At 61.1% G+C, this 57671-nt stretch carries 52 protein-coding genes and 2 pseudogenes (1 of these 54 only partly in view); 21 read left to right on the plus strand and 33 right to left on the minus strand.

The window, feature by feature from the left end; translation table 11 throughout:
* Positions 1-35: 35 nt before the first annotated feature.
* The 10 genes and pseudogenes from DKK66_RS18360 to ssuE form a co-directional block, all read right to left on the minus strand.
* Positions 36-824: a MetQ/NlpA family ABC transporter substrate-binding protein gene (locus DKK66_RS18360; RefSeq protein ID WP_131360359.1), complete on the minus strand. Its 789-nt coding sequence runs from the start codon at positions 822-824 to the stop codon at positions 36-38.
* 107 nt (positions 825-931) lie between these two features.
* Positions 932-1609 carry a methionine ABC transporter permease gene (locus DKK66_RS18365; protein WP_045844950.1) on the minus strand — a complete coding sequence of 226 codons (678 nt, stop codon included), beginning with the start codon at positions 1607-1609 and terminating at the stop codon, positions 932-934.
* On the minus strand, positions 1606-1863 hold the full coding sequence (locus tag DKK66_RS20745; RefSeq protein WP_370303012.1) for an NIL domain-containing protein: 258 nt from the start codon (positions 1861-1863) through the stop codon (positions 1606-1608). Before DKK66_RS20745 ends, DKK66_RS18365 begins: the two co-directional genes overlap by 4 nt.
* 24 nt (positions 1864-1887) lie before the next feature.
* Positions 1888-2619 (minus strand): annotated as a pseudogene (locus tag DKK66_RS18370) (methionine ABC transporter ATP-binding protein); the annotation flags it as partial.
* A gap of 224 nt (positions 2620-2843) precedes the next feature.
* A complete protein-coding gene (locus DKK66_RS18375) occupies positions 2844-3062 on the minus strand; it encodes a molybdopterin-binding protein (protein WP_045844948.1) in 219 nt (72 codons plus the stop codon).
* A 23-nt stretch (positions 3063-3085) separates the two neighbouring features.
* Entirely contained in the window at positions 3086-3880 is a 795-nt protein-coding gene (locus DKK66_RS18380) for an ATP-binding cassette domain-containing protein (RefSeq protein WP_062789153.1), read from the minus strand.
* Between the two features lie 7 nt (positions 3881-3887).
* Positions 3888-4679: an aliphatic sulfonate ABC transporter permease SsuC gene (ssuC, locus tag DKK66_RS18385; RefSeq protein WP_045845041.1), complete on the minus strand. Its 792-nt coding sequence runs from the start codon at positions 4677-4679 to the stop codon at positions 3888-3890.
* 11 nt (positions 4680-4690) lie between these two features.
* Complete coding sequence (gene ssuD / locus DKK66_RS18390) at positions 4691-5830, minus strand: FMNH2-dependent alkanesulfonate monooxygenase (RefSeq protein WP_207389814.1); 1140 nt, start codon at positions 5828-5830, stop codon at positions 4691-4693.
* Between the two features lie 44 nt (positions 5831-5874).
* On the minus strand, positions 5875-6810 hold the full coding sequence (locus DKK66_RS18395; RefSeq protein ID WP_131360365.1) for a sulfonate ABC transporter substrate-binding protein: 936 nt from the start codon (positions 6808-6810) through the stop codon (positions 5875-5877).
* A gap of 14 nt (positions 6811-6824) precedes the next feature.
* On the minus strand, positions 6825-7415 hold the full coding sequence (gene ssuE / locus DKK66_RS18400; protein ID WP_131360367.1) for an NADPH-dependent FMN reductase: 591 nt from the start codon (positions 7413-7415) through the stop codon (positions 6825-6827).
* Positions 7416-7650: 235 nt separating this feature from the next.
* Here ssuE and DKK66_RS18405 point away from each other — a divergent pair, with 235 nt between their 5' ends.
* On the plus strand, positions 7651-8427 hold the full coding sequence (locus DKK66_RS18405; protein WP_131360369.1) for an isochorismatase family protein: 777 nt from the start codon (positions 7651-7653) through the stop codon (positions 8425-8427).
* 86 nt (positions 8428-8513) lie between these two features.
* Here DKK66_RS18405 and DKK66_RS18410 read toward each other — a convergent pair whose 3' ends face one another.
* Complete coding sequence (locus DKK66_RS18410) at positions 8514-9911, minus strand: amino acid permease (RefSeq protein ID WP_131360371.1); 1398 nt, start codon at positions 9909-9911, stop codon at positions 8514-8516.
* 511 nt (positions 9912-10422) lie between these two features.
* On the opposite strand from DKK66_RS18410, the gene DKK66_RS18415 reads away from it, so the two are divergent.
* From DKK66_RS18415 to DKK66_RS18425, 3 genes are all read left to right on the plus strand, one after another.
* Positions 10423-12204 (plus strand): PAS domain S-box protein, encoded by a 1782-nt coding sequence (locus DKK66_RS18415; protein ID WP_165494227.1) that lies wholly within the window; start codon positions 10423-10425, stop codon positions 12202-12204.
* A gap of 4 nt (positions 12205-12208) precedes the next feature.
* Complete coding sequence (locus DKK66_RS18420) at positions 12209-14647, plus strand: EAL domain-containing protein (RefSeq protein WP_131360375.1); 2439 nt, start codon at positions 12209-12211, stop codon at positions 14645-14647.
* Between the two features lie 245 nt (positions 14648-14892).
* Positions 14893-15093 (plus strand): hypothetical protein, encoded by a 201-nt coding sequence (locus DKK66_RS18425; protein ID WP_131360377.1) that lies wholly within the window; start codon positions 14893-14895, stop codon positions 15091-15093.
* 85 nt (positions 15094-15178) lie between these two features.
* Here the strand turns inward: DKK66_RS18425 and aroQ are convergent, their stop codons facing one another.
* From aroQ to DKK66_RS18460, 7 genes and pseudogenes are all read right to left on the minus strand, one after another.
* The gene (gene aroQ / locus DKK66_RS18430) at positions 15179-15622 is read right to left on the minus strand and encodes a type II 3-dehydroquinate dehydratase (protein WP_062789145.1); all 444 of its coding nucleotides are present in this window, start codon (positions 15620-15622) and stop codon (positions 15179-15181) included.
* A gap of 11 nt (positions 15623-15633) precedes the next feature.
* The gene (locus DKK66_RS18435; RefSeq protein ID WP_131360379.1) at positions 15634-16467 is read right to left on the minus strand and encodes a shikimate dehydrogenase; all 834 of its coding nucleotides are present in this window, start codon (positions 16465-16467) and stop codon (positions 15634-15636) included.
* 253 nt (positions 16468-16720) lie between these two features.
* Positions 16721-18001 carry an iron uptake transporter deferrochelatase/peroxidase subunit gene (gene efeB, locus DKK66_RS18440; RefSeq protein WP_131360381.1) on the minus strand — a complete coding sequence of 427 codons (1281 nt, stop codon included), beginning with the start codon at positions 17999-18001 and terminating at the stop codon, positions 16721-16723.
* 41 nt (positions 18002-18042) lie between these two features.
* A pseudogene (locus DKK66_RS18445) lies at positions 18043-18405 on the minus strand (cupredoxin domain-containing protein); the annotation flags it as partial.
* Positions 18406-18508: 103 nt separating this feature from the next.
* Positions 18509-19426, minus strand: coding sequence for an iron uptake system protein EfeO (gene efeO / locus DKK66_RS18450; RefSeq protein WP_131360385.1), 918 nt, complete (start codon positions 19424-19426; stop codon positions 18509-18511).
* A 35-nt stretch (positions 19427-19461) separates the two neighbouring features.
* A complete protein-coding gene (efeU, locus tag DKK66_RS18455) occupies positions 19462-20307 on the minus strand; it encodes an iron uptake transporter permease EfeU (RefSeq protein ID WP_131360387.1) in 846 nt (281 codons plus the stop codon).
* Positions 20308-20518: 211 nt separating this feature from the next.
* Positions 20519-22708, minus strand: a complete 2190-nt coding sequence (locus DKK66_RS18460; RefSeq protein WP_131360389.1) for a TonB-dependent siderophore receptor — start codon at positions 22706-22708, stop codon at positions 20519-20521.
* 289 nt (positions 22709-22997) lie between these two features.
* Between DKK66_RS18460 and DKK66_RS18465 the strand changes: the two genes are divergently transcribed.
* On the plus strand, positions 22998-24278 hold the full coding sequence (locus DKK66_RS18465) for a PepSY domain-containing protein (RefSeq protein ID WP_165494228.1): 1281 nt from the start codon (positions 22998-23000) through the stop codon (positions 24276-24278).
* A 9-nt stretch (positions 24279-24287) separates the two neighbouring features.
* Here DKK66_RS18465 and DKK66_RS18470 read toward each other — a convergent pair whose 3' ends face one another.
* Entirely contained in the window at positions 24288-25298 is a 1011-nt protein-coding gene (locus tag DKK66_RS18470; RefSeq protein WP_131360393.1) for a sensor domain-containing diguanylate cyclase, read from the minus strand.
* A gap of 413 nt (positions 25299-25711) precedes the next feature.
* Here DKK66_RS18470 and copC point away from each other — a divergent pair, with 413 nt between their 5' ends.
* From copC to DKK66_RS18490, 4 genes are all read left to right on the plus strand, one after another.
* On the plus strand, positions 25712-26077 hold the full coding sequence (gene copC / locus DKK66_RS18475; RefSeq protein ID WP_131360395.1) for a copper homeostasis periplasmic binding protein CopC: 366 nt from the start codon (positions 25712-25714) through the stop codon (positions 26075-26077).
* Positions 26078-26079: 2 nt separating this feature from the next.
* Positions 26080-26961: a copper homeostasis membrane protein CopD gene (gene copD / locus DKK66_RS18480; RefSeq protein WP_207389815.1), complete on the plus strand. Its 882-nt coding sequence runs from the start codon at positions 26080-26082 to the stop codon at positions 26959-26961.
* A gap of 172 nt (positions 26962-27133) precedes the next feature.
* Positions 27134-28312, plus strand: a complete 1179-nt coding sequence (locus DKK66_RS18485) for an MFS transporter (RefSeq protein ID WP_131360399.1) — start codon at positions 27134-27136, stop codon at positions 28310-28312.
* Between the two features lie 126 nt (positions 28313-28438).
* Positions 28439-28630 (plus strand): hypothetical protein, encoded by a 192-nt coding sequence (locus tag DKK66_RS18490; protein WP_045844931.1) that lies wholly within the window; start codon positions 28439-28441, stop codon positions 28628-28630.
* Positions 28631-28694: 64 nt separating this feature from the next.
* Here the strand turns inward: DKK66_RS18490 and DKK66_RS18495 are convergent, their stop codons facing one another.
* The 3 genes from DKK66_RS18495 to DKK66_RS18505 form a co-directional block, all read right to left on the minus strand.
* Entirely contained in the window at positions 28695-29243 is a 549-nt protein-coding gene (locus tag DKK66_RS18495; RefSeq protein WP_131360401.1) for an NAD(P)H-dependent oxidoreductase, read from the minus strand.
* A 27-nt stretch (positions 29244-29270) separates the two neighbouring features.
* The gene (locus tag DKK66_RS18500) at positions 29271-29573 is read right to left on the minus strand and encodes a DUF1330 domain-containing protein (protein WP_131360403.1); all 303 of its coding nucleotides are present in this window, start codon (positions 29571-29573) and stop codon (positions 29271-29273) included.
* Between the two features lie 121 nt (positions 29574-29694).
* Positions 29695-30852, minus strand: coding sequence for an iron-containing alcohol dehydrogenase (locus DKK66_RS18505; RefSeq protein ID WP_131360405.1), 1158 nt, complete (start codon positions 30850-30852; stop codon positions 29695-29697).
* Positions 30853-30998: 146 nt separating this feature from the next.
* Here DKK66_RS18505 and DKK66_RS18510 point away from each other — a divergent pair, with 146 nt between their 5' ends.
* On the plus strand, positions 30999-31952 hold the full coding sequence (locus DKK66_RS18510; RefSeq protein WP_131360408.1) for a LysR family transcriptional regulator: 954 nt from the start codon (positions 30999-31001) through the stop codon (positions 31950-31952).
* Between the two features lie 113 nt (positions 31953-32065).
* The gene (locus DKK66_RS18515) at positions 32066-32983 is read left to right on the plus strand and encodes an AraC family transcriptional regulator (RefSeq protein ID WP_131360410.1); all 918 of its coding nucleotides are present in this window, start codon (positions 32066-32068) and stop codon (positions 32981-32983) included.
* Positions 32984-32988: 5 nt separating this feature from the next.
* Here the strand turns inward: DKK66_RS18515 and ccoG are convergent, their stop codons facing one another.
* Positions 32989-34425: a cytochrome c oxidase accessory protein CcoG gene (gene ccoG / locus DKK66_RS18520; RefSeq protein WP_131360412.1), complete on the minus strand. Its 1437-nt coding sequence runs from the start codon at positions 34423-34425 to the stop codon at positions 32989-32991.
* A gap of 493 nt (positions 34426-34918) precedes the next feature.
* On the opposite strand from ccoG, the gene DKK66_RS18525 reads away from it, so the two are divergent.
* Entirely contained in the window at positions 34919-37027 is a 2109-nt protein-coding gene (locus DKK66_RS18525; protein WP_131360414.1) for a TonB-dependent siderophore receptor, read from the plus strand.
* An 81-nt stretch (positions 37028-37108) separates the two neighbouring features.
* The gene (locus DKK66_RS18530) at positions 37109-38209 is read left to right on the plus strand and encodes a PepSY domain-containing protein (protein WP_165494229.1); all 1101 of its coding nucleotides are present in this window, start codon (positions 37109-37111) and stop codon (positions 38207-38209) included.
* A gap of 54 nt (positions 38210-38263) precedes the next feature.
* Here the strand turns inward: DKK66_RS18530 and DKK66_RS18535 are convergent, their stop codons facing one another.
* The 7 genes from DKK66_RS18535 to DKK66_RS18565 all read right to left on the minus strand — a co-directional run bounded on the left by DKK66_RS18535 (position 38264) and on the right by DKK66_RS18565 (position 45406).
* Complete coding sequence (locus DKK66_RS18535; protein ID WP_131360418.1) at positions 38264-38449, minus strand: hypothetical protein; 186 nt, start codon at positions 38447-38449, stop codon at positions 38264-38266.
* Between the two features lie 225 nt (positions 38450-38674).
* Positions 38675-39310: a peroxiredoxin gene (locus DKK66_RS18540; protein ID WP_045844923.1), complete on the minus strand. Its 636-nt coding sequence runs from the start codon at positions 39308-39310 to the stop codon at positions 38675-38677.
* 375 nt (positions 39311-39685) lie between these two features.
* Positions 39686-40621, minus strand: coding sequence for a TauD/TfdA family dioxygenase (locus tag DKK66_RS18545; RefSeq protein ID WP_131360420.1), 936 nt, complete (start codon positions 40619-40621; stop codon positions 39686-39688).
* A 131-nt stretch (positions 40622-40752) separates the two neighbouring features.
* Entirely contained in the window at positions 40753-41682 is a 930-nt protein-coding gene (locus tag DKK66_RS18550) for an AEC family transporter (protein WP_131360422.1), read from the minus strand.
* 104 nt (positions 41683-41786) lie between these two features.
* Positions 41787-42779, minus strand: a complete 993-nt coding sequence (locus DKK66_RS18555; RefSeq protein WP_207389816.1) for a LysR substrate-binding domain-containing protein — start codon at positions 42777-42779, stop codon at positions 41787-41789.
* Between the two features lie 50 nt (positions 42780-42829).
* Entirely contained in the window at positions 42830-44230 is a 1401-nt protein-coding gene (locus DKK66_RS18560; protein ID WP_131360424.1) for an MFS transporter, read from the minus strand.
* 69 nt (positions 44231-44299) lie between these two features.
* A complete protein-coding gene (locus tag DKK66_RS18565; protein ID WP_242673521.1) occupies positions 44300-45406 on the minus strand; it encodes a porin in 1107 nt (368 codons plus the stop codon).
* A 202-nt stretch (positions 45407-45608) separates the two neighbouring features.
* On the opposite strand from DKK66_RS18565, the gene DKK66_RS18570 reads away from it, so the two are divergent.
* The gene (locus tag DKK66_RS18570) at positions 45609-46265 is read left to right on the plus strand and encodes a TetR family transcriptional regulator (protein WP_045844918.1); all 657 of its coding nucleotides are present in this window, start codon (positions 45609-45611) and stop codon (positions 46263-46265) included.
* Between the two features lie 23 nt (positions 46266-46288).
* Here DKK66_RS18570 and DKK66_RS18575 read toward each other — a convergent pair whose 3' ends face one another.
* Both DKK66_RS18575 and DKK66_RS18580 read right to left on the minus strand, forming a co-directional pair.
* Positions 46289-47659, minus strand: a complete 1371-nt coding sequence (locus DKK66_RS18575; protein ID WP_062789126.1) for an aromatic acid/H+ symport family MFS transporter — start codon at positions 47657-47659, stop codon at positions 46289-46291.
* A complete protein-coding gene (locus tag DKK66_RS18580; protein ID WP_045844916.1) occupies positions 47652-47873 on the minus strand; it encodes a hypothetical protein in 222 nt (73 codons plus the stop codon). The genes DKK66_RS18575 and DKK66_RS18580 overlap by 8 nt, the downstream gene beginning before the upstream one ends.
* A gap of 506 nt (positions 47874-48379) precedes the next feature.
* Here DKK66_RS18580 and DKK66_RS18585 point away from each other — a divergent pair.
* The 5 genes from DKK66_RS18585 (at position 48380) to DKK66_RS18605 (ending at position 54280) form a co-directional block, all read left to right on the plus strand.
* A complete protein-coding gene (locus tag DKK66_RS18585) occupies positions 48380-49219 on the plus strand; it encodes a sugar phosphate isomerase/epimerase (protein WP_131360426.1) in 840 nt (279 codons plus the stop codon).
* 92 nt (positions 49220-49311) lie between these two features.
* Positions 49312-51063 carry an FAD-dependent oxidoreductase gene (locus DKK66_RS18590; RefSeq protein ID WP_131360428.1) on the plus strand — a complete coding sequence of 584 codons (1752 nt, stop codon included), beginning with the start codon at positions 49312-49314 and terminating at the stop codon, positions 51061-51063.
* A 12-nt stretch (positions 51064-51075) separates the two neighbouring features.
* Positions 51076-51891 carry a shikimate dehydrogenase gene (locus DKK66_RS18595; protein ID WP_131360430.1) on the plus strand — a complete coding sequence of 272 codons (816 nt, stop codon included), beginning with the start codon at positions 51076-51078 and terminating at the stop codon, positions 51889-51891.
* 8 nt (positions 51892-51899) lie between these two features.
* Positions 51900-53624, plus strand: coding sequence for an FAD-dependent oxidoreductase (locus DKK66_RS18600; RefSeq protein WP_131360432.1), 1725 nt, complete (start codon positions 51900-51902; stop codon positions 53622-53624).
* A 29-nt stretch (positions 53625-53653) separates the two neighbouring features.
* Positions 53654-54280 (plus strand): NIPSNAP family protein, encoded by a 627-nt coding sequence (locus DKK66_RS18605; RefSeq protein WP_131360434.1) that lies wholly within the window; start codon positions 53654-53656, stop codon positions 54278-54280.
* Positions 54281-54351: 71 nt separating this feature from the next.
* Here DKK66_RS18605 and DKK66_RS18610 read toward each other — a convergent pair whose 3' ends face one another.
* Entirely contained in the window at positions 54352-56277 is a 1926-nt protein-coding gene (locus DKK66_RS18610) for a bifunctional sugar phosphate isomerase/epimerase/4-hydroxyphenylpyruvate dioxygenase family protein (protein ID WP_131360436.1), read from the minus strand.
* A 237-nt stretch (positions 56278-56514) separates the two neighbouring features.
* Here DKK66_RS18610 and DKK66_RS18615 point away from each other — a divergent pair, with 237 nt between their 5' ends.
* Positions 56515-57384: a shikimate dehydrogenase gene (locus DKK66_RS18615; protein WP_131360438.1), complete on the plus strand. Its 870-nt coding sequence runs from the start codon at positions 56515-56517 to the stop codon at positions 57382-57384.
* A 56-nt stretch (positions 57385-57440) separates the two neighbouring features.
* Positions 57441-57671, plus strand: the 5' end (the start) of a protein-coding gene (locus DKK66_RS18620) for a 4-hydroxyphenylpyruvate dioxygenase family protein (RefSeq protein WP_131360440.1). Its footprint extends 603 nt past the window's final position; the window shows 231 of its 834 coding nt (coding positions 1-231); its start codon is at positions 57441-57443; its stop codon lies off the right edge, out of view.

A 57671-nucleotide genomic window follows, 5' to 3' on the forward strand; every position in this document is an offset into this window, starting at 1 on the left:
TCCCGTCCGGGGCAGTCAGATCGTGCGTTTCAGGCTTAGAACGCCGGAATCACCGCACCCTGGTACTTGGTTTCGATGAACTTCTTGGCTTCCGGGCTGTTCAGCGCAGCAGCCAGTTTCTTGATGGCGGCGCTGTTCTTGTTGTCCGGACGGGCTACCAGCAGGTTGGCATACGGCGAGGTGGTTTCGGTGAACAGGCCATCCTTCTTCGGGTTCAGCTTGGCTTCCAGCGCGTAGTTGGCGTTGATCAGCGCAACATCAACCTGGTTCAGCACGCGCGGCAGGGTAGCGGCTTCCAGTTCCTTGATCTTGATGCTCTTCGGGTTGGACACGATGTCCTTGGTGGTCGGGTAGATGTTCTTGCGGTCCTTCAGCTTGATCACACCGCCCTGATCCAGCAGCAGCAGCGCACGGCCGGCATTGGTCGGGTCATTCGGGATGGCCACGGTAGCACCCTGCGGCAGGTCAGCCACTTTCTTGTACTTGCTGGAGTAAGCAGCAAACGGCTCGATGTGTACCGGCTTGGAAGCCACCACCAGATGGGTGCCACGGTCCTTGTTGAACTTGTCCAGGTACGGAATGTGCTGGAAGAAGTTGGCATCCAGCTGCTTTTCTTCTACCTGGGTGTTAGGCAGCACGTAGTCGTTGAACACCTTTACTTGCAGATCCACACCTTGCTTGGCCAGGGTGGGCTTCAGGGCTTCCAGGATTTCAGCATGCGGGACTGGCGAAGCAGCAACAACCAGTTTTACATTTTCGGCGTGTACGGCCAGTGCGGCCACGCTCAGGCTCAGGGCTGCAAACAGCTTGGAAACGCGTTTCATCGTTTTTTTCTCCGGATCAATGGGCAAAGGGGCTCCATGCAGCCGGTCAAGTCCGGCTGCACAGGGATTCACAACAAAGGGAATACAGTAATGTGCTGGCGGCTGAATCAGCCGAAGCGACAGCGGCGCACCAGGGCGTCGCCTGCGGTTTGCAGGGCTTGTACCAGCACCAGCAGCAGGGCCACGGTGACGATCATCACCTCGGTCTGGAAGCGCTGATAGCCGTAGCGGATGGCCAGATCGCCCAGACCGCCGCCGCCGATCACACCGGACATGGCGGTATAACCCACCAGCGCCACGGCGGTGACGGTAGCCGCGCCAATCAGACCGGGCATGGCTTCGGGCAGCAGCACCTTGAACACGATCTGCGGCAGTTTGGCACCCATGGACTGGCTAGCTTCAATCACGCCGCGGTCGATTTCGCGCAGCACGTTTTCCACCAGGCGGCCAAAGAAGGGAATGGCCCCCACCACCAGCGGCACGATGGCACCGGCCACGCCGATGGAGGTACCCACCAGCAACAGGGTGAGCGGAATCAGCACAATCAGCAAAATGACAAACGGCAGCGAGCGCAGCACGTTCACCAGGAAAGACAGCACCGCATACAGACGCGGGCGGGCGCGCAGCTGGCCCGGTGCGCTGATGTACAGCAGTACGCCCAGCGGCAGGCCGAACACGATGGTAAACAGCAGGGACACGCCCAGCATGGTCAGGGTATCCAGGGTGGCGGTGCCGATTTCCGGCCAGTCCACCGTCAACAACAGGCTTGGGTCGAATCCGCTCATGCCAGCACCTCGCAACGTACACCCTCGCGGGCAAAAATCTCCGGCAGGGCCGGCAGTTCCACATGAGACGCCACCACGCCCACCAGCAACTGGCCGCAAGGCGTGTCACGGATTTCGCTCAAGGTGCCGCTGAGCAGGTTGACGCGCAGGCCGGTTTCGCGGCCCACCTTGTCCAGTACCGGGCTGAGCGTGGGTTCACCGACAAAGGTGAGCTTGAGCAGCGGCACGCCGATGCGCGCACGCCAGGCCTCCACCCGTTCGCCCTGACCAAAACCGGTTTCGGCTAGCAGGCTGCGGGTGACGGCATGCTGCGGTTGCAGGAACACGTCCAGCACGCTGCCCTTTTCCACCACCTTGCCGTGATCCATCACCGACACGTGATCGCACAGTTGGCGAATCACGCGCATGTCGTGGGTAATCAGCACGATGGTGAGATTGAGCTGACGGTTGATGTCGGCCAGCAGGGCCAGGATCGAATCCGTGGTTTCCGGGTCCAGTGCTGACGTTGCTTCGTCACACAGCAGCAGGTCCGGGTGATTGGCCAGTGCACGGGCAATGCCCACGCGCTGCTTTTGTCCGCCGGACAATTGCGACGGACGTTTTTCCTTGTGATCGGCCAGGCCCACCAGTTGCAGCAATTCGTCCACCCGCGCGTCCATTTGTGCCGGGGTCAAGCCACCGGCCAGCTCCAGCGGGAAGCGCACATTGCCGCCCACGGTGCGCGAGCGCAGCAGATTGAAATGCTGGAACACCATGCCAATGCGCTGGCGGCGCAGTTGCAGCTCGGCCTCCGGCAAGGCGGTGAGTTCCTGCTTGCCCAGTGTCACGGTGCCGCTATCCGGACGCTCCAGCAGGTTGAGGCAACGGATCAGGGTACTTTTACCGGCCCCCGAGCGGCCGATGATGCCGTAGATTTCTCCGGCAGCCACTTGCAGGCTGACATCGTCCAGTGCGGCGATGCGGCGGCCTTCATGGCTGAAATGCTTGCTGAGATTGCGTACTTCTATCATACCGTCTGCGTTCTATCCCCTGCCCTGATCGGGCAGAAAGCGGGTGAGCGACGGGGGATAACCCGTCAGGAGTGGCAAGTCTAGCGGCTGCAAGCACAAACCAAAAATAATAAAAATTTCGTTGTATATCGTTTTGGAGAATATTGGATACAGAAAACTGCATGCGCTCATCCTCCGCCGCACGCCAGCGCGCAGCCAGCTTGCGGCGGAAGACAGGTGTCAGATCAGGCCAGCGTGGCGATCGACACTTCAGTGGATTTGACGAAGGCCACCACCGGCGAACCTACTTTCAACTGCAATTCGCGCACCGAGCGGGTGGTGATCACCGAGGTGACAATGCCGGAGGCGGTTTCCACATCCACTTCGGACAAGACCGGTCCTTCGATGATTTCCTTGATCACGCCCTTGAACTGGTTGCGGACATTAATGGATTGAATGCTCATGATCGGTTTCCTGTGTGTTGGTGTTACAAGGCCCAGTGCAGCTGCGAGAAATGCAGCGACGCGAGCGGTGTTTCATTGATAAGCGGCGCATTAAAGGAAGGCCCTTGCAGCACGCGTTGCAGGATGTGCTGCTCCAACGCGACAAAGCGGCTATCGGCCGGGTCGCGGCTACGTGGCAGCTCCACCGGCAAATCCAGCGCCACCCGGCCCTCTTCCAGCAGCACCACACGGTCGGCCAGGGTCACGGCTTCGCTGACATCGTGCGTTACCAGCACCGTGGTGCAGCCATGCTGCTGCCACAAGCGCTCGATCAGGCCCTGCATTTCCAGCCGGGTGAGTGCATCCAGCGCGCCCAGCGGTTCGTCCAGCAACAGCAGCGAGGGCTGATGCACCAGCGCCCGCGCCAGTGCCACCCGCTGGCGCTGACCGCCGGACAGCCGGGCCGGCCATTCCTGCGCCCGGTCAGCCAGCCCTACTTCGGCCAAGGCCTGCTCGGCTTCGCCACGGCGGCTGGCCGGCAAGCCCAGTGCCACATTGTCCAGCACGCTCTTCCACGGCAGCAGGCGGGCTTCCTGGAACATCACCCGCACGCTTTGCCCGGCCGGCTGCTGCAACAGGCCGCCATCGGCCTGATCCAGCCCGGCCAGCAAACGCAGCAAGGTGCTCTTGCCGCAACCGGAGCGGCCGACAATGGCCAGGAACTGACCTTGCGGAATGTGCAGGTCCAGCGCGTCCAGCACCACGCGCTCGCCAAAGCGGCGGATAAGGCCTTGCAGCACAATGGGGCTGGCCGTCTTGAGGTCATCCAGTTTCATCATGTTCTCCTCAGGCTGCCTTGAAATAGGACGGATGCCAGCGCAACCAGCGTTTTTCCAGCGCGCGGGCGGCCACATCCACCACCTTGCCCAGTGCGGCATACAGCAGGATGGACAGCACCACGATGTCGGTTTGCAGGAATTCCCGCGCATTGGATGCCAGATAACCAATGCCGCTGGTGGCAGACAGGGTTTCCGCCACGATCAGGATGATCCAGGCAATGCCCAGTGCGTAGCGGATGCCCACCAGAATGGACGGCAAGGCACCGGGCAGCACCACCTGACGGAACAGGGCATTACCGCTCAGCCCGTAGCTGCGCGCCATTTCCAGCAGTTGCGGATCCAGCGAACGAATGCCGTGATAGGTGTTCAGGTAGACCGGGAACAGCACCCCGAAGGCCACCAGAAATACCTTGGCGGATTCATCAATACCGAACCACAAAATCACCAAGGGCAGGATGGCCAGCGGCGGGATATTGCGCAGCATCTGCAAGGTGGTATCAAACAATGCCTCGCCCAGCCGGGATACCCCGGCCAGCAGGCCGAATGCCAGACCAAGCCCGGCGCCGATGACAAAACCGCTGGCCACGCGGCCAAAACTGACCGCCAGATGACGGAACAGGTCGCCACTGCTGAGCAATTGCCAGAAGGCCACCAGCACTTCGGTGGGTGCGGGCAGAACCCGGTGGTTCAGCCAGCCGGCCACCGAGGCCAGCTGCCAGAACAGCAGCAACAGGATGGGCACCAGCCAGGGCAGCAAACGCTGCCACAGGCCTTGTGCCAATGCATGTGTACGTGACATGGGCATGCTCCTCAGGAGGCCGCCGCCTGGCGGATTTCATTGGGCAACAGCTGGTTGGCCATCACCTCGCCTGCCGGTTGCTGGCCGATACTGGCCTTGAGACGGTCCGGCAGATGCGGGAACAGCAGCTCGGCCACGCGGTAGGCTTCGTCCAGATGCGGGTAGCCGGAGAACACAAAGGTTTCGATACCTAGCTCAGCGTACTCCTGCATGCGTGCTGCCACGGTAGGGCCATCGCCCACCAGCGCCGTGCCTGCACCGCCACGCACCAGACCGATGCCCGCCCACAGATTGGGCGAGATTTCCAGCTTGTCACGGCTGCCACCATGCAGCGCAGCCATGCGGCGCTGGCCTTCCGAATCGGCCCGCGCCAGGGCTTTCTGCGCATTGGCAATGGTAGCGTCATCCAGACGGCTGATCAGCCGGTCGGCCGCAGCCCAGGCTTCTTCATTGGTTTCGCGCACGATGATGTGCAGGCGGATGCCAAAGCGCACCGTGCGGCCCAGTTTTGCGGCCCGCGCCCGCACATCGGCAATCTTCTTGGCCACTTCCGCTGGCGGCTCGCCCCAGCTGAGGTAGACATCCACATGCTCGGCCGCCAGATCATGCGCGGCATCGGACGAGCCGCCAAAGTACAGTGGCGGATAAGGTTTGCTCACCGGCGGATACAGCAACTGGGCATCGCTCACCTTGATATGCTTGCCGTCCAGATTCACCTTGTCACCGGCCAGCACACCTTTCCAGATATGCAGGAATTCGCTGGCGGCTTCGTAGCGCTCGTCGTGGCTGAGCCAGCTGCCATCACCGGCCAGCTCCACCGGGTCGCCCCCGGCCACCACATTCACCAGCAAGCGGCCTTGCGACAGGCGGTCAAAGCTGGAGGCCATGCGCGCCGCCACCGTGGGCGACATGATGCCGGGGCGCACTGCCACCAGGAATTTCAGCTTGCGGGTGGACGGAATCAGCGTGGCGGCGGTCACCCACGGGTCTTCGCAAGAACGGCCGGTGGGAATCAGCGCGCCATCAAAACCCAGGCTGTCTGCCGCGCGGGCAATCTGGGTGAGGTAGTCCAGGTCCACGGTGCGTGCCCCTTCCGGGCTACCCAGATAACGTCCGTCACCATGAGTGGGGAAAAACCAGAAAATCTGCATGTCCATTATTCCTGTCTTGTTCTTTGCTTGTTATTGAATTGCGCTCAGGGCTTCCACACCGCGTCCTGCACCTTGATGGCCTTGGGAATCAGGCCCAGTGCATGGAAGGTATCGGCCACTTCCTGTTGCTGCTGGATGGTTTTGGCGTTGACATAGCTGACGCTGTAGTCCGGATGACGGCTGAGCATGGCGGCATAGGTTTCCGCTTCCAGCCCGGTGTAGCCGGACAGGGTTTTGGCGACTTGCTGCACATCGCCACGCAGCTGTTTGTTGTTGTCGGTCAGCGCCTTGAACACGATGGCAATCACCTTGGGGTTGGCCTGGGCAAAGTCACGTGCCGCCAGATAGAAGGTGTTGTTGGCGCTCAGGCCCTTGCCGGTGGACAGCACCCGCACACCACCGGCGCGGGTGGCCGCGGCGTAGTACGGGTCCCAGATGCTCCAGGCATCCACGCTGCCACGCTCGAAGGCGGCACGCGCCTCGGACGGTGTCAGGTAAACCGGGGTGATGTCGCTGTACTGCAGCCCGGCCTTTTTCAGTGCTGCCACCGTCAGGTAGTGCGCACTGGAGCCCTTGGTAAAGGCCACACGCTTGCCCTTGAGATCGGCCAGCTTCTTGATGGGCGATCCGGCGGGCAGCAGGATGGCGGAGGATTCCGGCTTGGAAGGTTCCTGGCCGATATACACGATATTGGCCCCGGCAGCCTGGGCGAATACCGGCGGCGAATCGCCGGTCATGCCGATGCTGACACTGCCGGCATTCATGGCTTCCAGAATCGGTGGGCCAGCCTGGAACTCATACCATTTCACCGTCACGCCCAGCGGTGCCAGCTGCTTTTCCAGCGTGCCTTGCGCCTTGAGTGACACCAGATTGATGGCGCTTTTCTGGTAGCCCACGTTCAGGTCCAGCGCGTGGGCTGCCAGCGACCAGCCCGCCAGCACGGCAAGGCCCAGCGTTTTTTTCAGGAGGGATAGCGTCATGATGAAGTCCGGAATTACAGGCTGATCAGCCGGGAAATGAAATCGTTGGCATAGCGCGGGGCATGCGGGGCCGGGGCATTCACCCCCAGCAGGGCGGCAAACTCATGCACGGCAGTTTGCAGGCGCTGTTCCAGCTCCTCGGCCAGTTCGGCCTCGCCATTGGCATTGGCACCAATCTGCGACTCCACCGCATACACGCCCTGGTGGATGGCGCTGGCCTTGAGCGCCGCCAGTACCGGCTTGATGGAGTAATCCACCGCCAGCAAATGGCCGGGGCTGCCGCCGCTTACCAGCGGCAACACCGGCTTGCCGGCGAGGCCGCCTTCCGGAATCAGATCCAGCAGCACCTTGAGCGCACCGGCATAAGCCGCCTTGTACACCGGGGTGGCGATGATCAGCCCGCTGGCCGCGCTTACCCGCTGCTGGAATTCCTGGATTTGCGGATGGGAAAACTGGCCATGCAATAGTGCATCGGCCGGAAAGTCGTGAATGCTGATGGTTTGCAGCTCGATATCCAGTGCAGTCAGCGCAACGCGGCTGCGCTCGATCAGGCGCGCTGTGCGCGAGGTTTTACTGGGGCTGCCGAGAATGGCGAGAACGGTCATGGGTGGGTTTTCCGCAGTGCGTCATGGCAATGGACTGCACCTTAGCAGAGCTGTTTTATATCCATAAGCAAGAAAAATCGAACTTGTTATCAGAAATAATGCTTATGAAAACAACTGATCTCCCGTACGCAAAGGCGAAACGACACTAGCAACACGCTGCGCAGAACTGCTGAGCTGACTACCCAAATCAGCCCGCTGCTTGCAAAATGGCGGCCTGTCATCCGGAACCAGCACCATGAGCCAGCATCTCCTGATCATTGATCCGCAAAACGACTTTTGTGACCTGCCCGCCTCCGCCTTGCCGGTCACGGGTGCCTGCCGCGACATGGAACGGCTTGCCAGGCTGATTGAACAGCATGGCCCGGTACTGGATGCCATCACCGTCACCCTGGACAGCCACCACCGCTATGACATCGCTCACCCGGCTTTCTGGCGCGGCCCGGCTGGTGAACAGCCCTTGCTCTGTCCCATCACCCTGGCCAATGTGGATGCCGGACGCTGGCTTCCGGCCGACCCTGCCCTGCTGCCTGCCGTGCGTCACTACCTGCAGCACTGCACGCTGTTTGTATGGCCGCCGCACTGCCTGACTGGCAGTTGGGGACACAATATTCACGACGGCCTCAACCAGGCACTACAGCAATGGGAATGCCAGCGCCTGCGCCCGGTGCAGTACCTGTTCAAGGGACTGAACCCGCTGACCGAGCATTTCTCGGCCTTCGAGGCCGACCTGCCACTGGAAGATGACCCGGATACCCGCTTCCAGCCGCAACAAGTGGCTGCACTGGTGGCTGCACAGCGGGTTATCGTGGCTGGCGAGGCGCTGTCCCACTGTGTGGCCAGCTCGGTACGCAGCCTGCTGCGCCATCTGGGAAAAGACTTTGCCCGCAAGCTGGTGCTGCTGTCCGACTGCAGCAGTCCCGTGCCGGGATTCGAGGCACAGGCGGACGGCTTTGTCGCGGAAATCCGCCAATTGGGTGCGCAGATTGTCCCCAGCACCACCCTGTTCGACTAGCCGGCAATACCAGAAAAAAGGGCGTGCCCACAGGCACGCCCTTTACATACACATCAACCGCGTGCCGCAGCACGCCAGTACGTCAATCAGTCACGCTTCACCGTCGCCAATGCAGGCTGGTGATGACGGCCGAGATTGAACATCTTGTACACCACGGACACCGCCAGCAACAGGCCGGTACCGACAAACAGCGATACGCGGGTATCCGGGTTCACCAGCATGCCGAACAGCACGCACACCAGGAAGGCAATGGTCAGCCAGTTGGTGAAGGGGAACAGGATGGACTTGAACGGGTGGCTGTGCATTTTCTCGCTGTGCGCCAGGCGGAAACGGGCCTGACATACCAGCACCACAAACCAGGGCACCATGCCCGGCAGCACACTGGCACTGTACACATACACGAACACGCGTTCCGGATTCGGGATGATGTAGTTGAGCGCCGAACCCAGGCCGATGCAGGCAATGGTCACCCAGATGGCGTTGACCGGCACCCCGCCCTTGGACACCTTGCCCAGGAAAGACGGCAGCTGCTTGTTCTGCGCCAGGGTATACAGCATGCGGCCACAGCTGTAGATGCCGCTATTGCAGCCGGACAGCGCGGCAGTCAGCACCACGAAGTTGATGACACCCGCTGCAGCAGCAATGCCCACCTTGGCAAAGGTCAGCACGAAGGGGCTGCCGCTGGTGCCGATCTGGTTCCACGGATAAATGGCCACGATCACGAAGATGGCACCGACATAGAAAATCAGGATGCGCCAGATGATGTTGTTGATGGCACGCTTGAGGGTGACTTGCGGGTCCTTGGCCTCACCAGCGGTAATGCCGACCAGTTCCACACCCTGATAAGCGGCCACCACCAGACAGAGCGCAAACAAAAAGCCCTTGGCCCCACCGGCAAAGAAGCCGTCATGCGCGGTGAGGTTACCAAAGCCGACTGCCGGCATGTCACCACCACCCACCAGGATCAGCTTCAGGCCCACCAGAATCATCACCACGATGGTGGAAATCTTGATCAGGCCGAACCAGAACTCGAACTCGCCGTACAAACGCACCGCCAGCAGGTTGGAGGCGGCCAGGATGGCGACAAAGGCAATGGCCGGCACCCACTGCGGCACGGTGGGGAACCAGTACTGCACATACACCCCTGCGGCGGTGATTTCCGAAATGCCCACGGCAATCCACATCAGCCAGTAAGCCCAGGCGGTGAGGTAGCCCCAGTAAGGGCTGAGGTATTTGTAAGCATAATGGGCAAAGGAGCCTGCCACCGGTTCGGTATGCAGCATCTCGCCCATGGTGCGCATGATGAAGAAAATGAAGACCCCGGCAATGGCATACGCCAGCAAGACCGAAGGCCCCGTCCATTTCAGCGTGCTGGCCGAGCCCATGAACAGACCGACACCGATTGTCCCGCCAAGGGCAATCAGTTCGATATGTCGTGCCTCAAGCCCGCGCTGCAGCTTTTTGTCACTCTGATTTTCTGACACGATTTTTATTCCCGTTGGTTTCACATATTTATCGAATATCCAATCCTGACGCTTATTCTGACAAACGCGGATTGCTTATTCTTTGATCTGACTACGGGACAATGCTAAACCCTTCATTTCGCTGTCGCAATAAAGGGAATTCCCTTGAAAACAAGGGAAAATTTGCAATTCGGAAATCCGAACAACAAAAACGGTATTTATTCGGTTATTCGAATACCAATTCGCAACAAACAAACAATTAATATCAGCCAAATGATTAATCATGTCGCAAATGCATAAATAAGCTCACCAACAAAATTTACATGTCACCAGACAAACTGGCCGCTTGCACAGTGGCATTCCTGCCCTGCTCCACCTCACGCCCTGCTTGCCATGACAGCTCCCGCAGCGGCCTTTGCGATGCTGCGCCACAGCAAGGTGGTCTGGCTTTGCGAGTTATTACTTTCAATACGCATTTTCGTTACCCATAATGGATAATTGCTCGCAACCCCAGGCAGGGCGGACCCGACGTATGGAAAAACTGCTCGCGGATTTACTGCAAACCTCTCCCATTGGCATTGCGGTGCTGGACAGCCAGCTGCGCTATGTCCACATCAACCGCCAGCTGGCCGATTCCAATGGCCTTAGCCCGGAAGCGCATATCGGCCGCACCCCGCGTGATGTGCTGCCCGATGTCGGCCCCGGGCTGGAAGACATCATGCGCACGGTGATGGCCAGCGGCCTTGCCGAGTGCAATTTCGAAGCCAGCGCCGAAATCCCCCCCGGTTCGGGCTGCATCACCTACTGGAATGCCAGCTACCACCCGCGCTTTGACAAGCAAGGCGAGCCTTGCGGCATCATTGCCATGGTGGAGGATGTCTCGCTGAAAAAGCGGGCCGAACTGGCCATCCGTGCCAGCAACGAGCGCATCCGCAAGGTGCTGGATGCCTTGTTCACCTTTGTCGGGGTACTGAGTACCGATGGCGTACTGGAGGAAGCCAACCGTGCGCCGCTGGAACAGGCAGGGCTGGAACTGGCCGACGTACAGGGCAAACTGTTCTGGGAGTGTTACTGGTGGAACCACGACCCTTTGGTGCAAAGCGAGCTGCAACAGGCCATTGCCCGTGCTGCCGGAGGCGAAACCGTGCGCTACGACGTGGTGGTGCGCATGAAAAACGACAGCCGCATGGTCATCGACTTCATGCTGCGCCCCTTGCAGGATGAAAACGGCGTCATCAGCAACTTGATTGCCTCCGGCATCGACATTACCGCGCGCAAGCAAAACGAACTGGCGCTGCAAATCAGTGAAACCTATTTCCGTGAGGTGGTGGAATCCACACCGGACGGACTGATGATGGTGGATCAGCACGGCGTCATCCGCCTGATCAACACCCGCATGGAGCAGCTGTTCGGTTACAGCCGGCGCGAGCTGGTGGGGGAACAACTGTCCAGCCTGCTGCCGGCAGATTTTCGCGCCACTCACAACAGCTATGTCACGCAGTTCTTTACCGCGCCAATGGCGCGGGGCATGGCCAATCGCAAACCCCTGTTTGCCCAGCGGCGCGACGGCTCGCAGTTTCCCTGTGAAATCGGCCTCAACCCGATGCGGGTGGGCGATGAAGTACTGACGCTGGCCTGCATTTCCGACGTTTCCGAGCGCTACTATGCCAAGCTGGAACTGGAAAAGGCGCTGCAGGAAAAAACCGTGCTGCTGGGCGAAGTGCATCACCGGGTGAAGAATAATCTGCAGGTGATTTCCAGCCTGCTGAACCTGCAAGCACGTACCGCCACCCCGGATGCCAACAAGGCCTTGCTGGACAGCCAGAACCATGTGCGATCGATGGCGCTGATTCACCAATTGCTGTACGAGCGCAATGATTTTTCCCGGATTCCGATGTCGGTCTACATAGAAAGGCTCACCCATCTGCTGCGCGACGTCAGCACCGGCTACGGCAACCATATTGCCTTCGTGTTCGAGCGCACCGGCCCCGAGGCCTTTCTGGAGCTGCAAAACAGCATTCCCTTTGGCCTGATCCTCAATGAAATCGTGGTCAATGCCTGCAAGCACGCCTTCACGCCTGGCCTGCCCGGTCAGGTGAAAATCCACATGAATACCGAACAGCAGGTACAGCTGCAGATTCGTGACAACGGGCGCGGCTGCCCGCCCGGTGTGTCGCTGGGGCATGCCAACACGCTTGGCTTTCAGTTATTGCCCATGCTGACCGAACAACTGAAAGCCACATTGACACTGGAAACCGCACCGGATCAAGGCTGCTGTTTCACCTTGACCATTCCAGACCTTATCCGGGAGTAGATGCATGGCTTACCGCATCCAGATTGTCGAAGACGAACGCATTGTCGCGCTGGACCTGAAAATGGCGCTGCAAAGCCTGGGCTTTGATGTGGTCGCCAGTTGCGCGTCCGGTGAGGAAGCCATCGCACGTGCCGGGGAGCTCAAGCCCGACCTCATCCTGATGGACATTCATCTGGAAGGAAACATGCCGGGTACCGAAGCCGCGCTCATCATCCGCCAGACGCTGGACATCCCGGTGATTTACCTGACAGCCTTTGCCGAGGAAAACATCCTGCAGCAGGCAGAAAAAAGTGCGCCCTATGGCTATCTGCTCAAGCCCTTCGAGCTGCGCGAGCTCAATGCCACCATCCGCATGGCGCTGGCCTGCCGCATGGCCGAGATAGAAGTCCACAAACAGCAAAGACTGCTGATGCTGGCAGTAGAAACCGCCCAGCTGGGCATCTGGGAATGGGACCAGCAACAATCGCTGTTCACCGGCCAGGGCTACTTCGGCAAGATTACCGGCCTGGACATGGCACCGCGCCAGGAAAAAGTGCCGCCCTTCCTGCGCCTGCTGGAACATGCCGACCAAAGCCGGCTGAACCAGCTGCTGAAAGACCGTGGCAGGGTGGACATGATCACCACCATCACCCCGGACGATGGCGATTCGGTATGGGTGGAAATGTCGGTGCAGGAATACGAGCCGCAATGGCAGGAAAGCGCCAAGCAGATTGGCGTGCTGCGTGACATTACCGAACGCATCAAGTCCGAACAGCTATTGCAACAGGCCGGTGCGGTATTCCAGTCCACCGCCGAAGGCATTGTGGTGGTGGACAGCGACCGGCTGGTGAAGTCGGCCAACCCGGCTTTTCTGCGCCTGACCGGCTTCAGCCTGATGGAAATCCTGGGGCAGGACATCGACGAGGTATTGCATGTCAAAAAGCACACGCCGGACTTCTACCAGGGGCTGAGCCAGCTGGGCGAAGCAGGCTGGCATGGCGAGGTGATGTGCCGCCGCAAGAATGGCGAAACCTTTCCCGCCTGGGAGCATATCTGCCTGGTGTCCTACGACCTGGAGCTGCCCGCCCATTACATCATCGGCTGTACTGATGTCAGCTCCATCAAGAAGGCCGAGATCGAACTGAACCGCATGGCATTTCATGACGCCCTCACCGACCTTGGCAATCGTCACCTGCTGAACGAACAACTGGCCATCGAGCTGACGCGCGCCGCCGGGGATGGCAGCCAGATGGGACTGGTGTTCATCGACCTTGATGGCTTCAAGCTGATCAACGACGGCCTGGGCCATGCCACCGGCGACCAGCTGCTGAAGGTGGTGGCACAACGCATCCGCGAGACCATCCGCCGGGCGGACATCCCGGTGCGTTTTGGCGGCGATGAGTTCTTCATCATCTGCCCGCACAGCAGCGAGCAGGACTGCACCAGCATGGCCGGCCGCCTGCTTGAAAAACTGGAACAACCCATGCCGGCGGGCAAGGACAATATCGTGGTTACCGCCAGCATCGGCATTGCCCTGTATCCGCAACATGGCAGCAGTGCCGAAAAACTGCTCAGTGCCGCCGACAGCGCCATGTATCAGGCCAAGCTGGCCGGCAAGCGGCGCTACTGCACCTTCAATGAATCCATGGCGGAAAAAGTGCACGAACGACTGCGGCTGGAACAACGCCTGCGCCAGGCAGTGAAACAGCGCAGCTTCACCCTGCACTACCAGCCCTTGATCCGGGTGGAGGATGCCAGCCTGATCGGCTTTGAAGCCCTGCTACGCTGGCAGGATGAAGGGGTGAACATTCCGCCCGATCTGTTCATTCCGGTGGCGGAAGAATGCGGGCTGATCCAGGAGCTGGGCAGCTGGGTGCTGCAACAGGCCTGCATTGAAGCGCAGCGCTGGAATGAGCGCTTTCACTACCCGCTGAAAGTGGCGGTGAATGTATCGGTGATGCAGTTTGTCGAATCAGACTTCCTGGAGGGTGTGGCCCGCGAGCTGCAACACAGCGGCCTGCAGCCGCACTTGCTGGAACTGGAAATCACCGAGAGCGTGTTGCAGTCGCTGGAAAACAGCAAGCGCATTCTCAAGGACCTCAAGCGCATTGGTGTATCGGTGGCGATTGACGACTTTGGCACCGGCTACTCCTCCATGGCAGTACTGAAAGACCTGGCGGTGGACCGGCTGAAGATCGACCGCTCCTTCATTTGCAATACACCGGCACAAACGCAGGATGCCGCCGTATGCAAGGCCATCATCATGCTGGCACGCAGCCTGATGCTGGGCATCACCGCCGAAGGGGTGGAAGAAGTCGCCCAGGTGGATTTTCTGCGCGACAACGGCTGCGACACCATTCAGGGCTATTACTACTCCAAGCCACTGGATGCCGCAGCGCTGGAACGCTACCTGCAACAGGCTTTCAGCGCCGGGCAGGCCAGCACGGCCAAGCCCGACAGCTGACACCTCCCAGGCACTTTACGCGGCAGCCATTCCATTCAATCCCGATCTCCCTGCCCTTACCCTGCCATTTGAATAAGGCAGCTTCGCTTTCATTTCAGCAAGTGAGAAGGGTTTGTCAAAAATGAAGGCTGGCGCTTGCAAGCCGTTTTCCATGGCGATGTCAATTGATGTAAATACCGGTAAAGCAGCTCAAGCAAGCCGGAATTTCACCGATAGTTCTTATAAATGCAATAAGGAATCCAACCATGTTTCTGGGCGCAGTCGGTTCATTCATCAGCACTTCGGGCGGGGCCCTGCTCAAGGCAGGCTCCTCCGTGGTGACCGAAGCGGCCTCCATTGTCGAAGCGCACCCGCTGCTGGCGGGCGTGGCGCTGGGGGTGGGCATTTACGAATACGCCACCAGCAATCCCAGCCATCTGGGTAATACGGTGGATACCAGGGCCTGAGCGCGTCGCACAAAAAAATACGGAGGAGCCAGGCTCCCCCGTCAAACACTGACTGAGTCAGTTTCGGATTGCTACAGAGAAAAACCTACTGCGCAGCAGTAGCCGCGATAGCCGCGCGCAGTCCCAACAGATAGCTTTCGGTGCCAAAGCCGCAGATCTGCCCCTTGGCTATGTCGGCAAACACCGACTGGTGGCGGAATGGCTCGCGGGCGTGGATGTTGGACATATGGATTTCCACGATGGGCACGGTGAGAATGGCCAGCGCATCGCGAATGCCATAGCTGTAGTGGGTCCAGGCTCCGGCGTTGATCAGCACCGCATCCACACCATCGGCATAGGCCTGATGGATGCGCTCGCACATTTCCCCTTCGTGATTGGTCTGGAAGCTTTCCACTTCCACACCCAGCTCACGGCCCAGCGCCTGCAGACGCGCGTCAATTTCGGCCAGTGTCACCGTGCCGTACTGCTTCGGGTCCCGCTTGCCGAACATATTGTGGTTGATGCCGTGCAGCATCAGCATTTTCTTCATGATGCCAACCCTCAGTAGTTCAGCGTGGCCACGGCACGCAGTTCTTCCGGCGTGGCGCTGCCAAAGCCGAAGAACTCGAGATAAGCCGGAATCATTTCAAACAGCATGTCGGTGCCCAGCTGGATCTGACAGCCCTTGGCCAGTGCCGCCGCCAGCAGCGGGGTGATTTCCTTTTTCATCACCACTTCGCCAACAAAGGTGTCCGGGCTGACGCGGTCCATGTCAAAGGGCAGAGGGTCGTCGTCCTTCATGCCCAGCGGGGTGGCGTTGACGATCAGCTCGAACCCGGCCGGGTCGTTGCTGCCGACGGTAACAATCAGCTGCGGATAATGCTGACGCAAGCGTCCGGCCAGTGCTTCAGACGAAGCGGTATTGCTGTCGAACAAGGCCATTTCGGCCACACCGGCAGCCGCCAGCGAAGCGGCAATGGCACAGCCTACGCCACCATTGCCGGATACCAGCACCTTGCGGCCCTTGAGCGCAAAGCCCTTGCGCTCCACGCCACGCACAAAGCCGGCACCGTCAAACTGGTCGCCCAGCAGCGTGCCGTCCGGGCGTACCAGGATGGCATTGCAGGCACCGGCAATGGCGGCGGTGGGGGTGATTTCGTCCATCAGGCCCAGGGTGGTGACCTTGTGCGGCATGGTGACCAGTGCGCCGCGCAGATTGGTGAACTTGCGGATGCTGGCGATCGCCGCCACATAGTCTTCCGGCTTGACGCCGATGGGCATCACCACGGCATCAATACCCTTGCTGTCAAACCAGGGGTTGTAAATCATCGGAGCCTTGAAGCTCTCGGTGGGATAACCCAGATGGGCAATCAGCGTTGTCTTGCCACTAATCACACATGTCTCCAATCGTTTTGCTATCGTGATGCGCGTGCATCCGGCGGGATCAAACCGTCCCGTGACATGGCTGCATCATGGGCTGTTTGGCCGGGGCATCCAACAGCAAAATCGCTCTAACTGATATAGCAAAATCAGATGTTCGACCGGGGAATATGTCATTGCAGGCATAGCAGCCCGCTGGGGCAGCAAGGAGACAAAGCGCAAAAAAGCCGGCGCACGCACCGGCTTTCAGTTTGGCAGGGAAAGCGCACTAGCCCGCAGCGGCCAGCAAGGACTGGCCCAGCCAGCCATTGTCTTCCACACCGGGCAAGGCAAAGAAGTAGCCACCACCAAAAGGCTTGATGTATTCCTCCAGCGGCTCGCCATTCAGGCGCTGCTGGGTGGCAATGAAGCCGGTCTGCAAATTGGCCTGGAAGGAAACAAACACCAGCCCCATGTCCAGCTGGCCGGATTTGGTCAGCCCCAGCGAATAGCTGTAGCTGCGGCGCAGCAACCTGGCATCGTGGCGGCCATGCAGGCGCGGTTCGGCGCGGCGCATGTGGGAATCCAGCGGCACCTGCTGGCCATGCGGGTCGGCCGCAAACTGCGGGTCGTCAAACTCCTGTTTTTTGCCCAGCGGCGCACCGCTGTGCTTGTCGCGGCCAAAGATACCCTGCTGCTCACCCAGGGGCGTGCGGTCCCACTGCTCCATGGTGAAACGGATCAGCCGTACCACGGCATAACTGCCGCCTCTGGCCCAGGCGGGTTCCTGGTCCTTGTCGCCCACCCACACCAGCGCATCCATCTGTTGCTTGTCCGACGTCTCGGGATTCCCCGTACCATCCTTGAAGCCGAACAGATTGATCGGCGTGCTGGCATGCCGTACCGCTGCGGCAGGCTGGAAGCCATCCATTTTCCAGCGCGCGGCCAGTTTGTCAGGGCAATGCTTGATGATGTCACGCACCGCGTGAATCACGGTTTCGCGGGAATTGGCACAGCATTGCAGCAGCAGGTCGCCGTCGCACCAGGCGGCATCCAGCGCGTCGTTGGGGAAGGCAGGCATGGCCGTGAGGTGTCTGGGGCGCAGTGCCTGCAGTCCGAAGCGCCCATCAAACAATGAAGCGCCCAGCGCCACGGTGATGGTAAGCGCGTCCGGCGACACGGTATCGCCCAGCAGGCCGGAGTCCGGCGGAGGCAGTTTGGGCGCATCCACCGGGGCCGGGCCACCCTGGGTCAGGAAGGCAATGCGCCGTGTCAGCAATTGCAGGGTTTCCTGCAGGCCCTTGCGGTCGCGGGCCAGGACGTCAAAGGCGATGAAAATGGCTTCTTGCGGCGTCGGGGTTGTCACCCCGGCCTGATGCACACCGGCAAACGGCACGCGCTGCGCTGCAGGGTCTGGTGATGCCTGCAGCTTCAACCAGCCACCCGCCCCCACGGCCCCCGCCAGCACACCGCCGCCAAACAGGCCGGCACCACGCAGCAGATTGCGCCGCTGCCTGTCTGGCTGGCTGCCGGATGCGGACAGGGTATGGTTATTGTCTTGTTCTGTCATGAGTGAAATCAGTCCCGATGATGCTTGTTCGATGCTTACTCGACGATCAGCACGCCATGCGGATTGCTCAGCAGGCCGCAGGTCATTTCGTATTTGCCGGGTTCCAGTTTTGCCGTCAGCTTCTGGCTGAAGCCGGGCGCGATGTTTTCCCGCTCCTCCACCACATACACGCCTTTGAGGATTTCCCACTCCACGGCGCGCGCGCTGTTGTTCTTGATCAGGAACTGGGTTTTGCCGCGCTTGACGGTCAGTTGCATGGGTTCGCAGGCTTCATCGTTGACGCCGACATTCACAACGGGAATGGCCGGTGCAGTGGCCACAGCAGCAGGGGCTGCGCCTTGCTTGCCGCAGGCCGCCAGCAATACCAGCATCACACACGGTGCCAGGGTTTTGAACATGAGTATTTCCTGAATGCTTGCAATGCTTGCTAGTGGCAGCCGGCTTACTGCTGGCTGCCCGGCATGGCTGATTGCCGCCGTGGGTCAGGTCACGGCGGCGGCAGTTGAATCAATCCAGACCCAATACGCCACGCAGCTTGGACAGGTCTTCGGCCAGTGCCGTGATCGGGCCCTTCATCGCGGTGCGGTCGGCGTCGGTCACCTTGTCGTAGCTGACAAAGCCTTTTTTGTCCTCACTACGGTATTTGTCCAGCAGGCCGTCCACTGTCTTGAAGTTTTCATCCACCTTGGCCAGCAGGTCCGGGCTGGCTTGTTGCAGCAGCGGGCGCAGCAGTTCGACAATTTTCTGCGCCCCGTCCACATTGGCCTGGAAGTCCCACAGGTCGGTATGGCTGTAGCGGTCTTCTTCTCCGCTTACCTTGGTCTTGGCCACTTCTTCGATCAGGCCTGCAGCGCCACCCACCATCTTGGCCGGCGGAATGTCCAGTGTGGCCACGCGCTTGTTCAGCTCGGTGATGTCAGCCACCAGCTTGTCGGCATACTGGGCCTGGCCCTTGGTGGTGTGGTCACCAAACAGGGCTTTTTCCAGGCGATGGAAGCCGGTGAACTTGGGATCGGCCGCTTTTTGCTTGAAGTCGTCTTCACGGGCGTCGATGGCAGAGTCCATGTCGGAGAACAGCTCGGCAATCGGCTCGATGCGTTCGTAATGCTGGCGGGTGATGGCGTACAGGCCTTGCGCCTTTTTAAGATCACCGGCCTTGATGGCGGCGGCAAAGGCCTTGGACTGGGTCAACAGGCCTTCCAGCTCGCTGCTGACATATTTCTTGTATTCAGCAATGGGGGCTGCCAGTTGCGTGCTGTAATCCACGGCAGGAGCGGATGCCGCTGCCGCCGAAGCCGCGGCCTCTGCTACAGGAGCGCTGCCTGCAGCATCAGCCGACGGCGCATCCCCGGTTTTACCGCATGCCGCCAGCGTGGACAGCAGCAAGGCCAGAACGGACAGCTTGCACAGGGAAGTCTTTTTCATCAGTCAACTTTCTTCAGGATGGATAAACGGGGATTTCAACGGGAGGACAACGAGGCGGACGACACACTGGCCACCGGCTTGCCATCACGCAGGAACAGAAACAGTGCCGGCAGCAGGTAGAGCACCCAGGCCAGCAGCTCGCTGACCGTGGGGGTGTCGTCATAGCCGAACATGCCAGAGAGGATGACGCCCAGCGGTGTATCCACCGGCAGCACACGGCTCAGGTCGATCACCACTGCTTGCAGCTGGTTCCACAGTCCTGCCTCGTGCAAGGCCTTGACGGCACCGGCCAGCAGCCCGGCGGCCACCAGGATGATGAACATGCCGGTCAGGCGGAAAAAACGACGCAGATTGATGCGCACCCCGCCCTGGTAAATACCCCAGCCCATGGCCGTGGCTACCAGCAGGCCCAGCAAGGCGGCCAGCCAGGCCAGCGGATTGCTGCTTTGCTGCTGCACGGTGGCCAGCAGGAAGAACACCGACTCCAGCCCTTCCCGCGCCACGGCAAAAAAGGCCATGCCGACCAGCGCATAAGCCTGGCCGCGGCCACGGCTGAGTGCCGCATCAATGGAGTCCTGCAACTGGCCCTTGATGGAGCGGGCGGCCTGCTTCATCCAGAACACCATGGAAGTGAGAATGCCCACCGCAATCAACGCGACGACAGCTTCAAACAGCTCCTGCTGCTTTTGCGGGAATTCCTGCTCGGTCAATTCCAGCACCACGCCCACGCCCAGGCTGAGCAGGCAGGCCAGCACCACCCCCAGCCATACCGCAGGCATGAAGCGCTGCTGACCGGACTGACGCAGATAGCTGGCGATGATGCCGACAATCAGTGCGGCTTCCATGCCTTCGCGCAGCATGATGAGAAACGGGATAAGCATGATGATGTCTTTGCGGATTAATGTAAATGCGAATCATGCTCATTATCAATTGAACTGTCAACGCCAATTCTTGTCGTCATCCCGCGCTGCAATACTGCTTAACAATTTGCCCAAACCGGGCAGCCATAAAAAAAGCCGGTCGGCACCAGACCGACCGGCAGGCAGCCAGGGGCTGCAGGCTCCGTTACAGCGTTAACTCAGCATTTCCATTTCAGTATTTCCATTTAACCGAGACACTGGCATTGACCGGCGCAGCATAGTAGGACTGGTCCCAGTACACGCTGGTCAGGTATTTGCGGTTCAGCACGTTGTACAGGTTTGCCGCCACGGTCAGGTGTTTGTCCACGTCGTAGCTGGCCATCAGGTTCCATACCGAATACCCGCCCTGATAAGCGGCGGACGTGCTGCTGTAACGCGTTTCGCTCTGGTAGTTCAGGCTGGCACCCAGTTTCAGCTGCTCCAGCTGCGGTACGCGCCAGGTGGTGGACAGCCGTAGCTGACGGCGCGGGACATACAGGCGCACATCCTCGCCGTTCTGGCCGGTAATCTGCTGTGCCACCACACCCAGGCTGGCCTGCCAGTTGTGGGCCAGCTCGCCGGACAAATCAAACTCCACCCCGCGCGACTTGGCCGAGATGCCACGGTAGTAAGCCTTGCTGCCGACATAGCCGGCCTGTTCGGCAATATTGTCCTGCTCCACTTCAAACAGCGACAAGGCAGTGTTCAGACGGCGTTGCAGGAACTCACCCTTGAGGCCGATTTCCTTGCCTGTGCCACGGGCGGCGGCCAGTGTGGCACCGCTGGCATCGGTCTGGGTTTGCGGATTGAAAATCTTCGACAGGCTACCGTAAGCGGAAATCTCGCTGTTCAGGTCCACCACCAGGCCGACATAGGGCGAGGTGGCCGACTGCTCCAGCGCATGGGCCACGCCATAGCTGGCACCAGTGGAGCTGGCCTGGGTGTAATTGGCACCCAGCAGCAGCTTGACCGGGTCGGCCAGGTTCAGGCGTGTTGCCGCGTAAACGGTCTTGCGGGTGTCCACATAGCTGCTGCCATCCACGCTGGCGTCAAAGCTGGGCGTGGCATAGCTGCCATTGAATGCACTGTTGCCAAACAGTTCGGTACCGATGCCTTCGCCGTAATGACTGATGTCCGTCATGCGTGAGCGTGACAGGTTCACCCCGAAATTGAAGTCATGCTGACGTCCGGCCAGTGCGTACTTGCCACCCAGATTGCTGTCGAAATACACCTGCTTGTTACTGCTGTCATACAGCGAGGGATAGGCATACAGCCCGCCACCGCTGCTCTTGTTGGGCGTGCCGTATACATAGAACAACGCACTGTCGGTATCTGCCTGGTTGTAGCCCAGCGTGCTCTTCCACTGCCAGCCGTTGTCCAGCGCATGCGCCAGCTCGGCAAACACCCGTTGATCCGTGGTGTTCAGATAGGACCAGCTGGCCGAGGTGCTGGTGCCTACCGGGTAATTGGTCGGTGTGCCGTCGCTGTACGCCATGGGCAGCGCACCCCACATGGCGCCCTTGCCTTCCTGTTTCTGATAGCTGTAGCCCACGGTCAGCGTGGTCTTGTCGCTCAGCTTGTTGGCCAGCACACCGTAAAACACATCACGGGACGGCTGGTAGCGGTCCAGATAGGAATGGCCATCCTCATGCGCCGCCACTACCCGGCCGCTGACCGTACCTGCCTCGTTCAGCGGGCCGGACACGTCCACGTCCAGCCGTTTGGTGTCCCACGAACCAATGGTGAGGCCGGCCGAGGCCTGGAAGTCGTCAGTCGGGCGCTTGCGGATGAAATTGACCGTGGCGGACGGATTACCGGTGGAGCTGGACAGGCCATTGGCACCGCGCACGATTTCCACCCGGTCGAACATGGCCATGTCGATGTCGCCATATTGCAGGCCATAGGTCATCGGCACGCCAATGCCGTCCATCTGGAAATTGGTGATGTCAAAACCGCGGGCGGTGTAATACGTCCGGTTGGTTTCCACCTTCTCCACCGTCACCCCGGTGGTATTGGCCAGTACGTCGTTGATGGTAGCCAGCCGGAAATCTTCCATCTGGGCATGCGTCACTACCGAACCTGCCTGCGGGGTTTCCCGCGGGCTCATGTTGAGCCGGGTGGCCGAGGTGCTGTGCTTGATGGTGTAGGTTTCCTGCTGATCGGTGGGTAGCTGGGTGCTGACCGCCTCGGCCGATACCGACACCGCGGGCAGAACGGCAAGCCCGCCCGCCTTGTCGCTGGATGTGGCCGCCGTTGTTCCATCATCGGCCAGAGCCTCGCCGGCCACACCGGCAGCAGCCAGCCACACAGCCAGGCACAAGGGACGCAGGGTAAAACCGGGAATTCGGGAATGACGGGCAGCAGCAGGCCGGTGAACTTGCATGGGGTAAATATCCAGAATGTTAAAAAACGGAAATGAGTACGCTTCTTCAAATGCGAATGGTTCTCGTTTTTATTTTCTGCATGACATTTACCTGCTGTCAATCATCTTTACATCGGCAATTCACACCCTCTGCCGCGCTGCAAGTGGATGTCTCTGAATTTATTGCTATTGATTCGCATTTGCATATACACTGCGCAGCCATCACCCGGCCATGCCCCACGGCAAGTCCGATGATCACCGCCCGTCACAGGCAGGCAAGCAATCCTCCCTCACCCCGATGGCAGCAGACATGAAACCGCATTTCCGACAGAACTTGGTCCTGATACACCGCTGGCTGGGCCTGACCATGGCTGGTTTCCTGCTGCTGGCAGGCTGTACCGGTGCCGTTCTGGCGTGGAACGAGGAACTGGATCACTGGCTGAACCCGGAGCTGTTCTACAGCAAGGCACCCACTGCAGCAGCCCGGCCGCTGGACCCCTTGCTGCTGCGCCAAAACGTGGCACAGGCATTTCCCGACGCGCAGGCCAATACGGTGCCGCTGGCACAGGAAGCAGGCAGAAGCGTGATTTTCTGGCTGTCCGGCCGGATGCAAGCCGATGGCACGCTGAGCGAGCCTGCCAATGACCAGATATTTGTCGATCCTTACAGCGGGCGGATTCAGGGTGCACGGCACTGGGGCGACATCAGCCAGGGCAAGCAAAACCTGATTCCCTTCATTTACCGCCTGCATTACTCGCTGGCACTGGGGGATTGGGCCGGCACGGTGTTTGGCATCATCGCCCTGTTGTGGACTGTCGATTGCTTTGCCGGGGCCTGGCTGACATTCCCGGCTCCCCAGCGCAAAAACGCGGCCGCCCTGCCGACAAAAGCAGGCAAAAGCTGGCGGCAACGCTGGGCAGTGTCCTGGAAAATCCGCCGTGGCGGCGGCAGTTACAAGCTGATATTCGACTGGCACCGTGCAGCCTCGCTGTGGCTGTGGGCCATGTTGCTGGTGCTGGCCTGGAGCAGTGTGTCCTTCAATCTGCCCGCCGTGTACAAGCCGGTGATGCAGGCGCTGTTTGCCAGCCAGCCGGAACCCGGCCTGCAAGCTGCGGTGCGCCCGGGCGGGCAAGCGCCAAAACTGGGCTGGGATGCTGCCCGCACGCGGGGCCGTGCGCTGATGACGGCGCTGGCAGCACGCAAGGGCTTTGTCATTCTGGAAGAAGATGACCTGAGCTACGACGCGCGCAGCGGACTCTACAGCTTCAGCACGCGCAGCAGCCTGGATGTGAGTCGGCGCTGGGGCAGCACGCTGGTTTACTTTGACGGCGACAGCGGTACCGAACGCGGGGCATGGCTACCGACGACAGAGGCCAGCGGCGACACCATCCGCAGCTGGCTCACCAGCCTGCACATGGCGGCAATCGGCGGCCTGCCTTACAAGCTGTTCATCATGCTGCTGGGGCTAGTGGTGGGTTCGCTCAGCGTGACTGGCGTGGCAATCTGGTGGAGGAAACGGCGTGGCCGGCAAAGCCAGGCCAGAGCACGGCAGCAGCAGTCATTGACGCTGCAGGATGCGGAGCAAGGCTGAATGTGCCGCTCAGTCCGCCGCCTGCCGTCTGGCATTCTTGTGGCGGTACATCAGGGTGTCGGCCTGCTCGATGGCGGCTTCCACCGTCCAGCGTTGCGGCGGCAGTGCCACCACACCGACGCTGGCACCGGCGTAATCCAGCTGATGCTCGCCCAGCTGGTAGTGCCCGGCAATCAGCTGCTCCAGCCTTTGCTGGGTGCGCAGGGCCGCATGTTGCGGGTCGCCCTGCTGCGGGCCGGGGCCGATGAACAGGAATTCGTCGCCACCCAGCCTGCCAATGAGGTCGCTGCCACGCAAACCACCCTGCACGCGCCGGGCAATGGCCTGCAGGAATTCGTCGCCGCCCTGATGACCATAACGGTCGTTGATCTGCTTGAAACCATCCAGATCTATCACCCCCACCAGGGTGGACACACCACTGCGCTCGGCCTGGGCCAGCAGGCGTTCCAGCTCAGCCACCATGGCGCGGCGGTTGGGCAGTCCGGTCAGCAGATCGGTCAGCGCATGGGTAGCCAGTTGGTCGTTGGCAGCCTGCAGTTTTTCCATCAGCACTTCGCGCTCGATGAAATTGCCGACGATATTGGCAAACAGGCGGAACAGCGCTTCCACCTGCTCGGTAATCTGCACCGTCCGGGTGCTGGCAGCGCACAAGGTGCCCAGCAGCTGCCCGTCGGTATTGCTGATCGGCGCACTGACATAAGACTGGATATGCAAACTGGCGGCAGCGGTGGAATCGCCCCAGCGCTGCGGCACGCTACTGCAGGCCAGCTGGCCGCTATCGAGCGCACGCTTGCACAAGGTGTCCTCCCACTGCACGGTGAGTCCCTCGGCAATGTCCAGCTCGCCGCTATTACGCGCAAAGCGGATGCGCTGGCTGTGGCCGTCCAGGTCCACATCGGTGAGGTAGGTGGACTCCATATTGGTAATCATTGCCAGCATTTCCAGCATCGGGCGTACCAGCTGATCGATGGTCTGTGCCGTGTTCAGCGAGGAGGACAGCTGCGACAGGATTCGATCCATTCCCATTCCCATACCCGATTCAATTTCAATGACGAGGAAAACCGCACCCAGCACATGCACGATGTGGAATAAACATATTCTAGTAGAAACACTTAGTTTATTCACCTAAAAGCGTGCACAACACCAAGCAACCTTATTGCAACTGTGGCTTTACCGATATGCACCCTGCCACGGCCGGCAGCTTGCCCACAGCACTGCGACAATATGCCGCAGTCGCGCATGCGGTGACCTTCTTACAATGGCCACCGGATATCACTGCTGCACGGTGCAGCCAGCAGCCTGCACAAGCCAGCTGCAGCAGCGCCGGTGACGACGAAACAGACTACCGGCGCCGGCGCCAATGCGTTAGCATCCTGCCTCCGCGCCAGGGTGCCATATACAACCGTTTTACTTACCCGATAACAGGAGTTGTCATGCAAGCTTCCATCCGCTCTACCTTGCTGGTGCTGGCCACCAGCCTGCTCACCACCACGGCAGCCTGGGCTCATGCGCATCTGAAAGCTGCCGAACCGGCCGCCAACAGTGTGGTCAGCAGCCCGGCCAGCCTGAACCTGAGCTTTTCCGAAGCACTGGAAGTGAAGTTCAGCGGCATCAAGCTGAGCAATGCCGACAAGCAGGACATTGGACTGGGTGAACCCACGCTTGCCAATGGCGGTAAAACCCTGACCGTCAAACCGGCCCAGCCGCTGCCTGCCGGCAACTACAAGCTGGAATGGCATGTGCTGTCGACCGATGGGCACAAAACCAAAGGCACTTACAGCTTCAGCGTTGGCAAGTGAGCATGGCTGAAGGCTTGCTGTGGCTGTGCCGCTGGCTGACTGATGGCGCAGCCATGTGGCTATGGGGCAGCAGCCTGTTTGTGCTGGCGCTGCTGCCTGCCGCATTGCGCCAGGACTTCTGGCAGCAGCAGGCCATCTGGAATCGGCGTGCCGCTCGCGCCCTGCTGCTGGCCACCCTGTCGGCCCTGCCCTTGCACAGCGCAATACTGGGTGATGGCTGGTCCGACAGCTGGCAAGCGGCCAGCCTGCTGGCCGTGGTGCGTGACAGCGGCATTGGCCATGCCTGGTGCTGGCAGTTGCTGGCAGCGCTGGCACTGTGGCTGGTAACAAGCCGTGCGGGCCATCGCCATACACTGGCTGCCACCGCAGGGCTGAGCGCCCTGCTGCTGGCCAGTCTTACCCTGAGTGGACATGCCGCCATGCAGCAGGGCTGGCCGGGGCTGCTACACCAGGGTAATGACTGGTTGCACCTGCTGAGCTGTGCAGCCTGGCTGGGTGCCTTGCCGCTGGTGCTGCAATTGCTGCGTCAGCCACCTGCTGCACTGCATGCCGCCCTGCCAGGCATCCTGCGCCGCTTCTCTACCACCGGTCATGCGGTGGTGCTGGTGGTGTTTGCCACCGGCCTTGGCAATCTGTACCTGATCAATGGCAGCCTGTTGCCGGACACGCTGTCCGCCTATGTCATGCTACTGGGCCTGAAGCTGCTGCTGGTGGCCGGCATGACCGTGCTGGCGCTCTACAATCGCTACCATCTGGTGCCGCGCATGCCGCAAGGGCTGCCCTGCCTCAAGCGCGCCATCTGCCTGCAAATTGCCTTGTGCCTGCTGGCCCTGGCCCTGCTCGCAGTACTGGGTACGCTGGACCCGCACCAGGCCAGCTGGTAAGGCTGCACCGTTTCCGTATCATCGGACATTACACCCTGGCGAATCAGGCAAGAGATCGCCAGCAATGGGCTACCGTCGCCCGCCTCCCCTCCCTTAGGCTTTGCACACATCGCGGACCGGCTGTCAGCAGCCGGCCCTGCCCTTGCGTCAACCTTCTGATTCGTGGAATGCCATGTCTTTGCCAGCCCCTCTTGCCGCCCGCTCCTGCCATGCAGCCGTGCTGTCCATGTCACTGTGCGTGGGCTTGCTGATTGCCGCCGAATTCTTGCCGGTCAGCCTGCTGACCCCGATTGCCGCAGACCTGCACACCAGTGATGGCATGGCCGGTCAGGCCATTTCCGTGTCCGGGCTGTTTGCCGTATTTGCCAGCCTGATGGTGGGAAAACTCATCGGCCAGCATGACCGCAAACCGGTGCTGCTCTGCCTCACCGCGCTGCTGTTACTGTCGGTGCTGCTGACAGCCCTGGCAGACAGCTTTGCCGTGCTGATGCTGGCGCGAGCCCTGCTGGGACTGGTGATTGGCGGGTTCTGGTCGCTGGCCACCGCCACGGTGAGCCGACTGGTGCCCGCTGAACAACTGGCCGCGGCGCTTGGCACGCTGTATATGGGCAATGCGGTGGCTTGCGCTTTTGCTGCCCCTGCCGGCAGTTATCTGGGCGGCATCATCGGCTGGCGCGGCGTGTTCTGGACGCTGGTTCCGCTGGTGCTGCTCAACCTGTACTGGCAGTGGCGCAGTCTGCCAGACCTGCCGGCACCAACCGGTCAAACTGCCGCCAACCCGCTGACCCTGCTGTCCTTGCGCCATGTGCGATACGCACTGGCCGCAGTGATGCTGACCTTTGGCGGCGCATTTTCCGCCTTTACCTATTTCCGCCCGTTTCTGGAGCAGCTGACCCGGGTCAGCCTGCCACAGTTATCACTATTGCTGTGCGGTCTGGGGCTGGCCGGTTTTGTCGGCACCCGCAGCGCCAGTGCCATGGTGGAGCGTCATCTTTACCCGCTGCTGGGCCTGCTGCCATTGCTGCTGGCCTTGCTGACTGTGGGCTTGCTGCTGACCGGCAGCCTGTTGTGGCCGGTTGCCATGCTGCTGATGTTGTGGGGGCTGGTGAATGCTGCCATTCCGGTGTGCTGGTCTGCCTGGATGGCACAGGGTGTCGCCGGTGAGGCCGAGCGCACCGGCGGGCTGATGGTGGCCGCCATCCAGCTGGCAATCCTGTGTGGAGGTGCGGTTGGCGGCGTCCTGCTCGACCAGTGGTCCATTCATGCCACTTTTCTTGTCAGTGCCGGGCTGTTGCTGATGGCGACCTTGCTGGCAGGCGGCGGCAAGCGGCTGCGCCCGCTGAACGCATGACAGATAACAACACAAGCCATTGTATTCATTAAGAATTTATCCAGATCAGCACCGCGCCCGCCGGTCAAAACCTGGTCAAAACCCACACCACCCTGGCTCTTGCCAGATCACATCAGGAAAGGAAGCATGATGAAACACGCCCTGGCACTATGCCTGTCCCTGCTCGTGCTCAGCCCGCTCAGCCGGGCCGATACCGCGGCCGATCAAACCAGCTCCGTCAGTCAGCAGAACGGGCCGTCCGCCAATCTGAACGATGCCTTTTGCACGGCCGGCACCCCCTGCGCCGTGGTGAAGCAGCGCAATGCCGGGCTGCACTGAAGCCTGGCAGCAGACGCAACAAGGCCCTCGGCATGCCGGGGGCCTTGTTGTATCAGACGATCATTCAGTCGGCGCGCTGGCTGCCAAGCGGAGCCTGCAGGTTTGCCGCAAAACGGCTGCGCATGGCGTCAAGGCTGGCCTCATCCAGCCCCATGGCACTGTAGAACGCCAGCGGCGCACGGTATTTCATGCCCACATACAATGCGGAGGCTTTCATCGGCGACAGCACTTCGTCCATGGTGGCTTCGATCAGCCCGGCAGGGCTGTAAGTAAATTCAGTGGCACCGGCGGTGGTGACAATCTGCAATTCCTTGCCATGCAGTGCCTTGCCTTCCGGGCCAAATGCCCAGCCATAGGTCCACACCTGGTTCAGGTAGGCCTTGAGCATGGGCGTGGTGTTGAACCAGTGGGTCGGATACAGGTAGATGATGCGGTCTGCCGCCTCATGTGCCTGCTGCTCGGCTGCGATATCAATTGCATTGCTGTCAGTGCCGTACAGCTGGTCCAGGTGACGCACGGTCACCTTGTCCTGGGCTTCGGCCACCTGTTGCAGCGCCTTGATGGCGACGGATTGTTGCGGCGTGGGGTGAGAAACGATGACGAGGGTTTTCATGTGATGTCCTGTTGAAAAAATGAAATGTCAGACGGGCAGCCCGGCCAGCAGGAAGGCCTGGCAACTGGCGGAGGCATGGCGGTGGCCGATGATGCTTTGGTAGTCCGGCGAGTGGTACCAGGCCTGGGCGGCCTCGGTGCTGTCAAAGCGGACAATGAAAAACCTGCCCTGTACGGCCGGGCCTTCCACGCTGTCCACCTCGCCACCGCCTACCAGCAGGCTGCCATGATGGGCGGTCACGGTTTCCAGCACTTTTTCCTGATACGGCAACATGCCTTGCGGGTCGTGAATGGCGGTGACATTGAAAACGAAATAAGCGGGGGTCTGCATGATGTGCTCCTGAACGGGCAGCCCTGTGCAATATGGGCCAGCGCCACCCGTGGTGTTGAATAAGGGCTCTGGGCTTGTCAATGCGCCAGCCATGCGGGACTGGCGGATGCGGATAAAAGGCTTACAGGCTGGCTTCGAATACCTGACGGCTCAGGGTCAGGCTGACGTCCCCCTGCTCGCCCAGCGCCGTCATGCCGTGGACTTCCAGCTGCCGCACCAGAGCGTCGATATCGCCAGGGCCGATGCCGTAGTCACGCAAGCGGGTTTTGACGCCCAGGCTTTCAAAAAAGCTACGGGTGCGGGCGATGGCCTGGCTGATGCGCTCTTCCTCGCTGCCTTCGTTGATGTGCCACACACGGCTGGCGTACTGCAGCAACTTGGCATGCTTGCCGGCCCGGCGGGCTTGCAGCATGGAAGGCAGCAGTACCGCCAGTGTCTGGGCATGATCGAGGCCATGCAGGATGGTCAGCTCATGTCCTACCAGATGGGTGGCCCAGTCGTGTGGCACACCGGCACCGATCAGGCCGTTGAGCGCCTGGGTGGCGGTCCACATGAAATTGGCGCGCGAATCATAATCGGCCGGCTCCAGCACCACCTTTGGCCCCAGCTCGATCAGCGTTTGCAGCAGGCCTTCGGCATAGCGATCCTGCACGCGTGCGTCTACCGGGTAGGTCAGGTATTGCTCCATCACATGGGTGAAGGCATCCACCACCCCGTTGGCCAACTGGCGGGCGGGCAAGGAGTAGGTTTTTTCCGGGTCCAGCACGGCAAACTGCGGAAACACCAGCGGGGAGGCAAAAAATGCCTTGGTCTTGCTGGCTTCATGGGTGACCACGGCGTTGTGGTTGGTTTCTGAACCGGTGGCTGCCAGCGTGAGCACCGCGCCCACCGGCAAGGCGCTTTTCACCACTTGCCCCATGCTGGACAGAATGTCCCAGGCGTCGCCCTGATAAGGCGCGGCAGCGGCCACAAACTTGCTGCCATCAATCACCGATCCACCACCCACGGCCAGCAGGAAATCAATGCCCTGCTCGCGCACCAGTGCGACGGCACGCATCAGGGTTTCATAGCGCGGATTGGGTTCGATGCCACCGAACTCATGCACCACATGGCCGCTCAAGGCCTGGCGCACCTCGGCCAGCGTGCCATTGCGTTCGGCACTGCCACCGCCGTACAGCAGCAACACCCTGGCATCCGCCGGCAGCAAGCTGCCAAGTCGCTGGATGCTGCCTTTGCCGAACACCACACGGGCAGGATTGAAATACTCGAAATTCAACATGTTGCGCTCCTGTCTTGAAGCCAGTCACAACCGCGTGGCCAGCAGATGGAAGGCATTATGCAAGGCCATACTCACAACAATAAGTAGACTACTGGTTGAGTATTTATTAACCTTGATTTGATTTTGATTCACTGCAGGAGCGCAGCATGGACTTGTCGCAACGGGTGCCTTCGGTACTTTCCTTTGTCACTACCGTCGAAACCGGCAGCTTTGCCGCTGCGGCTCGCCAGCTGGGTATCAGCAATGCGGCAGTCAGCAAGAACGTGGCCGGGCTGGAACTGGCACTGGGTGTGCGCCTGCTGAACCGCACCACACGCACCCTGAGCCTGACCGAAGAAGGTGCCGCCTTCTTGCGTCAGGCCCGCATTGCGCTGGATGCGCTGGACGCGGCAGTGGATGCCATTGCCACCCAGCGGCTGGAAATCAGCGGCCCGGTGCGCATTTCAAGCAGTGCGGCATTTGGTCGCGACCATCTGCTGCCCGCCCTGCCCGGCCTGCTGACCCGTTACCCGCAACTGGCGGTGGAAGTGGATTTTGACGACCGGGTGGTGGATCTGGTGGGCGGCGGCTACGACCTGGCAATCCGCGGCGGCCATATTGCCGACTCAGCCCTCGTTGCGCGCCCCATCTGCCATCTGCGCATGGTATTGGTGGCCTCGCCCACCTATCTTGCACAGGCTGGCATACCACGCTCGCCTGCCGAGCTGACACAGCACCGGCTGATCACTCGGCGCTTTCTGGGCGGCAAGGTATCGCCGTGGAATTTTCGTGATGCCGATGGCCAGATCACCACGCTGGATGTCTCGCGCAGCTGCCTCACCCTGTCCGCCCCGGAAGCACTGACCGACGCGGCGCGCCAGCATGCCGGCATTACCCAGGTGGGCGTGCACCATGCCTGGCCTTATCTGGAGCGTGGCGAGCTCAAGGTGCTGTTGCTGGGCCAGCACGACCCCGGTGCTTACGAACTGGTGCTGCAATACCCGCACCGTGCGCTGATGGCACCCCGGGTAAAGGCCTGCATCGACTACCTGCTGGCACAGTTTGCTGCCACGCCTGCCTTGCATGTGCCATTGGCGGCACTGGCCGCCCATACTGCCTGAGTGCTTGCCTGATGTTGCGCAATCCTTGCCTGATCCTGCGTCAGCAGGAAAATCGGGCAGACAGCCGGCCGCCCAGCCATTAGGCTGAATGCAGTCAACCAGAAAGCCGACCCATGCCCGACACTCCGCAGACACCTGCCAGCAGCCCGGTACTGCAGCATCTGTGCCAGATCATTGCCGCCCGTACCCATGGCGATGAGGACTGCGATACGGCCATTACCGAGCTGAGCTTCTTCCGCCGCGAACAACAGACCAATCCCTGTTCCTGCATGGTGGAGCCCAGCGTGGTGCTGGTGGTGCAAGGGGAAAAGCAGATGCTGGTGGGCGAGCAAAGCTACGCCTACGACACGCAGCATTTCCTGCTCAATTCGGTGGATTTGCCAGCCAGCTCGCAAGTGCTGTCGGCCAGTTCGACCGCACCTTGCCTCGGGCTGGTGCTGCGGCTGGATTTGCGCATCATGGCCGACCTGATCGCCCAGGGCGGCATTTGCCCGCCGGCAAGCCAGAGCAGCCAGCCCGGCATGGCTCTGGGCACGGTCACCAGCACATTGCTGGATGCCTTCAGCCGCCTGCTGGACTTGCTGGATCAACCGCAGCACATCGGCGTGCTGGCACCGTTGATCAAACGGGAAATCCACTACCGGCTGCTGATGAGCGACCAGGCTTCGCGCCTGTGGCAGATTCTGGCCACCGGCAGCCACAGCCAGCGCATTGCCCGTGCAATTGACTGGCTGAAAACCCATTACACCGAGCCGCTGCGCATCGAGGAACTGGCGGCAAGGGTGCAAATGAGCAGCTCCAGCCTGCATCACCACTTTCGCCAGCTCACCACCATGAGCCCGCTGCAATACGTGAAATGGCTGCGCCTGAATGAAGCACGTCGCCTGATGCTGAGCGACAAGCTGGATGCCGCCACCGCAGCTTTTCGCGTGGGCTACGAGAGCCCGTCACAATTCAGCCGCGAATACGCCAGGCTGTTCGGCCTGCCCCCCAGGCGCGATATCAGCCAGCTGGCGCAGGTCGGCGGCTGACGCCATCACTCCCCGATAAAGCTGGATTTCTCTTCCACCACCAGCGCAGGCTGGGTCCGGGTTTGCACGCGGAACACGATGGGATGACTGCCCGGCCCGGCAGCTTGCGGGTCCACCACCACCCGCACGCCCAGGCTCTTGCTGTCTGCCGCGCGGATGGACAGCAGGGTCGGCTTGGCAATCGCAATGCCTGACAGGCCGCTGACGCTGATGCTGAACTGCTGGTCCTGACTGGTGGTGTTGATCACGTTCAGCTGATAGCTGTTTTCCAGCAGCCCCTCCCCGGTTTCCTGTACCAGCGAGGCGCGATCACGCATCACATCCACCTTGAAAGGCTTGCGCAAGCTGAATGAGGTGATGGCCGCACCGCTCACCAGCAGCAACAGCAAGCTATACAGCACCACCCGCGGTCGGCGCAGCCGGGACAGGATGGCGCTTTCCGGATACAGGCCGTTCAGCGCATTTTCCGTGGTGTAACGAATCAGCCCGCGCGGATAGGCCATCTTGTCCATCACCTCGTCGCAGGCATCAATGCAGGCAGCGCAGCCTATGCACTCATGCTGCAGGCCATCACGGATATCAATGCCGGCCGGGCACACCTGCACGCAAATGCCGCAGTTGATGCAAGACCCCAGCTGCTGTTGCTGCAGGTCGCTGCCCTTCTTGCGCGCGCCGCGTGGTTCGCCGCGGGCGGCATCATAGGAAATCACCAGCGTGTCGGCATCAAACATCACGCTCTGGAAACGGGCATAAGGGCACATGTACTGGCATACCTGCTCGCGCATCACCCCAGCCAGCAAATAAGTGCAAGCCGCGTAGAAGAAAATCCAGAACAGCTCCCACGGCCCGTAATCGAAATGGGGCAAGGCCGCCAGCAGCTGCTGGATGGGGGTGAAATAACCCACCAGCGTAAAACCGGTCAGCAGGGAAAAGGCCAGCATCAGCCCGTGCTTGCACAGCTTGATGCGCAGCTTGCGCAGGCTCCAGCCTTGCTGGTCCAGCTTGCTGCGCTGGCTGTGCTTGCCTTCGGTCCATTGCTCGATCCACAGCATGATTTCGGTGTACACCGTCTGCGGACAGGAATAGCCGCACCACAGCCGCCCGGCAATGGTGGTCCACCAGAACAAGCCAAAGGCGCACAGGATCAGCAAGGCAGCCAGATAGATAAAATCCTGTGGCCAGAAAATCAGGCCGAACAGATAGAACTTGCGTTCCACCAGGTCGAAATTGACTGCCTGGCGGCCATCCCAGCGCAGCCAGGGCAGGCCGAGAAACACCAGCTGGGTAAGCACAACGGCGGCAATACGCCAGTTGTTGAAGCGGCCATGCACGCTGCGCGGGTAGATTTTCTTTTGTGCAGCATACAGCGATACCACTTCCGACCCGTCTGCGGCAGTGGCCGCAACAGGCTTGATGGGGATGGTGCGAGGCGGGACAGACATACATTCCTTGGCAAGTGGCATTGAGCGCCACGGCTGGCGCATAAATATCGCAATACGATATTGTTTTGCATGCCATCTGGCAATAGCGCCGTCAGCCTGACACAGCGCCGGCAGACGCCTGCCGCCACGACCGGATGGGAAATTAAGCATTTACAGTCAATAACTTGCAAAAACTCCGGCACAAGCGTGCAACTGCAATCAGCCGGAGCAATGACCTTGCACAGGCCATTAAAATGTATTCCAAATACAACACAATAAGCTACCGTCTGCCCAGGCAGGCAGCGTTACAGCCGCATCAGCCCGTCTCGCTCCCCACTCCTGCCAAGGCAGACATCATGTCACCCACCCCTAGCAGGCGGATGCTGGGGTGCTGCGACGCCATGCCATCTGCCACTGCGAGGGCTTTCTGCACATGGACCTCGGGAAAACCCGTACTTTTAGACAGTTCACAAGTCATGTATGATAATGATTCTCATTTATAACAACATGCATCATGAATACTGCCGCCTTCGTTTCAACATCCCTGCTGGTCCTCAGCCCCCTCGCCGCCCATGCCGAAGACACTGCCACCCTGGATACGGTATCGGTCAGTGCCAGTAGCGACACCCAGAACACACACAGCTACCAGACCCGGCAAACCAGCGTGGCAGGCTACACGCAAAGCACGCTGGACACGCCCCAGGCCGTACAGTCCGTCACCCCGCAAACCCTGGCGGACAAACAGGTGAAAAGCCTGGCCGAAGCAGTGAGCACCGTCAGCGGCGTGGTGGAGAGCAATACCCTGGCAGGCATCCAGGACAGCTTTACCCGCCGTGGTTTTGGCGAGCGCAACGATGGCAGCATTTTGCGCGACGGGGTGCGCTCTTATCTGATGAGCAATTTCGACGCCACCACCGAATCGGTGGAGGTGCTCAAAGGCCCTGCCTCGCTGTTGTATGGCATCCAGGAGCCCGGCGGCGTCATCAACGTCATCAGCAAGAAACCACAACGCGACGCGCAAACCACCATCAGCGCCCAGAGCAGCAGCTTTGGCGGCGGCGCGGCCACGCTGGACAGCACCGGGCAGATCGGCGATTCCAACTTCGCCTACCGCCTGATTGCCGACAAGCAGGACACCGACTACTGGCGCAACTTTGGCAGCACCAAGCGCAACATGATTGCACCCTCGCTGTCCTGGAGCGACGGACGCGACAGCCTGTTGCTGTCGTATCAGTACAGTGACTTCAGCACGCCGTGGGATCGCGGCACCGTGTTTTACAACGGCAAACCGCTGAACGTGCCACGCGAAACACGGCTGGGCGACACACTGGACGTGGCACAGGGCCACACCCAGGCCGCCACCGCCAGTTACAGCCACATGCTGAACAGCCAGTGGAAACTGGACTCCCGCCTGGCATGGAATGAAATCAGCTACAGCAACTACGAAACCCGCGCCACCGCCTATAACGCCCGCACCGGCGTGCTGACCCGCCGTCTGGATGGCAATGTGGTAAACAACAGCACACTGGTGCTGGGCAGCAAGCTGCAAGGCGATGTCAGCCTGTTCGGCCAGCGTCACCAGCCGGTGATCGGACTGGACATCACCCGCGCACGCGAGCTGCGCTCCGACACCTTCCGCGGCAGCGCCAGCAGCGCCACCCAGCTGAATGTCAACAACCCGGTTTATGGCGTACTGAGCACGGCCAACACCAGCCTGAGCGCAACACAAAGCGACAACCGCAGCACCATCGACACCCAGTCGCTGCTGCTGATGGACAACTGGGAACTGGCACCGCAATGGCAAACCAGCTACGGCCTGCGCTACCAGCATTACCAGCAGGAAGACGGAGTGGGCCGCCCCTATGCCGTCAGCGACCGCAGCGCGGGCACTACCGCCCTGCCCCAGTTTGGCCTGGTGTACAAATTGAACCCGCACTGGTCGCTGTATGGCAGCTACAGCGAATCCTTTGTGCCCAACACCGCCAGCGACGGCCAGCACTTCGACCCGGAACGCGGCAGCGCACGTGAAGCAGGCATCAAGCTGGAACAAAGCGGCCTGAGCGCCACCCTGGCCGTATTCCACATCGACAAGAGCAATGTGGTGGCCACCGATACCGACGGCATCGACAAGGCCATGGGCAAGGTACGCTCGCAGGGGGTGGAGCTGGATGTCAGCGGCGAAATCACCCGTCGCCTGTCCATGACCCTGGCCTGGGCCTACACCGATGCCATGGTCACCAAGGACCCGGTCTATGCCGGCAAGCAGCTTTATAACGTGCCCAAGCACAGCGGCAGCGTCAATCTGGCTTACCGGCTTGGCCAGGACAGCTTTGGCAACAACTGGCGCATTGGTGGCGGCACGCGCTTTGTCGGCCAGCGTCAGGGGGACGCCGCCAACTCCTTCCAGCTGCCGTCCTATTTCGTGACCGATGCCTTCATTGCCTGGCAAACCCGCCTGCACGGCCAGAAGCTGGAAATCCAGGCCAACCTGAAAAACGTGTTCGACAAGACTTATTACGCCTCCAGCACCGGCACAACCACCACCAGCAACAGCGGCAGCGTGTCCACGGTGCGGCTGGGCGACCCACGCGAATTGCTGGTCAAGGCCAGCCTGAGTTTCTGATTCCCAGCCGGCACTGGCCGGCTCATGTCCTGCGCTGCGGCTGAATATCAACAGTCGCAGCGCTTTGTCGTGGAAAACCAAGTGAAACGCATCGTCATTCTGTTACATCGTTATCTGGGCCTGCTGGCCGCCCTGTTTGCCTTGCTGCTGGGCCTGAGCGGCAGCCTGCTGGCCGTGCAACAGCTGCTGCAGGGCGAAACCTACCCCGCCCCGGTGGCAAGCCATGCCGCCAGTCCGCACTATCAGGTGGTACTGGCCAGCTTGCGCGCCAGCTATCCGCAGGCTGATTTCACCCTGCGCCTGCCGCAAAACCCCGCAGACGCCATCGAAGTACGGGTACGCCAGCGCCAGCAGCCAGACCAGCTGCTATGGCTGGACCCGCAATTTGGCCGGCCACTGGCCACGCCGGAAGGCCGTGGCACCGGCTGGCGCTGGCTGCACGAAGTGCATGCCCGTCTGCTGCTGGAAGATGGCAAGACCTGGGTGGGCGTGGCCGGTATTGCCATCCTGCTGGTGCTGCTCAGCGGCATCATCCACTGGTGGCCAAAGGACTGGCGCAAAGCCTGGCGGCTGCGGCGCGACAAGGGCCTGGCGGTATGGCTGGGCGACCTGCACCGCATGCTGGGTGCCAGCATGTTGCTGCTCTTGCTGCTCAGCACCCTCAGTGGCCTGGTTCTGGCATTCAACCAGCCCATCCGCCAATGGCTAAGCCCGGCCAAGCACGGCCAGCCACGCACGGGCAAGCACATCACACCGGCCGGGCCGCAACTGGCGCTGGATGAGCTGGTCGCCCGCGGCAATGCCCGTCTGCCACAGGGCAGGCTGAGCAGCATCAGCATCAGCGCGCGTGCCAATCAGCCGGTTGAACTGCGCAAGCGGCTGGACGACGAGTTGCATCCCAACGGCAGCACCCTGATTAGGCTGGATCCTTACCGGGGAACGGTATTGAGCGTGGAAAGGACGGAACAGACACAAGCCTGGCGGAAAATCGGCAGCTGGGCACAGGCCTTGCACACCGGCAGCCTGGGTGGTGTCTGGCACCAGTTGCTGATGGTCGTCAGTGGCGTGGTATTGATGATTCTGGGCGGCAGCGGTCTGTTTCAGTGGCAGGCCAGGCGGCGCAAGCAAGGTAGCAGGCAAGCGGCCATGGTGGCGACCAGGGCGCGTACTGCACAGCAGTGATGCGCCCACGCAATCAGATGTCGGGAAGGATGGGAAGACGTGGTGTGAAGCAAGCTAGAAATCATCGAGATTGCAGATGTCGGTAACCTCTCCGATTTGCCTGAGCAGCAAAATCTTGATGGGAACCACCATCTCGCGAATCTCCTCTTTGGCACGATAGACGTCCGCTTCCAGCTGACAGAGCACCAATTGATAAGCCAGATCCAGCATTGCATCGATATCGGGTTTTTTGCCGTCCAACGCTTTATACCTGCAGGGGGAAGTTGGGGAAATTATTGTAAGTCAAGCATGCATTACAGCAGTATCTGTCATTCTGGTCGCATAAGTCCACCATTGAGCACTGCTATCGCCGGCATTTAATGACCCAATGGCCAGTTTCAAAAAAAATGCCGGGTCAGCCGACCCGGCAAGAAGAAGAGACATGCAAGAAGGAGAAACAGAGACAACGGTACAACGGACAAATCATCAAACCGGCTGCGGCGTCAGGCGCAGATAGGGCCGCACGGCACGGTAGCCCTGGGGAAACTTTTCACGGATCAGTGCTTCATCCTGCAAGGATGGCACGATCACCACTTCCTCACCCTGCTGCCAGTTGGCCGGAGTAGCCACGCTGTGGTGGTCGGTCAGTTGCAGGGAGTCGATCACCCGCAGGATTTCGGCAAAATTGCGGCCGGTACTGGCCGGGTAGGTAATGATCAAGCGCACCTTGTGGCTGGGGTCGATGATGAACAGCGAGCGCACGGTATGGGTGCTGCTGGCATTCGGGTGAATCAGGTCGTAGGCCTCGGACACCTTGCGGTCCGCGTCCGCCACGATGGGGAAATTCACCTCGGTCTGCTGGGTGTCGTTGATGTCGGCAATCCAGCCATGGTGGGCTTCCACCGGGTCTACCGACAGGGCCAGCACCTTGACATTGCGGCGGGCAAATTCCTGCTGCAATTTGGCGGTGGCACCCAGCTCGGTGGTGCACACCGGGGTGTAGTCCGCCGGATGGGAAAACAGCACGGCCCAGCTGTCACCCTTCCACTGGTGGAAATGCAGTTCGCCAATGGTGGATTGCTGGCTGAAATCCGGAGCGATGTCGCCAAGTCGCAGAGTCATGCTGGTTCCTTTGTACTGTGTTTGCGTGATGGGCTTACTGTAAGCACTGCCACGCCGCCCGTGAACCAAGGAAAACTGCGTTGCTTATCAGGCCGCGGCTGGATAAGCCTGGCAAAGGCTGCATAAGCAGCCCCGGATGATTGACACCCCCTCAGGCTTTCTGCAATGAAAGCGGTACTCCCTATTTCCATTGGCAGGGCAAGGACGGGGAATCGGGATGGAATGGCAAGGCTGCGAAATCAATCCCTTGGTTAAAAGGCCCGGCTGTGCCGGGTCCATCGCAATCGCACTTAATAACGTGGTCAGCCGCCTGGGGCATGCAGCAAAAGGGGCCGCCCGTGAGGACAGCCCCGCTTGTTGGCATATTGTTGCGGCTTACTGCTGGCTGATGATGGTGCCGGCAGGCTGCGGGCCGTGGTCCCGATAGGCCGATACACGCTCGCCCCAACGCTCGAACGGGTAGTAATCCCAGATGGCGTGGTGCTGGGTGGCCCAGTTGTCCCACAGCAGCAGCATGTCCGGCTGCCAGTGAATGCGCGCCTGGAAGGACTGGTGCTTTTCGATATGACGGTACAGCAGCTGCAACAGCGCATCGCTTTCGGCACGGCTCAGCTGCACGATATGCGAAGTAAACGCCTCGTTCACAAACAGGAAGGGACGGCCGCTGACCGGATGACGTGCCACCACCGGGTGTTCGCTGGCATTGAATACCTGGCCGGGTTTCGGTTCGGCACCATAGCCATTGCTCCAGCCTTCCCGCCCGTCATGCACGGCAGTCAGCCCCAGCAGCAGTTGCTTGATGGGTTCGGACAAGGATTCATACGCCAGATAGAGATTGGCAAACGCCGTGTCGCCACCGCCTACTTCCGGCAGGCGGGTGACGCGCAGGAAAGACGCCCAGATGGGGTGCGGGTCGCAAGACACATCGTTATGCCAGGCGTCGCCCGCGGTATAACGGGTGGTGCGTCCGGTTTTCCAGCCCAGGATTTCTGCGTCGCCACTGCGCGCGGTCAGCTGGGTGCTGTCGCCCAGCACGTGCTGATGCAGGCTGCCAAACAGACGACCAAAGGCCTTGTGCTGTTCGGCATTGATGGCCTGACCGGGGAAGGTCAGCACCAGATGTTCGGTCAGGGCCTGGCGAATTTCCGCCAGTTGCGCAGGTGGCAAGGGCTGGCTGAGGTCGACACCACGGATTTCCGCCCCCAGTGCCGGGGACAGGCGTTTGAGGTCGAACGTCTGGTACTGGCTCAGCTCGCGGGTGTTCCAGCCTTCAATGGCCAGCTTGTCGCTGTAATCCTGATAAAAGCTCATCCTGGCAGCCTCTCAAAGCAAAGGGAATGAAAACACGGCCTGTCATGACAGGACATAACCATGCACATGAAGTGGATATTAAAAAACCACGCCATGATTCCCAACCAAGAAAAACCGGATTGCTTATTCCCTCAGCCTTGTAACCAGAGCATACCGCTGATGGAGAAGAACGATGTCACCGTAGCGGCCAGCAAGGTGGCCGCGCACAAGCCTTCGTGGCCGTATTTCTGCCCCATGATGGGATAGATGCTCATCATCGGCGCGCAGGCAAACAGCACCGCCGCCATTTGCAGCCAGGCGGGCACCGGCAGCAGGAAATGCAGCAGCAGGAAGATCAGCAAGGGGTGCAACAGCAGCTTGCCCAGCACGATGGGCGAAATACGGCGCACGATGCCGCTGGTTTTCAGGCCAACCAGCGAGCCGCCGATGACAAACAGCGACAAGGCCACCGAAGCCTGCGACAACAATTCCAGCACCTTGCTGAACACGCCCGGCAGCTGCAAGCCCGCCAGCGAACACAACACCCCGGCGCTGATGGCAATTACCAGCGGCGAGCGCAGCAGCCGCCCGCCCACCTGACGCAACAGATGGCCCCAGCCCTTGCCGCTGGCATCATGGCTTTCCAGCAGGATCAGCGCCAGCGGAAACACCACCGCGTTTTCCACCAGCATGGTCATGGCCAGTGCAATGCCTGCCTTGGCCCCCAATAGCTGCGACACGATGGGAAAGCCGATAAAACCGCTGTTGGACATGGACATGCCCAGCCCGAACAGGGCACTGAGCCGAAAATCATGCCCTGCCACCACGCGGGCAAACAGCATGCCCAGGCCCAGCGCCAGCAAGGAACCCAGCGCATAGGCCAGCAGGTAGTGCAGGTCCACCACCTCGACAAAGGACTGCCGGGTCAGCGCGCGGAATATCATCGCCGGCAAGGCAAAGGTGATGACAAACTGCCCCAGCGCACGAATATTGGCCTGGGCAAACCACTGCTGCCAGGTTACCCAGTAACCAAGGGCAATCAGGATGAAGATGGGTCCGGTGATACTTGCAATAGCCAGCACAATGCGACTTTCCGCCCCAGGAACCGCTAACAAAAACCCTGCTGCTGCGTTGCGCCTGCTTGCCCCAGGGACACTACGCTATTTTGTCAGCCGTTCGGAGGCAATCAGGTTTCGGAGGAATACCCCAGCCATTCGCGGATATGTTCGCGTATCAGCTCAATGAACAGCTGCTGGGTGAGGGTTGATGGGTGACGCAGGCTGATGGCCATGGCCAGCTTGCTGGACAGCACCGGTTCTACAATCTTGCGCACGGTAAAACGCGAGGCATCGGCCAGCGAAGCCACCGCACTGCGGGTGAGCACCGCCGAGCCATAGCCATCGGCCACCAGCTCCAGAATGGCGGACACCCCGTCGATTTCCAGTTCGATATGCGGACGGCAGCCGATATTGGCCAATTCCGACTCCACCAGCATACGGATGGAATTGGGGCGACTGGGGATGATCAGCGGCATGCCGGCGACTTCACGCAGGGTGATGCTGTCCGGGGCATTATCAAAGCGGGCGGTCATCAGGAACAGCTCTTCCTCCAGCAGCGGGAAGGTTTCCACCTCTGCCGACGGAATCACGTTGTACAGCAGGGCCACGTCCAGCCGCCCGGCTACCAGCGCCTCGTGCATGGTGACGGACAAGCCCTCGCAGATGGACAGCGAGGCATTGGGCAGCCGGGCACGGAAGGTTTTGGTCAGCGGCACCGCCAGCACCTTGAGCAGGCTGGGTGGCAGGCCCACCACCACATGCCCGGCCATGGCTCCACGCACCTTGCCCAGCTCTTCCTTCACCCGCTCCACCTGATGCAGGATGCCCAGGCTGTGCTCCAGCAACACCTTGCCCGCCTCGGTCATGGAAACACCCCGGCCATTACGGATCAGCAGGTTCTGCCGCAGTTCCACTTCCAGCATGCGGATCTGGCGGCTGAGCGCGGGCTGGGCAATGTTCAGCGTATTGGATGCGCGGGTGAAGCTGCCCAGCTCTGCCACGCAGGTAAAGTACTGCAACTGTTTCAAATCCATAAACCCAACCTTCTTGTCGTTATTGCTGCCCGCCCCGCAGGCGGTGCCTGTCATGCTGTCCCAGCCCGGCGGCCAAGACAGAAGCATGGCATTGCCCTTGCCGTCTGTCCAAACAGATATTGGCAACATCAGTGGCGCTACTCCGGCTGCCGGCTTAATAACTGTCCGGCATTGCCCGGTAACTGCCACACATCCCATAGCGCCAACAGCGTCAGGCCGGCCAGTACGACAAAGGCAAAATGATAATGCGTCAGCGCACTGGCCTGCGGCAGCCAGGCTTCAGCCATGCGCAGGCCGACGGCAGCAATGGCGATGCCCATGCCATAGGCCATGCGCAGCAGCATGTTGAACAGGGTATTGGCGTGGCTCATCTGCGCTGGCGGCACGTCGACAAAAGCCAGGGTGCTCAGCGTGGTAAAGGTCATGGAACGGGCCATGCCGGACAGAAGCAACACCAGCACCAGCCACGGCCACGGCGTATCCGGGCCGAAGGTGGCAATCAGCAGGGTCAGCACCACCAGCGCCAGGCCGCTGAGCAGCAAGGTCAGACGAAAGCCAAAGCGCCGCAGCGTGCGGCTGGTCAGCACCTTCATGCCCAGGTTGCCGGCAAACAGGGTGAGTAGCAGCAGGCCGGAACGGAAGGCATCCATGCCCATGCCCAGCTGGAACATCAGCGACAGCAAAAACGGCGTAGTGTTGATGGCAGCGCGCAGCAAGGAACCGCCAACAATAGTGGTGCGGTAAGTGCGAATGCGCAGGATGGACACATCCAGCAAGGGAGCATGGCTGCGGCGGCAATGTCGCCACAGGCCCGCCAGCAGCACACCGACACAAAACAGGCAGAGCATGGCCAGCATCAGCTGCCCCGTGCCACCCACCTGCTCCAGACCGCTCATCAGCAACAGGCAGGCCGTGCCGCACAGCAAGAAGCCCGTCCAGTCAAAACGGCTGCTTGCCATCCCGTCCGCCGAGGGTGGAATCAGCCACCACGCCAGAGCAAACGCCAGCACACCCAGTGGCAGGTTAAGCAGGAAAATCCAGTGCCAGGACGCATAGGTGGTGATAAAGCCGCCCAGCGCCGGCCCCAATACCGGTGCCACCAGACCGGGCCAGGTAATCATGGCGATGGCCTGCATCAGATTTTGCTTGGGCGTATTGCGCAATACGGCCAGCCGCCCCACCGGCACCATCATCGCCCCGCCCACCCCTTGCAGCACGCACGCCGAGGCAAACTGCCACAGGTTTTGCGACATGGCACACAGCAAGGACGCCAGCGTGAACACCACGATGGACGCCATGAATACGCGACGGCAGCCCAGCCGGTCGGCCAGCCAGCCGCTGGCCGGTATCAGCAAGGTCAGGGTAAGCAGATAAGCGGTGATGCCGATATTGAGGTCCACCGGCTGCACAGCAAAAGTTGCCGCCATGGCAGGCAAGGCGGTATTGATGACCGTGGCATCAAGGTTTTCCATGAAGAACGCAGCCGCCACCAGCAAGGCGATCAGCGAGGAAGGGGTTGGTCGGTCAGCAAGTCGCATGGGCAGACAAACAGATAAAACCGCAGGACGGGTCGTCCCCACCCTGCGGTTGAACTGGAAGCATCAGGTTCAGAAGTTTTTCCACATGCCCACGGCCAGCGAGTGCTGGGTTTTGGCACCGGCGGCCGTGGCGCTGGGGTTGCCGCCCAGTACATAAGTGGCATTGGCTTCGTTATGCAGCTCGGTAAACAGCACATACACCTGGGTGGTCTTGCTCAGTACGCGGTTGTAAGCCAGCGTGCCCATCTTGGCGCCACTGTCCTGTACTGCTGCCGAACCCTTCCACGACGCGGCCTGGCCATACTGGGCGGAGAAGATGTTGGCACCGTTGGTGTAGGTGCCGATCAGGCTGCCGTAGTTGCGGCTGCGGCTGTGGCCGGTGAGGTTGATGTTATCCAGGATGTCGTGTTCCACCAGGCCGCCTACATAGATGCTGCCGAAGTTGTAACCCACAGCCAGCATGTGCATCAGACCATTCTGGTAGAAGTTGCTGGACATGGCTTGCATCGCACGGTTTTGCTGGAAGCCGTAACCCACGCGCAGCTGACCGTCGTCATAAGTCAGGTTGCCGGATACCAGCGTTGCACCATGGCTGGTGGTTTCCGAGCTGCCAGTGCCCGTGGTGAGCGAATACTGGATGCGGGCGGTGACATTGTTGAACTTGGGCGTCTGATAGCTTACCGAGTTACCGGCGCGTACATCAAAACCGCCGCTGGCCAGGCTGCCGCCGTTGGCCCACAGCGTGGCATCGTTGGAAATGCCGGTGGCGTACTGGAAGCTGTTGCCGGCAATGTAGTGCAGGTCGTCAATGGCCACCAGGAAGTTACCGGCCTTCAGCGTACCCAGTTGGGCAGAGCTCAAACCGATGAAGCTTTCACGACCAGCCCAGGTATTGGAACCAGTGCCGGAACCGTCATCGATGGCTACGCCGGACTCCACCTGCCAGATGGCTTTCAGGCCGTTGCCCAGGTCTTCACTGCCCTTGAAGCCGATGCGCGAGGTGTCGTTTTGCACCTTGTTGGTGGAAAACGCCGTGCTGGCTGCGCCGGACTTGGTGTTTTCAAAGTCGGCATGGATGCGGCCATAAATGGTGACCGTGGAATCGTCCGCCAGCGCGGCATTGGCCAGCAGCGGGGACAGGGAAGCCAGCAGCATCAATTGGGTCTTGTGTTTCACGATTATCTCCTGTTCTGTTTATTCACAGATTCATATTTATTTAAAATTAATCCTCAATGCGGGCGTGGCCCATGCAAGTGGCCCCCCCCTATCCTGCGCTCCCCGCTCCGGGCGACGGCTGTCGCCAGATTGACATCTGTCATCAAAAGCGGGCAGATTCAGCCTTTATTGCCACTTCTCCTTTCATTGGTATCCGGTTTTGATGTCCACAGACAGCCCCAGCTTGCCCACCCGACGCAAGAACGACCCCGAAGGCATGCGCCAGCGCATTCTGGAAGCGGCCCAGACCGAATTTGTCCAGCACGGTTTCAGCGGTGCCCGGCTGGACAATATCGCCGAGCAGTCCAATACCAACAAACGCATGGTGGTGTACCACTTCCACAGCAAGAAGGAGCTGTACATCGCCGTGCTGGAACGGGTGTACGGTGAAATCCGCGATATCGAAAAACAGCTGCAGCTGGAAGGCCTGCCACCGCGCGAGGCCATGGCCCTGCTCACCGGCTTCACCTTCGACTACCACCACAATCACCCGGACTTCTGTCGGCTGGTGAGTATCGAAAACATTCACCAGGCGCGGCATATTGCCGACTCGGACATCATCCGCCAGCGCAACCGCAGTGTGATCGAGGTGGTGGAAGGCATCCTCACGCGTGGCATTGCCGACAAGGTATTCCATGACCGGGCCGATGCCATCGACGTCCACATGCTGATCAGCTCGCTGTGCTTCTATCGCGTATCCAACCGCCACACTTTTGCCAGCCTGTTCGGGCGGGATCTCACCCAGCCCGAACACGCCAGCCGTCACCGGCAAATCGTCATTGATACGGTCTTGGCCTATCTGGAGCGGGCGGCAGACTGAGTCCGCAGCCCGTCAGCTTGTCATCAGTGGTGCATGGCCTTGCTGGCAGCACTCACCGGCTGTACCGGCAAGCCCTTGCTGGCCAGGTTTTTCAGCAGCAGCGACAGCACGATGATGCCGGCAGGAACTGCCAGGGCAGCAAAGACCTGGGAGAAGGTCCAGCCCCAGGCCAGCATCTGGCCACCGGCAAAGGCGCTGAGTACCGCGCCGATACGGCCCACACCATGCATCCAGCTGGAACCGGTGGCACGTGCCGCGGTGGGGTAGAAGCCGGCAGACAGTGCATTCATGCCGGTATTGGCACCGTTGAAGCAGAAGCCCACGGCGAAGGTAAGTGCGCACAGCAGCGGCAGTTCATGGGCTACCGAGGTGAAGCCGAACAGCAGCACCGCACCCAGACCATAAGTGATGGCCAGCACCTTGTGCGGATTGGCACGGTCCATGCACCAGCCCATGAACAGGGAACCTGCCGGGCCGCCAAACTGGAAGAAGGCAGCAATGAAGGCAGCATCCGCCAGGGTGTAACCGGATTCTTTCACCAGCGTCGGCATCCAGCTGCCCATCAGGTACACCACGAACAGCGCCATGAAGTAGCCCAGCCACAGCATGAATGAACCAAAGCGGTACTGACGCGACAGCACGGTACGGATGGAATTGCCTTTGGGCGCGGCATCCGCATTGCCCATGGTGAAGCTGGCGTCCTTCATCGACAGGTCTGGTGCCAGGCGCTGCACGATCTTGGCAATACGGGCGGCCGGGGCATTACGCACCACCAGGAAACGCACGGATTCCGGCAGGAACAGCAACAGCGCGATGGATACGGCAATCGGCAACACACCACCGAAAATCAGCACGCTTTGCCAGCCGAAGTGCGGAATCATCCACGCCGACAGGAAACCACCACCGGCTGCACCCACGGTAAAGCCGCAGAAGACCACGGTCACCAGGAAGGAGCGGCGGCGTTCCGGCGCAAATTCCGACACCAGCGTGCCGACATTGGGCATGGCTGCACCAAGGCCCAGGCCGGTGAGGAAGCGGAAGATCACCAGATGAGTAATGTCAGTCGAGGTGGCGGTAACCAGCGTCCAGAAACCGAAGAAGAACACCGACAACACCAGTACCACCTTGCGACCCAGATAGTCTGCCAGCGGGCCGGCAAACAGCGCACCCAGCGTGAGGCCTGCCAGCGCGGCGCTGAGCACCGGCGCCAGCTGCGGGTTGGTCACATGCCACAGGCGTTTGAGTTCCGGGGCGATGAAACCCATGATGGCCACGTCAAAACCGTCGGCCGCGATAATGCAGAAACCAAAGAACACCACCAGCCACTGAAAGCGGTTGATGGGACGATCGTCGATCAATGACCGAACATTGATGACATTGCTGGCGTTACTCATCTGTTTGTCTCCTGTTGCAGCGCTGACTATCAATCGCTGCCTTGTTGTTCTTGCTATCTGCCCTGCCCTTGCCGGTCAGCTGCAGGCTGTTGAAGCTGCTGTCCCTTGCCAGCTTCTTTCCTGTTGAGGGGAGGAGTCTGCCTGTGATGACTGGCCGGTCCGGCCGTGTACTGCTTGCTGCCTGGTGCAGCCCGAGCTTGGCATGCTTGTCCATGCGTCTTGGGCATGGAATGCATTCTGACTTGGCATGAATCTTCAAAACATACCGCAAAAAATCTATCAGTTATACCGATTTACGATAACTGCGCCCCATCCATGTGCAGATATCCATAGCATGCACCAGCGCCTTGTTTTTGTAGTTTTCCTACGCCAAATCAGCACATTAAAAAAAATACAACAGCCGGCAAGCAGCAGTTAAACACCATTCCCTGCCCCGTTTCAGTGCGGGAAATCCCTGAGTCCTGCCACACCACAAATACAGGCCAGTCCTGCATTTTCCGGGTGAAAACGGACAGCAAAAGCGCATGCATGCCACCTGCCAGCCATGGCTGCCGGGCACGGCACACCAAACATAAAATCAAAACAAAGTTATTTTTTTGAATTGCATTCCGTTTTTTGCGATTGCATACTGCCCAGCCATCAGCCACCGAAAAACAGACTGGCCAACACGGGGGATGCCACCGCGCCCACCCGCCTGCGCCAGCTACCCAGGAGAGACTCATGCCACCACGCCAGCTCGCCCTTGCTGCCCTCAGCATGCTGGAGCTATCCCCGCCCGACATGGTCAGCTGCGCCGCTGCAGCCGGCTTCAGCCATGTCGGCCTGCGCCTGCTGCCCGCCACCGCCCAGGAGCCGCAACACGACATGCTGGGCAACAGCCCGCTGCTGCGCGAAACCTTGCAGCGCCTGCAGGACACCGGCCTGCAAGTGTCTGATGTGGAAATACTCAGGCTCAAACCGGAAGTGGATGTCGCCAGCTATCTGCCCATGCTGGAAAGTGCCGCCCGGCTGGGTGCACACGAGGTACTGGTGGCAGGCAACGACCCGGACTTTGCCCGCTGTGCGGACAGTTTTGCCCGCCTGTGTGAGCTGGGCGCACCACTGGGCCTGAACATGAATATCGAACCCATGCCCTGGACCGACATCCGCAACATCGCCATGGCCATGCAGTTGCTGGAGCAGGCCGGCCAGGACAATGCCGCCCTGCTGGTGGACGCCATCCACTTTGACCGCGCCGGGGATGCCCCGGCCATGCTGGCCGAGGTGCCGCGCCAGCGCCTGCACTACATGCAGTTGTGCGATGCCCCGGCAGCAAAGCCCGACAGCATGGAAGAACTGCTGTACCAGGCCCGCGCCGAGCGCATGCCACCGGGCCATGGCGGGCTGGCGCTGGGCGAACTGCTGCTGGCCTTGCCGCCGGACCTGCCGATTGCGCTGGAAGTACCGATGCACAGCAAGGGCCATCTGCGTGCCGTGGAGCGGGCCAAGCTGCTACGCAATGCTGCACAACAGGTATTGCAGCGCACCTACGGTGCAGCGCTGGAGTCAGCTGGCACGTAACAATCTTCCATTAAAAAAAATTCTCAAAACGTACCGACTGGTTGCTTTTATGCAACAAAACGGACGCAAGACAGCAATACGGAGAGACTGACATGCTGTTGCAACTGGAAAACCTGCCTGCACAAGGCAGTGAATTTGATGTGGTGGTGATCGGTGCCGGCGGTGCCGGGCTGGCTGCCGCACTGTTTGCCGGCCTTGCCGGACAGAAAGTGCTGCTGGTGGAACACAGCGAATACGTCGGCGGTACCACCGCCCTGTCCGGCGGCACTACCTGGATACCCGGCACCCTGCATAGCGCGCGGGTGAATCCGCAAGACACCCTGGCCGAAGCAGCGCGCTATCTGGACAATGCCATTGGCGAACGGGCCGACCCGGCACTGCGCCAGGCCTTCCTGCAAGCCGGCCCGGCGGTGGTGGCTGCACTGGAAGCCGCCACCGAGGTGAAATTCCGCCCCTACCCCAAACACCCGGACTACATTTCCGACCTGCCCGGCTCCACCCTCAATGGCCGTGCGCTGGAACCTTTGCCCTTTGATGGCCGCCTCTTGGGCGAGCTGTTTGCCGTACTGCGCCCGCCCATTCCCGAATTCACCGTGCTGGGCGGCATGATGGTGGACCGCACCGACATCAACCACCTGCTGAAGCTCAAGTCCTCGCTGCCTTCGTTCAGGCACTCGCTCAAGCTGCTGCTGCGCCATGCCAGCGACCGCCTGAGCTACCCGCGTGGCACCCGGCTGGTGATGGGTAATGCACTGGTAGGCCGCCTGCTCTATTCGCTGTCGAAACTGGGCAATGTGCAGCTGGCACTACGAACCCAGGCCAGCGACATCCAGCACGATGAGCGCGGCGTGCACGGCCTCACCCTGCGCCAGGGCAAGACCAGCCGCAGCATCAAGGTGAATCAGGGGGTGATTCTGGCCAGCGGCGGTTTCAACCGCGACCCGGAACAACGCGCCCGCCTGCTGCCGGGCATAGAGATGGACTGGTGCCCCGGCGCGCCCGGCCATACCGGTCAGGCACAGCAGCTGGCACGCGGCCTTGGTGCAAAACTGGCCGAAGGCAGCCTCAGCCCGGCGTTCTGGGCACCGGTATCACTGCGCCGCCGTGCCGATGGCAGCCAGGCGGTGTTTCCGCACTTCATGCTGGACCGCGCCAAGCCCGGCATGATTACCGTCAATGCCCGTGGCGCGCGCTTTGTCAACGAAAGCACCTCCTACCACCTGTTTGGCCTAGCCATGCAGGAAGCCAACCGCAGCACGCCCAGCATTCCGGCCTTCCTGATTTGCGATGCTGCCGCCTTGCGCCAGTACGGCATCGGCATGGTGCGCCCCGGCGGCAAGAACCTTGAACCCTACCTGGCCGATGGCTACCTGACCGCAGGCAACACACTGGCCGAGCTGGCCGGCAAGCTGGGCATGGACCCAGCCATGCTGGAGGACAGCGTGGCGCGCAACAACCGCTTTGCCGCCAGCGGCGTGGACAGCGACTTCCACCGTGGTGAAACCGCCTACCAGCAAAACATGGGCGACCCATCACGCGGTCAGCCCAATCCCAATATCGGCCCGCTCGCCGAAGCCCCGTATTACGCGGTGCGGCTCTATCCGGGCGACATCGGCGCGGCCACCGGCCTGCAAACCGACGCCCAGGCCCGCGTGCTGGGCCGCGACGGCCAGCCCATTGCCGGCCTGTATGCGGTGGGCAATGACATGCATTCCATCATGGGCGGGGTGTATACCGCGCCCGGCATCACCATCGGCCCGGCACTGGTATTTGCCAGCATTGCCGCCACCCACGCCAGCCAACGCCACACCCGCGCCCCGACGCGCGACACCGTTACCCAATAAGGAGAGCACAACATGACCCAAACCCTGCAACTGGATGGTGCCACCCGCGTACTGGCCATCGTGGGCGACCCGATCGCCCAGGTGAAATCCCCGGCTGGCGTCAGCGCCGCCCTGCAACAGCAAGGCCGCAATGCCATTCTGGTACCCAGCCATGTCAGCCCGGCCAATCTGGATGCCTACGTCAAGGGCATCAGCCTGGCGGGCAATCTGGACGGCATCATCGTCACCGTGCCGCACAAGTTCGCCATGTTTGCCCAATGCAGCAGTAGCAGCGACCGGGCGCGCCGCCTGGGCGCGGTCAATGTGATGCGCCGCAATGCCGACGGTAGCTGGCACGGCGACATGTGTGACGGCGCTGGCTATGTAGCCGCCATGCGCGCAGCGGGCTGCCAGCCGGAAGGCAAGCGCGCACTGCTGGTGGGTGCTGGCGGGGCGGGTTCGGCCATTGCACTGGCCCTGCTGGAAAACGGCGTCAGCGAACTGGCCATCCACGACGCAGACACCAGCCGCCGCGACCAGCTGATTACCCGTCTTGACGCCAGCTTCCCCGGCCAGCTGCGCATGGGCAGCAACGACCCCAGCGGCTTTGCCATTGCCATCAACGCCTCGCCCACCGGCATGCAGGCCAGCGACCCGCTGCCAATTGATGCCGGCAAGCTGGACGGCACTATGTTTGTCGGCGACGTGATTACCGCCCCGGCGGTCACCCCGCTGATTGAAAGTGCCCGTGCACTGGGCTGCCAGACCGTGGTGGGTGGCGACATGTTTGCCGCCGTGCGTGAACTGATGCTGGACTTCCTGCTGGCGCAGGGTCCGCTGGCGCGCTGAGGTTGGCCGTGGACAAGCAAGCACAAGCCAACACCCTGCACTGCGACCTGCTGGTCGTGGGCAGCGGCGCCGGCGGGCTGGCCACCGCCGTCACCGCCGCCCGGCTGGGGCTGAAGGTGGTGGTGGCCGAAAAAGAAGCCGAATTCGGCGGCACCACTGCCTGGTCGGGTGGCTGGCTGTGGGTGCCGCGCAACCCGCTGGCCATCGCTGCCGGGATTGACGAAGACCCGGCCCTGCCGCGCCAGTACCTGCACAGCGAACTGGGAGAGGACTTCGACCCCGTGCTGGCCGATGCCTATCTGAGCCACGCGCCGCGCATGGTGGACTTCTTCCAGCGCCACAGCCTGCTGCGCTTCATCGACGGCAACCTGATTCCGGACTTCCACGGCCACAGTGCCGGGGCGGCCAGCGGCGGGCGTTCGGTGTGTGCGGCACCGTTTGATGGCCGACTGCTGGGCGCGCACATCCACCAGCTGAAAAAGCCGCTGGACGTGATTTCGCTATGGGGCATGGGCATCGCCTCTGGTGTGGAGCTGCGCCATTTCCTCAACGCCAGCCGTTCGCTCGCCTCCTTTGCCTATGTCACCCGGCGTGTGCTGGCCTACTGGCGCGACTGCCTGCTGCATGGCCGTGGCATGCGGTTGGTCAACGGCAATGCGCTGGCCGCCGCGCTGGGGGCCTCGGCCCTGCAAGCCGGGGTGGAACTACGGCTGTCCAGCCCGGTGCGCCAGTTGCTGCGCGAACAGGACAAGGTGAGCGGTGCGTTGCTGGATACGCCGGACGGCCCGCTGACCGTGCATGCCAGCCGTGGCGTGGTGCTGGCCTGCGGCGGCTTTCCGCACGATGTCGCCCGCAAGCGCCAGCTGCTGGCGCATGCGCCCACCGGGCAGGAACACTGGTCGGCAGCGCCGGTCAGCAATACCGGCGACGGCCTGCGGCTGGGCGAAGCCGTTGGCGGCGTGATGGGCGAGATGGCCTCCCCCATGGCATTGGCACCGGTATCGCTGGTGCCACGCGCCGATGGCAGCACCGCCCACTTTCCGCATCTGATCGAACGGGCCAAACCGGGGCTGATTGCCGTTACCGCCAATGGCCAGCGCTTTTGCAACGAGGCTGACTCCTACCACGACTTTGTCTCCGCCTTGCTACGTGCCATCCCGGCAGGTCAGCCGGTGCAAGCCTGGCTGGTGGCCGACCACCGCTTTGTCCGCCGCTACGGGCTGGGCGCGGTCAAACCCGCCCCCATGCCGCTGGGCCGCTGGCTGCGCAATGGCTATCTGCAACGTGGCAATACGCTGCAAGAGCTGGCCCGCCGCTGCGGCATCAACCCCGTAGCGCTTGAACAGCAGGTGGCACGCTACAACCAGCAAGCCGCTACCGGGGAGGACAGCGACTTTGCCAAGGGCGACACCCCCTATAACCGCGTACAGGGCGACAAGGACAATGCCTGGCCCAACCCCTGCATGGCCCCGCTGCAGCACGGGCCGTACTACGCGGTGAAGCTGGTCCCCGGCAGCCTGGGCAGCTTCGCCGGGCTGGCCACCAATGCCAGCGCGCAAGTGCTGGATGAACACCGCCAGCCCATCAGCGGCTTGTACGCGGTCGGCAACGACATGCACAGCATGATGGGCGGCCACTACCCCAGCGGCGGCATCACCCTGGGCCCGGCCATGACTTTCGGCTATCTGGCGGCACACCACGCCGCCGGACGCCAACCCGACGCAAGCCTTTGAACATTTTCAATATCAAGCAAGGACACACCATGTACTACGAACTCGCCACCCTCACCCTGCCCTTTGGCACCACCGCCCAGGCGGCCCAGAACGTACAGGCCTACACCAGCGACACCGCTGCTGGCGGCGAACTGCTGGGCTGCTGGTATAGCGATATCGGCCAGCTCAACCAGCTGCTGGTTTTGCGCGGTTTTGACAGCCTGGCCGCACTGGAAGCCGAGCAGCAACGCACCCGTCTGAGCGCCGACCCCTACGGCTGCGGCAGCCTCGCCACCAGCATCGACCGGCAGGCGTATCAGGCTTTCCCGTGGATGGCCCCGCTACGCCCCAGCAGTGAAAGCGGCATCAAGGGGCCGGTGTATGAAATCCGTACCTACGGCATCAAGACCGGCGGCCTGCAGCACACCATCGACCTGTGGCAGGAATACCTGCCGCCGCGCAGCGCGCTGTCGCCCTGCCTGGTGGCCATGTTCGCCCTGCAAGGCCCGCTGCGCTTTACCAATATCTGGGCCTACGCCAGCGTGGACGAACGCAGCCGCATCCGTGGCGAAGCGGTTGCCGCCGGCATCTGGCCGCCCAAAGGTGGCCCGGCCTGGCTCACTACCGACATGCACTCCATCATTGCCCTGCCCACCGCCGTATCGCCGCTGAAGTAAGCGGACAAAAAAAGGGACACCTGTCAGGTGTCCCTTTTGCATGGCTGCCCTCTCAGGCTGAGTCGGTCATATCAGTCATACCAGTTGCTGCGCGCCTGCTGCCGGGCGCGCGATTGGGCCTGTGCGGCCAGGCGCACCGCCACATTGGCGGCGCCGTATTGCTGGTAACCGGCGCGGCGTTGCAGCAGTTCGAAGAAGAAGCGGTCTTCAAACTGGGCGGTGTACACATGCAGCATTTCTCCGCCTTGGGCATCGCGGTCGTACAGGATGTTGGCTGCGGCCAGGCTGGCGACAAATTCATCCGGCAGATCGAAGCGCGCGGCCAGGTCGTCGTAGTAGTTACGCGGAATTTCCAGCAAGGGCACGCCGCTTTCCCGCGCCGCTGCCACCGCAGCAAAGATGTCGTCGGTAGCAAAGGCAATGTGCTGCACGCCGGAACCGCGATAGGTAGACACCGAACGGGCAATGGCGGTATTGCGGTTTTCCGAGATATTGAGCGGAATGCGGATGCTGCCATCCGGGCTGTGCAGCACCCGGCTTTTCACCAGTCCGTAGGGGTCGGGCAGCACGTGCTCGTTCTCGGCCTTGAAGCCATACACGGCGCGGAAGAACAGCATCCAGGCGTCCATGGTTTCCGCTGGCAGGCCCAGCGCGAAATGGTCGATGCTGGTGAGCAGGCCTGGCTTGTCTGCGGCCGCCGGCAGCATGTCAAAGTCGGACTGGTAAATGCTGCTGCCATCCGCGCCGGGTTCCACCAGGTATTGCAGGCTGCCATCCGGCGCACGCACGGCGGGAATCTGCCGCTCGTTGGGGCCGACACGGCTTTCAAAAGAACGCGCGCGATACTGCTTGGCGCGTTGCAGCGCCTGGGCGCTGTCATTCACCCGGAAGGCAGACGCGCACAAGGACGGGCCATGTGCCACGAAAAAGGCATGGGCGAAGGAGTCTGGCTCGGAGTTGAGAATCAGATTGATGTCACCCTGACGGTACAGATTGACGCTTTTCGACTTGTGCTGCCCGGCATGGGCAAAGCCCAGCTTGCCGAACCAGCGCGCCAGCCGGCTGGCGGCGGCCTCGTCCACGGCGAATTCCAGAAACTCCACCCCGTCGTATTGCGGCTGCGCTGCCGGAACAAACAGCTGCGGCAGCACGGCGGCGGCACCGGGTTCCGCGCTGGCAGCCAGCTGCGCGCGGGTGTTTTCTTCCAGATACAACAGGCCACGGCGACCATCTGCCGCGGTGCCGCCGGTGGGTGCCGCGCGGAAACCGTCGTTGAAGATTTCCAGACTCAGCGGGCCCTGATAGCCGCTTTGCAGGATGGGACCAAGGAAGGCCGGCAGGTCAAACTCGCCCTGACCGGGGAAGCAGCGGAAATGACGGCTCCACTCCAGCACATCCATATTGAGGATGGGTGCATCGGCCAGTTGCAGGAATACGATCTTGTCGCCCGGAATTTCCGGCAGGCGCGACAGGTCGTCCTTGATCGACAGGGTGTGGAAGCTGTCCAGAATCACGCCCAGATTGGGGTGGTCCACCGTTTTGACGATGTCCCACACCTGACGGTAGGAGTTCACATGCTGGCCCCAGGCCAGTGCCTCGTAACCCACCAGCACTTCATGTTTTGCCGCCAGCTCGGCCAGCTGGTGCAGGTCGTCGGCAAGCACCGCGTTATCGCGGATCACGTCCGGTTGCACATTGCTGCACACCAGGATGCGGTCGGTACCCAGCTCGTGCATCAGCTCGAACTTGCGTTCGGCCCGTTCCAGATTGTGTTGCAGGCGGTCGCGGCGGCAGCCTTCGAAGTCGCGGAAGGGCTGGAACAGCATGATCTGCAAGCCCAGCTCCTGACACAGGCGGCGTACATCACGTGGCGAGCCATCAAAATACAGCAGGTCGTTTTCAAAGATTTCTACGCCCTGAAAGCCGGCAGCGGCAATCGCCTCCAGTTTCTCGGGTAGGGTTCCGCTCAGAGAAACGGTGGCAATACAGTGTTGCATGGTGGTCATCCTCAATGGGGAAACTGGCGCTGGCGGCGCACCGCTCTGGGTCTGTGTGCAGTACTGGCGATGCTGCCGGTTTACTTATTTCGTACCAACAGGTACATTTCAATCTTAGCGTGAAAATTTTCACTGCACCAGTGCGTTTTCCCTGTTCCCGCCATCCGGCTCGCGGCCTGTGCCGTGTGCCGGATGCATGCCGCCCGCTGCGGCAGTCAAGCAAAAAAAGACCAACACATGCCTGCATCCACATCCGCTGCCAATACGCTGTTGCTGGGCCTGATAGGCCAAAGCATCCAGGGCTCGCGCTCGCCACAGCTGCACGAAGAAGAAGCCCGCCAGCTGGGCCTGCGCTGTCTGTATCAATTACACGACCTGCCGCTGGACACCGGCACTGCCGAGCTGGACACGCTGCTGGCCGCCATGCAGACCGTGGGCTATGCCGGCTGCAACATCACCCACCCGTTCAAGCAAACCGTGCTGGCCTGTCTGGACAGCCTGTCCGACGACGCGGCCGCCATTGGCGCGGTGAATACCGTGCAATTGCGTGACGGCAAACGCATTGGCCACAACACCGACTGGTGGGGCTTTGCCCAGTCCTTCCAGCAGCAATGGCCGCAGGCCAGGCTGGACAAGGTGGTGCAACTGGGTGCTGGCGGTGCCGGTGCTGCGGTGGCCCACGCCATCCTCACCCTGGGTGCGCAAAGACTGGCCCTGCACGATGCCGACCCGGCCCGTGCCAGTGCGCTGGCGGCACGGCTGAACCAGCGCTTTGGTGACGGACGGGTAGTGGTGACAGACGATGTGGCCGGAGAACTGGCCAGCGCCGACGGGCTGATCCAGGCCACGCCGATTGGCATGCAAGGCCACCCCGGCCTGCCGCTGCCAGTGGAATGGCTGCATCCGGCCTTGTGGGTGGCCGACGTGATTTACTTCCCGCGCGAAACCGCCTTGCTCAAGGCGGCAAAAGCGCTGGGCTGCGCTACCATGAATGGCGGCGGCATGGTGGTGTATCAGGCTGCGGGCGCATTCCGCCTGTTCAGCGGCCTGAACCCGGATGCCCAGCGCATGGCCCGGCACTTTGCCAGCCTCAGCGACTGCAGCTGACAGATTGAACCGGCAAGCTCTTGTTGAACCCGCAGCCCTTACCAGACAGGTTCCCCATGTCCGACACCCTTCCCTTTAGCAGCCGGCCCAACCCCATGGGCACGGACGGCATCGAATTTGTTGAATTTGCCACCACCGATCCGACAGCCCTTGGCCAGCTGCTGCAGGCCATGGGCTTTCGCTGTACTGCCCGGCACCGTTCCAAACAGGTGCTGTTGTACCGTCAGGGCGATATCAACTTCATCGTCAATGCCGAGCCGGACAGCTTTGCCCAGCATTACGCCCAG

It is taken from the genome of Aquitalea sp. USM4, assembly GCF_004328945.1.
GTDB classification, from domain to species: domain Bacteria; phylum Pseudomonadota; class Gammaproteobacteria; order Burkholderiales; family Chromobacteriaceae; genus Aquitalea; species Aquitalea pelogenes.

Bases quoted from the DNA above. Each gene is read 5' to 3' on its own strand.
- DKK66_RS18375 (WP_045844948.1), bottom strand. From the start codon at position 3,062: ATGAGCATTCAATCCATTAATGTCCGCAACCAGTTCAAGGGCGTGATC.
- DKK66_RS18415 (WP_165494227.1), top strand. From the start codon at position 10,423: ATGGAAAAACTGCTCGCGGATTTACTGCAAACCTCTCCCATTGGCATT.
- DKK66_RS18570 (WP_045844918.1), top strand. From the start codon at position 45,609: ATGTCCACAGACAGCCCCAGCTTGCCCACCCGACGCAAGAACGACCCC.
- copD (WP_207389815.1), top strand. From the start codon at position 26,080: ATGGCTGAAGGCTTGCTGTGGCTGTGCCGCTGGCTGACTGATGGCGCA.
- DKK66_RS18405 (WP_131360369.1), top strand. From the start codon at position 7,651: ATGAGCCAGCATCTCCTGATCATTGATCCGCAAAACGACTTTTGTGAC.
- DKK66_RS18425 (WP_131360377.1), top strand. From the start codon at position 14,893: ATGTTTCTGGGCGCAGTCGGTTCATTCATCAGCACTTCGGGCGGGGCC.
- DKK66_RS18505 (WP_131360405.1), bottom strand. From the start codon at position 30,852: ATGTTGAATTTCGAGTATTTCAATCCTGCCCGTGTGGTGTTCGGCAAA.
- DKK66_RS18575 (WP_062789126.1), bottom strand. From the start codon at position 47,659: ATGAGTAACGCCAGCAATGTCATCAATGTTCGGTCATTGATCGACGAT.
- DKK66_RS18580 (WP_045844916.1), bottom strand. From the start codon at position 47,873: ATGGACAAGCATGCCAAGCTCGGGCTGCACCAGGCAGCAAGCAGTACA.
- ssuE (WP_131360367.1), bottom strand. From the start codon at position 7,415: ATGACCGTTCTCGCCATTCTCGGCAGCCCCAGTAAAACCTCGCGCACA.
- DKK66_RS18490 (WP_045844931.1), top strand. From the start codon at position 28,439: ATGATGAAACACGCCCTGGCACTATGCCTGTCCCTGCTCGTGCTCAGC.
- DKK66_RS18395 (WP_131360365.1), bottom strand. From the start codon at position 6,810: ATGACGCTATCCCTCCTGAAAAAAACGCTGGGCCTTGCCGTGCTGGCG.
- DKK66_RS18585 (WP_131360426.1), top strand. From the start codon at position 48,380: ATGCCACCACGCCAGCTCGCCCTTGCTGCCCTCAGCATGCTGGAGCTA.
- DKK66_RS18510 (WP_131360408.1), top strand. From the start codon at position 30,999: ATGGACTTGTCGCAACGGGTGCCTTCGGTACTTTCCTTTGTCACTACC.
- DKK66_RS18605 (WP_131360434.1), top strand. From the start codon at position 53,654: ATGTACTACGAACTCGCCACCCTCACCCTGCCCTTTGGCACCACCGCC.
- DKK66_RS18515 (WP_131360410.1), top strand. From the start codon at position 32,066: ATGCCCGACACTCCGCAGACACCTGCCAGCAGCCCGGTACTGCAGCAT.
- ssuC (WP_045845041.1), bottom strand. From the start codon at position 4,679: ATGTCACGTACACATGCATTGGCACAAGGCCTGTGGCAGCGTTTGCTG.
- DKK66_RS18610 (WP_131360436.1), bottom strand. From the start codon at position 56,277: ATGCAACACTGTATTGCCACCGTTTCTCTGAGCGGAACCCTACCCGAG.
- DKK66_RS18365 (WP_045844950.1), bottom strand. From the start codon at position 1,609: ATGAGCGGATTCGACCCAAGCCTGTTGTTGACGGTGGACTGGCCGGAA.
- copC (WP_131360395.1), top strand. From the start codon at position 25,712: ATGCAAGCTTCCATCCGCTCTACCTTGCTGGTGCTGGCCACCAGCCTG.
- DKK66_RS18485 (WP_131360399.1), top strand. From the start codon at position 27,134: ATGTCTTTGCCAGCCCCTCTTGCCGCCCGCTCCTGCCATGCAGCCGTG.
- DKK66_RS18360 (WP_131360359.1), bottom strand. From the start codon at position 824: ATGAAACGCGTTTCCAAGCTGTTTGCAGCCCTGAGCCTGAGCGTGGCC.
- DKK66_RS18595 (WP_131360430.1), top strand. From the start codon at position 51,076: ATGACCCAAACCCTGCAACTGGATGGTGCCACCCGCGTACTGGCCATC.
- ccoG (WP_131360412.1), bottom strand. From the start codon at position 34,425: ATGTCTGTCCCGCCTCGCACCATCCCCATCAAGCCTGTTGCGGCCACT.
- DKK66_RS18470 (WP_131360393.1), bottom strand. From the start codon at position 25,298: ATGGATCGAATCCTGTCGCAGCTGTCCTCCTCGCTGAACACGGCACAG.
- efeU (WP_131360387.1), bottom strand. From the start codon at position 20,307: ATGCTTATCCCGTTTCTCATCATGCTGCGCGAAGGCATGGAAGCCGCA.
- aroQ (WP_062789145.1), bottom strand. From the start codon at position 15,622: ATGAAGAAAATGCTGATGCTGCACGGCATCAACCACAATATGTTCGGC.
- DKK66_RS18420 (WP_131360375.1), top strand. From the start codon at position 12,209: ATGGCTTACCGCATCCAGATTGTCGAAGACGAACGCATTGTCGCGCTG.
- DKK66_RS18615 (WP_131360438.1), top strand. From the start codon at position 56,515: ATGCCTGCATCCACATCCGCTGCCAATACGCTGTTGCTGGGCCTGATA.
- ssuD (WP_207389814.1), bottom strand. From the start codon at position 5,830: ATGCAGATTTTCTGGTTTTTCCCCACTCATGGTGACGGACGTTATCTG.
- DKK66_RS18460 (WP_131360389.1), bottom strand. From the start codon at position 22,708: ATGCAAGTTCACCGGCCTGCTGCTGCCCGTCATTCCCGAATTCCCGGT.
- DKK66_RS18465 (WP_165494228.1), top strand. From the start codon at position 22,998: ATGAAACCGCATTTCCGACAGAACTTGGTCCTGATACACCGCTGGCTG.
- DKK66_RS18525 (WP_131360414.1), top strand. From the start codon at position 34,919: ATGAATACTGCCGCCTTCGTTTCAACATCCCTGCTGGTCCTCAGCCCC.
- DKK66_RS18500 (WP_131360403.1), bottom strand. From the start codon at position 29,573: ATGCAGACCCCCGCTTATTTCGTTTTCAATGTCACCGCCATTCACGAC.
- DKK66_RS18495 (WP_131360401.1), bottom strand. From the start codon at position 29,243: ATGAAAACCCTCGTCATCGTTTCTCACCCCACGCCGCAACAATCCGTC.
- DKK66_RS18555 (WP_207389816.1), bottom strand. From the start codon at position 42,779: ATGCTTCTGTCTTGGCCGCCGGGCTGGGACAGCATGACAGGCACCGCC.
- DKK66_RS18380 (WP_062789153.1), bottom strand. From the start codon at position 3,880: ATGATGAAACTGGATGACCTCAAGACGGCCAGCCCCATTGTGCTGCAA.
- DKK66_RS18560 (WP_131360424.1), bottom strand. From the start codon at position 44,230: ATGCGACTTGCTGACCGACCAACCCCTTCCTCGCTGATCGCCTTGCTG.
- DKK66_RS18540 (WP_045844923.1), bottom strand. From the start codon at position 39,310: ATGACTCTGCGACTTGGCGACATCGCTCCGGATTTCAGCCAGCAATCC.
- DKK66_RS18590 (WP_131360428.1), top strand. From the start codon at position 49,312: ATGCTGTTGCAACTGGAAAACCTGCCTGCACAAGGCAGTGAATTTGAT.
- efeO (WP_131360385.1), bottom strand. From the start codon at position 19,426: ATGAAAAAGACTTCCCTGTGCAAGCTGTCCGTTCTGGCCTTGCTGCTG.
- efeB (WP_131360381.1), bottom strand. From the start codon at position 18,001: ATGACAGAACAAGACAATAACCATACCCTGTCCGCATCCGGCAGCCAG.
- DKK66_RS18545 (WP_131360420.1), bottom strand. From the start codon at position 40,621: ATGAGCTTTTATCAGGATTACAGCGACAAGCTGGCCATTGAAGGCTGG.